This window comes from Devosia aquimaris (genome assembly GCF_020169335.1).
In the GTDB taxonomy this organism is placed as follows: domain Bacteria; phylum Pseudomonadota; class Alphaproteobacteria; order Rhizobiales; family Devosiaceae; genus Devosia; species Devosia aquimaris.
The window spans coordinates 495102-552772 of record NZ_JAIEZN010000001.1 but is presented as its reverse complement, the minus strand read 5'-3'; the positions used below and the strand labels follow the sequence as shown (position 1 = coordinate 552772).

Below are 57671 nucleotides of genomic sequence, written 5' to 3'. Positions count from 1 at the left end.
TTACGGATTGGTGGGGGCGGAATACCAAGGGACGCAGGGCGGGACAAGGACATTCGAGCCAGACTTTAGGCGGCAGGGCGGCCTGTGTGTCGCCGGGTCAAGGGGCGCTGCCCCTCAACCGTTGATATGTGCGGGACTCGGTCCTCAAGGAACGAGGCCGCAGAAGGATCAGCCGCCGACCTTTTCGCAGTTGCGATAGGTGTAGCTGGGCGCTTTGAAGGTCACCAGCTCTTCGGCCGCCGAGGGATGCAGCGCCATGGCGCGGTCGAAATCGGCCTTGGTGGCGCCCATGCCCATGGGAATGGCGACAAGCTGGATCATTTCGGCAGCGCCCGGCCCCAGAATGTGGCACCCCAGGATCTTGCCGCCGTCCTTCTCGGTGATGAGCTTGAGGATCATGCGCTCGGTACGGGTGGACAGCGTGTTCATCATCGGCCGGAACTTGGCGAGATAGACATCAATGTCGCCATGGGTGGCGGCTTCCGCTTCGGTGAGGCCGATGACGCCCAGTTCAGGATCGGCAAAGACCGCCGTGGGAATCTGGGAATGGTCCACGGCCATCTTGTTGTTGTTGAAGACGGTCTCGGCGAAGTACCAGCCCTCGCGGATGGCCACCGGCGTGAGCGCGGCGCGACCGGTGACATCGCCGACCGCATAGATGGATGGCACGGACGATTGCGACCAGGCATCGACAGCCACCGCGCCATCGGAGTGCAGCTTGACGCCGACCTGGTCGAGACCAAGCCCTTCGGTGTTGGGCGAGCGGCCGATGGCGAACATGACAGCGCCATAGGGTGCAGTGACGCCATCGCTGAAGGTAACGGCGACATCGCTGCCATCGCGGGCCAGGGAGTCGATGGTGGTCTGGTAGATGAGCTTGACGCCGCGCTCGATCAGCCCCGCCTCAAGGCCGCGCCGCAGATCTTCGTCAAAGCCGCGCATGATGCAGTCGCCGCGGTAGATCAGCGTGGTGTGAACGCCAAGGCCGGCGAAGATGGTGGCAAATTCGACCGCGATATAGCCGCCGCCGGCGATCAGGATGGAATGGGGCAGCGCGGGCAGGTCAAAGGCCTCGTTGGAGGTGATGGCCAGTTCGGCGCCGGCAATATCGGGCTTGTTGGGGCGACCGCCGGTAGCGACAAGGATATAGCGCGTGGTCAGCTCGGTCCCCTGCCCCACCAGGCGCACGGAATTGGGTCCGGTGACCACAGCGCGGTCGCGGATGATCTCCACGCCCGGCTTCTCGAGATTGGCGACATAGGCGCTCTCGAGCCGGGTGATTTCCTTTTCCTTGTTGTCGACCAGGGTGCGCCAGTCGAAACTGGCCTCGACGGACCACCCGAAGCTGGCTGCCACATCGAACTGGTCATGGAACCGGCTGGCATAGACATAGAGCTTCTTGGGCACGCAGCCGCGGATCACGCAGGTGCCGCCGACCCGATATTCCTCGACGATGGCGACCTTGGCGCCAAAGCTGGCCGCCATGCGCGCAGCCCGGACGCCCCCCGAACCAGCGCCAATGACAACAAGATCGTATGTCGTGCTCATAAGTGGGCTCCAGCTGCCGGGGTATATCGGCATTCACCGATGGATATAGGTGGAGCGGGCGCAAAAGAAAACCCCGCACAAGTGCGGGGCTCTCCAGCGCATCAAATGCGGGTGGTGCTAGAGTTCGACGCCCTGGGCGCGCAGCTCGGCGCGGACCTTGGCAAAGAACTCCTGGCGGATGTTGTTGGTGAAGACCTGGAGAACCGACTGCAGGTCAGAGTTCACCTCGGTGTTGGCCTGGGCGAGCTTCTTGCCGGTCTCGGAGCTGTAGAAGGCAACAATTTCTTGCAGTTCGGCTGCCGTGAAGCGCGCGGCATAGACGCGGGCGAACTGGTCCATCAGGTCGCCCTTGCGCGAGCGGTATTCCTCAAGAATCTTGCCGACGGCAGCGTCGGTCTTTTCGGCCAGTTCGGGATTCTGCTGCACGATCTGGCGCATGGTGCCGATGCCGATCTCGACCATGGTCACCTCGAACACCGAGGCGCGGTCGGTGAGGTCGATATACTGGCGCGCCAGGGCCAATTGCTCGGGGGCCAGTTCCTGGGCCATGGCAGGCACGGCAAAGGCCAAAGTGCCGGCGCTGAGCGCCACTGCCACAAACGCCTTAACGCGCATCATCGTACCGGTCATCTTCGATCCACCCGTGTTGTCTGGAACTATCAATTCTTAGCCGCTGGCAGCGTTATTACGCCATCTGCGGTCGCCACATAAGCCGTCTTGCACATTTTGAGGAACAGGCCGTGCTGCACCACGCCAGCAATATCGAGCAGATCGCGCGACAGCGCTTCTGGCTGCGAAATGCGGCCAAAAAAAGCATCAAGGATCAGGTGGCCGCCATCGGTGACAAAGTCCTGACCATTGGCAGCCTGGCGCAGGCGGAGGTCGCCTTGGGCCTGGTGGGCCGCCAGAACGGCAGCAACTGCGCGGCGCGTGGCGCCCAGGCCGAAGCGGTTGACCTCGATGGGCAGCGGGAAACGACCGAGCGTCTCGACCAGCTTGGACCCATCGGCAATCACGATCATGGCGTCGGACGCAGCTGCCACGATCTTTTCCCGCAGCAGCGCGCCGCCGCCGCCCTTGATGAGATTGAGATCGCGGTCGATCTCGTCGGCGCCGTCGACGGTGATGTCGAGCCGGTCAAGCGTATCGAGATCGGACAGGGGAATATTGAGCTCGCGAGCCTGTTGCGCGGTGACCTCGGAGGTTGGTACGCAGATGCAGTCAAAGCCCTGCGCAACCTTCTCGCCGAGCAGATCGACGAAGTGGCGCGCCGTCGATCCTGTGCCCAGGCCCAGCCGCAGTCCGGGCCGGATCTGGCTGAGCGCCATGGCCGCCGCTTCACGCTTGAGGTGTTCGCTCATGATTGCCGTCTCCGCTGCGCTGATGGCCTGCACTTGCAGTGCAAAGGGCGCTGTGTCAATGCGTCACGCCGGACACGATCACGAGTTGGTGAACGCGGGTTGTAACCAGCTGGCAACACTCTGTCGGCATGGTGAACAAACTATGGCGCAATCGGGGCAACCGCCTCTTTTCGCTGCACTTTAAAGCGCGTAAGCAATGCCAATTGTTCCGCGCACGAATCAAACGCACGAACTCCTTGCAAAGGCGAAGTCGCAAAGATGCACATAATCAAGTCAGTCATAGTGGTCGGGCTGTCTATTCTGATGTCTGTGGCGGCAGGGGCGCCGACCATGGCCCGGCAGGTCTACGACCCCGAAAAGGCCAACTGGGTCGACGAATCCACCCTGCAGCTGCCGCAGAAGGGTCGTCACGGCTCGATCAAGAAAGAGATCGTGTCCTATGAGACCAACTATAAGCCCGGCACGATCGTGGTGGAAACCGGCGAACGCCGGCTTTACCTGGTTCTGGAAGACGGCAAGGCCCTGAAGTACGGCATTGGCGTCGGTCGCGATGGTTTCACCTGGACCGGCACGCACCGCATCACCCGCAAGGCGGAATGGCCCGGCTGGACCCCGCCGCCGCAGATGCGCAAGCGCGTTCCGGACCTGCCGGCCTATATGCCGGGCGGCCCGAACAACCCGCTGGGTGCCCGTGCGATGTATATCGGCTCCACGCTCTACCGCGTGCATGGCACGTCGGACCCGTCCTCGATCGGCCAGGCCGTGTCCTCGGGTTGCATTCGCCTGACCAATGAAGACGTTGCCGACCTCTATGAGCGCGTACAGGTTGGTGCAACCATCGTCGTGCATCACTAGGCCGACGCCGGCGCGCACAGGGGCCATCGTCCCGGCTCGCAGACACGTGAAAGGGTTGCCGCAGGGCGACCCTTTTTTCATTGCCAATTGGCTTTGAAAAAACCCGTCCGGCGACTAGATTTGGCGGCATGACCCTGACCATGCCCCCTGCCCGTCCGCTCGTTGACCGCTATGGGCGGCATATTTCCTATCTGCGCATATCGGTGACGGATCGCTGCGACTTCCGCTGCGTCTATTGCATGGCCGAGGACATGACCTTCCTGCCCAAGCGGGAGGTGCTGAGCTTTGAGGAAATCGAGCGCATCGCCGCTGCGTTCATTGATCGGGGCACCACACGCATCCGGCTGACCGGTGGTGAACCGCTGGTTCGGCGCGACATCATGGATCTGGTGCGCAGCCTGGGCAGCCGCATCGGCCACGGCCTGGACGAATTGACCATCACCACCAATGGCAGCCAATTGGCGCGACACGCCGAGGGGCTCGCCGCGGCTGGCGTCCGACGGATCAATGTGTCGCTGGATACGCTCGACAGCGCGCGCTTCACCGCCATCACCCGCCGGGGGCGGCTGGCCGATGTGATGGCCGGAATTGATGCGGCGCAGGCGGCCGGCCTCGCCGTCAAGATCAATATGGTGGCCATGGCCGACGTCAATGCCGACGAGATCGAGCCGATGATGGCCTGGGCGCATGGGCGCGGCATGGGGTTGACGCTGATCGAAGGCATGCCGCTGGGCGACGTGGGCATGGACCGGGTGCAGAGCCACCTGCCTCTGCGCGAACTGCACGACCAACTGGCGCGCCGCTACAGCCTGACCAGGCTCGAGAAGCGTACCGGCGGCCCGGCGCGCTATGTGCATGTCGCCGAGACCGATGGCGTGCTCGGCTTCATTACGCCGATGAGCCACAATTTCTGTGAAAGCTGCAATCGCGTGCGGCTGACCGCGACAGGGCAGCTGTTCATGTGCCTGGGGCAGGACGACCAGGTGAACCTGCGGGACGCGCTGCGCAGCGGTGGCGCGGCGGGTTTGGATGCTGCCATGGACCAGGCCATGCTGCTCAAGCCCAAGGGGCATGACTTCGTATTGGACCGCAACCGGCCGCAGCCGGCCGTTGCGCGGCACATGAGCGTGACGGGCGGCTGAGCCGACCCGTCGATACTCGATATCAAAGCGAACTGGAGACGACCATGGGCGAACGCACGACTCTGACCGCCAGCGACGGCTTTACCCTCAATGCCTATCGCGCCGTGCCCGAAGGCAAGGTGCGGGGCGGTGTGGTGGTGATCCAGGAAGTCTGGGGCCTCAACACCTGGATCCGCAGCGTTGTGGACCGCTATGCCCAGCACGGGTTCCTGGCCATTGCGCCGGCCATGTTCGACCGCATCGAGTTTGGCTATGAGAGCGACAACTACGGCCCCGAGCAGTTTGTGGTGATCGGCGAGCTGATGAAGCGCTTTAACCCGCAGACGGCACTGCTGGACGTCAAAGCCGCTGTCGATGCTGCCGCAGAGGCCGGCAAGGTGGGCATCACCGGCTATTGCTTTGGCGGCGCCATCTCCTGGCGGGCCGCCCATCATGGTCTAGGGCTCAGCGCGGCCTCGGGCTATTATGGTGGCGGCGTGCCGAACTATATCGACCTTGCCCCGACCATTCCGCTCGAAATGCACTTCGGCGATCAGGATACCGGCATTCCGTTGGAGCAGATCGAGGCGCTCAAGGCCAGGCATCCCGATGTGCCGATCTACACCTATGCGGCCGGCCACGGCTTCTGCAACAGCGAGCGGCAGGTCACCTTCGATGTTGACGCCTGCACCAAGGCCTCGGCCCGTACGCTCGAATTCTTCCGCAAGCATGTCGGCTGAGCTGGCGCAACACCGGGACTATCTGGAGGGCGAGTGGCGGGCGGCACAGGCCGCGCCGCTGTCGCTGCGCCGTGCGATGCTGGTGGCCATGCTGATCGACGCCTATGTGGACCGCCAGTTTGCGGCAGCGCCGGAGGCGGAGGACATCCTGGCCTATCGCGCCGCCCGGGCGGCGGCCCAGCCGGCGATCGGCACGGTTTTGGCGCTGTGCGGACAGGGTGACGGACCACGGCTGGTGATCGAAGCCATGACGGTGCCGGTCGAGGACTACGGCAAGCTGTCCGTGGAAGACTTCATGGTCAGCCTCTATAATGGGCACAGCGTGCAGCGCGTGATGATTGCCTGGCCGGACGGGCGGCGGGCGCTGGCGCATGATGTGCTGGGTACGGCGATGGCGGCGCTGGAGGACCAAACAGATGCGTGAGACGGTTGCGCTGGTGACCGGTGGCAGTCGCGGTATCGGGCGCGGCATTGCACTGGCCTTGCTGGCAGAAGGCGCAAGCGTGCATGTGACGGCGCGCACCCGGACAGATGCGCAGGCAGCGGTGCATCCGCAGCGCGAGGGATCGCTGGACGGGCTGGTCGCCGAGGCTGCCGGCCTGCCCGGGCACTTGACGACCCATGTGTGCGACCATGCCGACGACGCCCAGACCGAGGCGGTGGTTGCCAGCATTGTGGCGCGGCACGGCCGGATCGATATTCTCGTCAACAATGCCTGGCCTGGCTATGAGAACATGGTGGAGGGCAATGACTTCACCTGGGCCAAGCCGTTCTGGGAGCAACCGATGTGGCGATGGGACGCCATGGTAGGAACGGCGCTTCGCGGTGCCTTCGTTGCAGCCCGCGCGGCTGCGCCGACCATGGTCCGCCAGGGCGCCGGGCTGATCGTCAACATATCCTACTGGGCGGCGCAACGGCACGATGGCAACGCCATCTACGGTATCGCCAAGGCCGGTGCCGACAAGATGATCGCGGACTTCGCCCATGAACTGCGCCCGCACGGTGTAGCTGCAGTGTCACTTTATCCGGGGCTGGTGCGCACCGAAGCCGTCATGCGCGCCGCCGAGTATTTTGACCTAAGCAATTCGGAATCGCCCCAGTTCATCGGTCGCGTGATCGCCGGGCTGTGGCGTGATCCCCTGCTCATGAACAAGTCCGGCACAGTGCAGGTCGCGGCCGCACTTGCCGAGGCCTATGACATCGCGGACATCGACGGCAAAAGGCCCCGACCGGCCTAGCGGCCGGGTGCGCGTTCGATCAGTTCGACCATGATGCCGTCGGGATCGCGCACAAAGGCGACACGGCGGACCATCTCGGTGTTGTGGGCGTTGCGCGGGCGCTCGACGATGGGCACACCCGCCGCCTCGAGCTTGTTGATCATCGCGTCGACATCGCTATAGGCCAGCGTCAGGTGGCGCATGCCGGCTTCGCCCGGGGGAACGTCCCGCGACGGGGTGGCACCATCGGCAGGGCCGAAGACTTCCAGCATGCCGCCGCCGGCATCGAGAAAGATGACGTTCGGCTTGCGCAGCGCCAGGCGCAAGCCCATCAGGTCGCAATAGAAGGCAATGGTGCGATCAAGATCGCCCGAGGTCATGCCAACATGTTCAAAGCCGACCAGGCTCATTTGTCGTCATCGACGACGATGGCAAAGTCGAGCGGCAGTGCCGTGGTGTACTTGATCTGGCCCATGGCAAAGGCGGAGCTGACGTCGGTCAGATTGATCTTGCTGATGAGCTTTTTGTAGAAGCTGTCATAGGCGCCGATATCGGGCACCACAACGCGCATCAGATAATCGACATCCCCGCTCATGCGGTAGAACTCGACCACTTCGGGAAACTCATCGATCACGGCGGCGAATTTGCGCATCCAGGCGTCATTGTGCTCATTGGTCTTGACCGACACAAAGACGGTGACGCCGACATTGACCTTGGCCGGATCGAGCACGGCCACGCGGCGCTGAATGACGCCGTCTTCTTCCATCTTCTGAATTCGGCGCCAGCATGGGGTGGTGGACAGACCGACCTTGCGGCCGATTTCCGCCACCGGCATGGTCGCATCCTTTTGCAGAAGGGTCAGAATTTTCCGATCGATCTTGTCCAAAGCCACTTCGCCCCCGCGAGATCATAATTCTAAAATTGCAACAATTCCGGTCGGAATTGCGCTCGTTAGTGCCACAAAGCTGCTCGGCTAGCAATATTATTGCTGCATCCACCACAGCGCACGGCAGGCACGATCACCCCCGTCAGGGCGCGGATTGTCGGCGCCAACTGGCAGGCAGGTCAAAACCGCCCTGCCAGATGCCGATCCCGCGCGCCCGCGCGGCAAGGTGCTCCGTCCAGTAGTCGCCGGCCGAAACAGCCAGCCCCTGCTGCACCAGGCTGGTGCCGAGATCGCTGCCAGCGACAGAACAGCGCGCAATCATGCGACCATAGCGATCCTGCCCCTGGGCGCGGCAGGTCACCGGCCCGGCGGCGAGCAGATCGGCGAGCGCGGCGCGCGCCGCCTGTCCACAGGCCCAGTCTGTGCCATCGGGCATGGGGCAGATCTGGTCCAGTTCGGGCGCATCCAGGCCAGCCAGTCGGATGCGGGTGTCTCCGAGATGGACGCTGTCGCCGTCGCTGGCGCGCGCCTGGCCAGTGAGCTCCCGCTGGCCAGAGCAGTGCTGCAGGGCCAAGCCCAGTGCGACAACCAGCACCGCGGCAGGCACCAGCACAGCGCGTCGGCGGACAAACCCGGAGATTGCGCGCGCCTTGCGCCGTCGCATTTCACCACCCGTTAACTACGCCCGGCTAAGCTTGGCGCCATCAGCGTAGCGAATTGCGTAGTTGTTCGCATCAGTTAGTAATGAGTAACCATGACGTCCCAACCGGCTGTCACTGACGACGTCCGTTCGCAGATGGGACGTGACGGAAAGCGCTCAGCGCAGAAGACTGTGCTCGACGCGCGCCAGCGCCTCACCTCCAGTTCGGGAACGCGCGCCTCCTTCGACTTCGAACTCATGCACGACTATGCGGAGTCCCGCGTAGCCGGTGCTTTGCCGATGGCCGCGATCGTCGCCATATTGGCCACTGTTGCCACGCTCTGGGTGCCGCCGCTGTTTACCGCGCTCTGGGCCGGTTCGGTGACGATGGCGCTGTTGATCGTGGTGTTGATGGCGCAGCGCTTCCGCAAGAGCGATCCCGCCAGGTTCAACGCCGCGGAATGGACCGCAACCTTTGTTGCCGGCGAACTGGTGCTCGGCATTGCCTGGTCGCTGCTGGCGCTGTTCACCCTGGTTGCCTCGCAGGAAAACCTGGCGCCGGTGATGTTTGCCATGGTGCTGGTGGCCATTGCCGCCAATGCCATCGTGACCCGTACGCAGCCGCCCGCTACGCTGATGAGCACCCTGCCCGCCACGCTGACCGTGTCCGCAGGGCTGGTGATGCAGGGGGGCGTGCTCAACTATACGCTGGGTGGCGTCGCCATCTGCGGCGAAATCTTCTTTGTCTACCTGGCCCGCCAGTTGCATGCCTCCGAGCTCGAAACCCTGACGCACCAGGGCGAAAAGGATGCGCTGATCAGCGAGCTGGAAGAGGCCCGGCATATGTCGGACGAAGCCCGGCGCCACGCCGAGCAGGCCAATATCGCCAAGTCGCAATTCCTGGCCACCATGAGCCATGAGCTGCGTACCCCGCTCAATGCCATCATCGGCTTTTCCGAAGTGCTGCAGTCCGAGCTGCTGGGACCGCATCAGGTGCCGCAGTACAAGGAATATGCCGGCGACATCCACAGCAGCGGCCAGCACCTGCTGAACCTGATCAACGAACTGCTCGACCTCAGCCGCATTGAGGCAGGCAAGTATGACCTCAACGAAGAAGTGGTGTCGCTGGTCGATATCGCCGCCGATTGCCGCCGCATGATGGAGCTGCGCGCAAAATCGAAGGGCATCGACCTGGTGTTCAGCGTAGGCGACAACCTGCCCAAGCTGTGGGGCGACGAGCGCGCCATCCGCCAGGTGGTGCTGAACCTTTTGAGCAACGCCATCAAGTTCACCCCGCAGAACGGCAAGGTGATCCTTGTGGTGCAGCGCAGCAGCGACGGCGGGCAAATGGTCTCGGTCAAGGACAACGGCCCGGGCATTCCCGAGGACGAGATCGAAACCGTGCTGTCGTCCTTCGGCCAGGGTTCACTGGCGCAGAAGACCGCCGAACAGGGCGCGGGCCTGGGCCTGCCGATCGTGCAGAAGATCATGGAACTGCACCAGGGCCGGTTCGACCTGTTCAGCAAGCTGCGCTTCGGCACCGAGGTGATCGCCACCTTCCCGCGCGCCCGCGTCATGGATGCGCTGGCGCCGGTGGTGGAAAAGAAGAACCGCCTCGAGATCTATTCACAGGCTGGCTAGGCGCTTCTCGCGCCTCAGCTCTCCTTGCCGCTGACCCCGGCGGAATCGAACGTCGCCATATTGGTGTGCAGGTGCAGCGCAGTCTTGACCAGGACAGCGGCCAGAGCGGCGCCACTGCCTTCACCCAGCCGCATGCCCAGATCGAGCAGGCCCTTCTGGCTCATGGCCGAAAGTGCCCTTGCGTGTGCTGACTCGGCGGAGACGTGGGCGAAGAGGCAGTGGTCGATGGCCGCAGGATTGACCGCATAGGCAATAGCGGCCGCCGCCGTGGCGACAAAACCATCGACAATGACGGGCACCTTCTGGTGGCGGGCTGCGATCAACGCGCCCAGCATGGCGGCGATCTCGCGGCCACCGACACGGGCCAGAATGGCCAGGGGATGGTCCAGCTCGCCGGCATGGCGCGCCAGGGCGCGATCAACCGCATCGGCCTTGCGGGCGAGGCCGGCATCATCGACGCCTGTGCCCCGGCCAACCCAATCGGCGCCTGTGCCGCCGAACAGGGCGGCATAGATGGCGGCCGCCACGGTGGTGTTGCCGATGCCCATCTCGCCGATGCAGATCAGGTCCGGCTTGCCGGCGATGGCCTCCATGCCATAGGCGATGGTGGCCGCGCACATCTTGTCGTCCAGCGCCGGCTCCAGCGTGATGTCGCCGGTGGGCAGTTCAAGTGCCAGCTCGAACACACGCAGGTTGATTTCGTGCAGGGCGCAAATCTGCGAAATCGCGGCGCCGCCATTGGTGAAATTGGCGACCATCTGCGCCGTCACTTCGCGCGGGAAACTCGACACGCCCTGATCGGTGACGCCGTGATTGCCGGCAAAGATGGTGACCATGGGGTTGTCGAGCCGCGGCTGGGCCCGGCCCTGCCAGCGGGCCAGAAATTCCACCAGGCCTTCGAGCTGGCCGAGCGAGCCGGGCGGCTTGGTCAGCTGGGAATCGCGGGCGCGCACGGCGGCAACTGCCGACTCATCGCCATCGGGCGGCAGCGTCAAAAGCTCGACGACATCAGCGTAGGCGGGGTTGAGCGAAGGCATGGCGAGTCCGGTCTGCTGTGGTAGGAAGTGGGGACTTGTTGCGTAGAACGGGGGCAAATGCAATTGAGCCAGGAGCAATCCAGCGACGCCATCGACAGCGATGTGCGTGACGCCAGCCGCCCACCGCCGCCGCCACCGGCCATGGGTCTGGCCGCCGATTTCATCATGGCGCTGCGGCTGTTCTCGCGGCTGCCCACGGGCAGTTCACCGCACCAGCCGCCCGATCTCAACCGCATTGCCATGGCCCTGCCGCTGGCCAGTATCGCCATTGGCATTGGGCCGGCGCTGCTGCTGGTGCTGGGCACCCTGGCTGGCCTGCCACCCTATTTTGCAGCGGCGCTGGCTGTTGCCGCCATGGTCGTGGCGAGCGGCGCCATGGGCGAGGACGCGTTGGCAGATGCCGCCGATGGATTGTTTGGCGGGCACACGGTGGCGCGTCGTCTGGAAATCATGAAGGACAGCCGCCACGGGACCTATGGGGTGTCTGCGCTGGGCCTGTTCATCCTGCTGCGGCTCACCGGCCTGGGCGCCGTCGCCGCAGTGAGTCCCCTTGGCGCGGGGGCCATCTGGCTGGCCTCAAGCGTTGCCGGGCGCTCATCGGCCATTTGGCTGGCGGTCGCCCTGCCCGCGGCGCGCAGCGACGGGCTGTCGGCTGCAGCAGGCAGCGTGTCGCCAGTCAGCTTTGCCGTGGGCGCGGTCTTTGCCGGGTTGTTGCTGTTCGTGCTGGGGGGACCGGCCACGAGCGTAGTGGCGCTCGGCGCAGCGGTGCTGGCTGCAGTGTTGATGGCGGCGGGCTGGACGGCGCTGTGCAAACGCCTTGTCGGCGGCCAGACGGGGGACCTCATCGGCGCGCTAGGCGCCCTGACCGAAGCGGCTGTGCTGACGGCGCTGTTACCCTTCGCCCTGCGCTGAGGCCTTGAAATCGCCGCCTGCCTTGCCTTTATCTGGAGCATGACCCGACCCCGCAGAGAAAGCGCACCAGCATGATCTTCATCGGAATTGCGCTGCTGATCGCGGTGGGACTGGCCTTGCTGATCAGCGCTGACGCGGGGAGCCTTGTTGGCCTCAGCGAGATGCAGACTGCGCAGCTGATCCCGCTGCTGGTGTTGCTGATCGTGTTTGCCGGCGGCCTGTTCACGCGCCCCCGCCGCATCAAGGAGCTGCTGACTGGCGTGGTGCTGTGGGTCGGCATCTTCGGCGTGGCCGGGTTGACCTATGCCTATCGCGACGAGTTGGTGGGGATTGCCGGCCGCGTGATGGGCGAGTTCCAGCCTGGCGTGGCGCTGGTCGATGCCAACCAGGGCACGGCCACGTTCCGGCGCGGTATCGGTGGGCATTTCCAGGTCAACGCGACCATCAATGGCCACACGACGCCCATGATCTTTGACACCGGCGCCAGCGCCGTGGTGCTCAGCGTCCCCGATGCAGAGGCCGCCGGTATCGACACCGACGCGCTCAACTTCACCATCCCGGTTTCAACAGCCAATGGCACGGGCCGGGCGGCGCGCATCCGCATTGATCGGCTGGAGGTCGGCGGGATTATGCGCGAGGGCGTTACGGCCTTTGTTGCCGAACGCGGGGCCCTGGAGACGAGCCTGTTGGGCCAGACCTTCCTTGAGACGCTGCAGCGCTACAGCGTGACACAGAATTCGCTGGAACTGGTCGACTAAAAACAGGGACGGCCGGTGCAAGCACCGGCCGTCCCAAGTGTTGTGTTGATCAGGAGCCGTCAGCTCACGGGGAACTGGATGGCCTGGCTGCTGACGATATACCAGGTGACGAACAGCGCGTTGATGAAGGCGCCGGGCAGGTAGCTGCCAGTGCGCCGCCAGGCGAAGGTCGACAGGAACGCCACCACCGCCAGCAGCGGCAGGAACTGCATGCCGATCACGGTATTCAGCGGCTCGTTCATGCTGAACAGGTGGCCGGTGAACAGCAGCGTGAGGTACTGGAAGCCCAGGAACACCACAAAGCCCAGCGTCAGCGCGGCAATGTTGGACAGATACTGGGTGATCCGGTTGTCACCGCGAACCGACAGGCCCGTGTGCAGGCCACGCAGGGCGAGCACGAAGAACACCGTGAACGGCACGAGATAGACCAGCGCGATCTTGGCACGGACCAGGTCGAACGGCTTGAGCGCCAGCACCCAGAAGCGGAAATCGACCTTGAAGAGGAAATCCACTGCGCAGACTGCGAGATAGCCGATACCGACCGTGGCCAGGGCAATCAGCACCGAGCCAAGGATGTCGCCACGCCCTTCGACCTTGTTGCCCCTGAGCACGAAGCCGGTGGCCAGAACGATCAGGCCATTGAGCACCGCCCAAAGCGCGATCTGGGACGTGAATGTCTGCGGCAGCAAGGCCGACGCGGGAAACACCACCGTGGCCCAATAGAAGAACGGGTAGTAGGTGATCACCGGGACAAAGGCAGACAGGGCGAAGGCGATCCACCACTTTGCGCTGCGGCTGTCATGGGCGGTGCCCGCCGGTTCCCGACGCAGACGGGCAAATGCCTGGGTAGAGAGCAGCATTTCGAAGGTGCCGGCCAGCAGGACGACAAAGCCGACCAGCGCGATCAGCGTGCCGATTTCCTTCCAGATCCAGATCTGGTCGTCCACCGGCAGCGGCTTGGCGCCTTCCAGCGTCTGGTCAAACCAGGTGATGGCATCGCCAATGGCTTCATTGGAGAAGTGGTCGCCCGGATGGGTGGTGTTGGGCTGGGTCAGCATGCGACCGGTGCCGGCGGCAATGTCGCCGTAGACCTGGCCGGCCACAACCGGCTCGGTGACGCCGAACACTGTCTGCAGCTTGGGGCTGACAGGAACCTCCTGGGCCGTGGGAACACCCCACATCACCTCCGAGAATTCGTCAAACTTGGAGAACACGACCGCCAGGTTGCGTGGCCAGCTGGTGTCGCCTTCCTTGGCGAAGGGCGCGCCGGTGCTGGAGCCTTCCAGCACCACGGCCTTATAGGCGTCGGGCATGGCGGCGGCGGCAGCCAGCACGGTCCAGCCCCCCATGGAATGGCCTTCCAGGCCGATATTGTTCACATCGACAATATCGAGCGTGCGCAGATAGGCCAGACCGGCCGGGCCGCCGAAGCCATTGGCAAAGGCCGGAGCGTCCGAATAGCCATGCCCCTTCTGGTCGAGCGCCAGCACGACATAGCCGCGACGGGCGAATTCGATTGCGAAACCGTCCTGGGTTTCACGGCTGTTGAAATAGCCATGCACGGCCAGAATGGCCGGTGCCTTGTTTTCGGACGTGACACCCGGTGGCACATAGAGCAGGCCGCTCATGACCTCGCCATTGGTGCCGTTGAAGCGCAGGTCGCGGATGGTTATGCCGCCCGAGGTCTGGATGAAATGTGCGAGCAGTGCGCCCGCCAAAATGATGATCCACCCCAGGTGGAACAAGCGAAATTGTCTCAACATGATCGTGAGCTCCCCTAAAAGCCTCCAGCCAACGCCCGCACTTGATGGCAGGTCTGTTCAGCCAGTGCGCCATCTGTAGCAGACTTAAAAACGAAACAATACGCGCTTGAAACGAAATATTTCTGGCGTGATACGAACTGCGCTCACGCACCTGCCGGGCGCTTCTCAAGGCCGTGACGTCGGGCTAGGCTGGGCGCTCAGGTCAACCAGGACACTTGCCATGCCCAAGCGTGCCAACGACGAAACCCTGTTGCGCCAGGCCTTTGCCGTGGCAGAGCGATCGCGAGCTCAGGGCGATCATCCCTTTGGCGCCATTCTCGCGGATCGGGACGGCACCATCCTGATGGAACAGGGCAACGGTTTCTCCGCCGAAGGACATGACCGAACCGCGCATGCCGAAAAGCTGCTGGCGACGCGGGCGGGCAAGGCGTTCAGTCTCGACGTGCTCGCTGGGGCGACGCTCTATAGCTCTGCCGAACCCTGCGCCATGTGTGCCGGGGCCATCTATTGGGCCGGCATCGGCCGGGTGGTGTTCGGCCAGACCGAGCGCGGCCTCAAGGCGATGACGGGCAACAATCCCGAGAACCCGACGCTGGACCTGCCCTGTGCCGTGGTGTTTGCCGCCGGGCAGCGCCCTACCGAAGTGGTGGGACCACTGCTCGAGGACGAGGCCACGCAGCTGCAGGCCGACTACTGGGCCAGTCGTGGCTAGCCGGCTGCTGCCAGCCGGGGCCGGCTGACCGCATCGAGCGCCTGTTGCATGACACGGGAATCAGCGCCCGGACGACAGGCCTCCACGCTCAGGATCTGGCGGAACTGACGGGCACCGGGCAGGCCATTGGCCAGGCCCAGCATATGGCGGGCGATATTGTTGATGCGCGTGCCGGCGGCGGCCTCGCGATCGGCATAGGCAGCCATGGCGGTCATCACCTGCGCCAGCGACACGGGCTCGGTGGTCGCGCCGAAGATGCGGCGATCGACGTCCGCCAGCAGCATGGGATTGTGATAGGCGGCGCGGCCCAGCATGACACCATCGGTGTGCGCCAGCTCGGCCTCGGCAGCGTCCAGCGTTTCGATGCCGCCATTGATCATGACCTGCAGCGGGGCTAGGCGCGCGCGCAGGCGATGCACCCGATCATAGTCGAGCGGCGGAATGGTGCGGTTTTCCTTGGGGCTGAGGCCCTTGAGCCAGGCCTTGCGGGCATGGACATAGAGCGCGTCGACGCCGGCGGCGACCATGGTATCGGCAAAGCGATCGAGGCTTTCCTCGGTGTCCTGGTCGTCGATACCGATGCGGCACTTGACGGTGACGGGCCGGTCGGTGGCGTCACGCATGGCCCGGACGCAGTCGGCCACCAGGTCGGGCTCGGCCATCAGGCAGGCGCCGAAGCGGCCGGACTGGACGCGGTCGGAGGGGCAGCCGACGTTGAGGTTGATTTCAGCATAGCCAGCCGCATGGGCGAGGCGCGTGGCGGCCGCCAGTTCGGTGGGATCGGAACCGCCCAGCTGCAACGCCACGGGCTGCTCGACGGAATCGAAACGCAAATGCCGCTCGGCGTCGCCATGCACAATGGCAGCGCTGGTGACCATTTCGGTAAACAGCAGGCTTTCGCGCGTCAGCAGACGATGGAGGAACCGACAGTGGCGGTCGGTCCAATCCATCATCGGCGCCACGGAAAAGCGGCGGGCGCGGGCGAGTGTGGTGGCGGGCGGGTTCATGGCGGCGGGCAATAGCGCAAATCGGGCAGATTGGCCAGAAGGCTGGCGCAAGGCGCATTTGCACCAAACGCTAACATGTTAGTGATGGCGCTGTAGAACGATATCCGCTATGGCGGCAGACGAGCAATCTTGAGCCGTGGTGAGCATGTCCCAGCCCCGTTCCATCGCCGTCATCGACATCGGCAAGACCAATGCCAAGGTGGTGCTGATCGACGCCGCGTCGCGCCAGCAGATTGCCGCGCACAGCACGCCCAATAGCGTGCGTCGGGACGGGCCGTACCCCCATGCTGACGTCGAACGGCTGTGGGGCTTTATCACGGACAGCCTGGGGACGCTGCAGAAGGCGCATGGAGTGGACGGCATTTCCATAACCACCCATGGCGCAACCGCGGCGCTGATGGCCGGCGAGCAATTGGCCATGCCAGTGCTGGATTACGAGTTTGCTGGGCCGGACGAAACAGCGGCGGACTACGGTGCAGCGCGCCCGGACTTTGCCGAGAGCCTGTCGCCGCGCCTGCCCAATGGGCTCAACCTGGGCGCGCAGATTTTCTGGCAGAGCCGGACGCAGGCCGAGCCCTTCGCCAAGGTCACCGCGATCCTGACCTATCCGCAATATTGGGCCTGGCGGCTCACCGGTGTGCTGGCAAGCGAAGTGACGTCGCTGGGCTGCCACACCGACCTGTGGGCGCCGGCCAAAGGCAACTTCTCCAGCCTGGTTGCCCGTGAAGGCTGGACCAGTCTGTTTCCACCGGTGCGGCCGGCGGCCTCTGTGCTGGGGCCGATCACCCGCGCGGTGGCGGCAGCGACGGGGCTGGCAGCCACTACCCCTGTCACCTGCGGCATCCACGATTCCAATGCCTCGCTGCTGCCGCATCTGGGCACGCATGAGGAGCCCTTCACGATCCTGTCGACCGGCACCTGGGCCATCGCCATGACCGTGGGCGGCGACACCCGCCAACTCGACGCGACGCGCGATAGCCTCGCCAATGTGGATGCCTATGGCCGCGCCGTGCCAACGGCGCGCTTCATGGCCGGGCGCGAGTTCGACCTGCTGGCACCCGGCGCGGTGGTGCCGACCGAAGCCGACATCGATGCCGTGATATCAGGTGATGTCCAGGCGCTGCCCAGCTTTACCCCGGGCGTGGGCCCCTACCCTGACGCGACTGGCCGCTGGACAGTCGATCCCGCCACGCTCAGCCCTGGGCAGCGGACCGCCGCCGTATCGCTTTATCTGGCGCTGGTGACCCGGACGTGCCTCGACCTCTGTGGCCTGGGCCGGCAGATCATCATCGAGGGGCCGCTGGCGCGCAATGCCCTGTTCGCCGCGGCGCTGGCCGAACTCACCGGGGTGCCGGTGCAGGCATCGGGCGATGCGACCGGCACCAGCCTGGGCGCCAGCATGCTGTTTGGCGGGGCGGCAGGCGCGGCGGGTGGCACAGTCATAGCGGCGCTGCAGCACCCCGGGTTCGGTGCCTATGCTGCGCGCTGGAGGGGCCGGCTGTCGCAAGACTAGCTGCACCTGAGCACGCTGCATCGAACGTCGCTAACCATCTGAATAAAAGCGCGAATTCTGCCGCTGCTTTGATGCAATTTGCTCGAATCGCATCGAGGAACCCGATAACGCTTCACCTGCCTGCCAAATGGCAGTGAAGCGAGGAAACTATGAAGTCGAATTTCTTGGGCGTCGTTACAATTTCGGCACTTGCCCTGTTCTCGGTGGCCGGCTCCGCATCGGCACTGGACCGCACGGTCAGTGTCAACAATTTGACGGGTTCGGTCATGACCGAATTCTACGCCTCCAACACGGGCACCAATGACTGGCAGGAAGACATCCTGGGTGACCAGGTGGTCGGCGCCGGCGAAACCGCAACGATCAACATTGATGACGGTTCGGGCTACTGCAAGTTCGACTTCAAGGCTGTGTTCGACGACGGCACCGAAGTCATTTCGCCTGACAACAATGTCTGCGAACTGACCGACTTCAACATTACCGAATAACGCCGACCTTTCGGCCGGATGATGGGGCGGATGCCGGGACTGGCATCCGCCCCTTTTCCTTGCTTCCGTCGACGCTCAGCGGTCGGGCAGCTCATCGACAGAGGTCCGGCGGCGATGCAGGTTGCGCTCGCGCAGCCAGATGTAGAGCCCACTGCCGATGATGATGGTGGCGCCCAGGAAGAACCAGCGATCGGGCGGCTGGTTGAAGATCAGCCAGCTGGCTATCGCCAGATAAAGCAGCTGAAGATAGTTGAACGGAGCCAGCGTTGCCGGCGTGGCAAAGCGGTGGGCTACCGAAATCAACAGATGGCCTAGGACCCCTGCGGTGCCCAGCGTGAAAAACGCAATCCAGGAGATGGGCTGGCTGGGCCAGGTCCAGTCGGTGAAGGCAAAGGGCGTCACCGCCACCAGGGCAATGCCGCCGGCATAGAATTGCTGGGTCATGGCGCTATCGACGCCCGCGAGCTTACGGGTGGCAATGCCGAACAGCGCCCCGGCAAAAGCGGCGAACAGGCTGAGCAGTGCTGCGGGATGGAAAGCCTCGGTGCCCGGACGAATGATCACCAGTGTGCCGATGAAACCTGCGCCAATGGCCAGCCAACGGCGCCAGCCGACGTGCTCACCTAACAACGGCCCCGAGAGCGCACAGACCATGATGGGCGAGGTGAAGAGCAGAGCGCCGGTGACCGTCAGCGGCAGATAGCGCATGGCCAGGAAATTGCCGCCGGTCGAGCCAAGCAGGCAAAGGCCGCGCGCCACTTCCAGCTTCCAGTTGCCTGTGCGGAACAGGTCCCACCCGCGCATGGGCAGGACCAGCATCAGCAGCAGGCCGACATGGATGCCATAGCGGGCGAACATGATCTCGGTGGTGGGCATGCCGCTGACCGAGAGCCATTTGGCCGAGACGTCGAGAAAGATCAGGATGGACTGGGCCAACAGCAGGATCAGGATGGCCCGGTTGGCGTTGTGCTCGATTGCGGCGACGCGGGCGGCCATCAGCGTTCTTCCGTCATGGGCGACACGGGCCGCGACAGGGCCCGTTCGCGCAGCCAGATGTAGAAGCCGCTGGCGACCACAATAGGCGCGCCCAGGTAGAGCCAGATGTCGGGCGGCTGGTTGAAGACCAGCCAGCTTGAGGCAATGAAGAACAGGATCTGCACATAGGCAAAGGGCGCCAAAGCCGAAGCAGGGGCAAAGCGATGGGCGACTGTCAGCAATTGGTGTCCGGAAAAGCCGACGATGCCGATCATGGCCATGACGGTCCAGTCGACCGGATTTGTCGGCCAGGTCCAGCTGGCCAGCGCAAATGGCGCCAGCACAAGCGTGGGGAACGCCGCGCCATAGAACTGCTGGGTTCCCGCGGAATCCACCCCGGCGAGGCGCCGGGTCAGCATGGCATAGCTGGCATAGGACACCGCCCCGCCCAGTGAGAGCAGCGTGGCGGGATGGAACACTTCGGTGCCCGGGCGGACAATGATGAGCACGCCGACGAAACCGACGGCAATGGCCGTCCAGCGCCGCCAGCCGACCTGCTCGCGCAGGAAGAACACCGAGAGCGCGGTGACGATCAGCGGCACGGTGAAGCCAATCGCGCCGGTCACCGTCAGCGGCAGGTAGCGCACGGCCGTAAAGTTGCACAACGTGGCGCCGATCAACGCGGTGGCGCGCAGCATTTCGAGCTTGAGACTATTGGTGCGCAGCAGGCCAAGGCCCTGACGCGGCATGTTGATCGCGGCGGCCAGACCCAGGTGGACGGCATAGCGCACGAACATGATCTGCAGCGCCGGTATGCCGACAAGGCCCAGCCACTTGGCCGATGAATCCAGGCACACGAACAGGAAGTATGCGCCGAGCACGAGCCCGATGCCCAGGAGACGGCGCTCCTCGATGGGCGCGATGATGGTCGACATGGTGTATCCGGAGGAAGTCAGGCAGGCGCTGCGCAGTTTCTCAGCGTTGTAAGATCGCGACCCGACTGTCAATGACGGGCAGCCAAAATCTTGTATGGAAGCCGCTCAATTGCACCGAAGTCCTTCCGGCCGAACGGAACTCTGCCCCGCTCTGCCCCATCCACCGCCCCCCGCAGGGACGGTGGATGGGTAACATGGCAGGCCGCTAGAAGGTCTCGCTGAGATTGCGCACACGCAGCGACTGCACCAGTTCGGCGGCCGAAGGCGTGGCCCCGTGGCGCGGAGTGAAGGTGAGGTCGGTGGTGCGCCCCGGCAGCAAGGTCACGGCATTGTCGGAGAAATAGCCGGGCACATCCACCGTGGCGGTGACAAAGAGCGCGGGCTGGTCGCTCGTCAGGCTCAGCACCAATTGGCCGTCGACTTCGGACCAGCCGGCGCGCACCTTGGGTTGCACCAGTTCATAGGCCTTGTAGGGCTTGGGGAAGAAGTCGTTCTCGCCCAGCAGCTTGCCCTGGGCATCGCGCCAGGAGAAGAACAGGAACTCGTCGGCGGCCAGATCGGCAAAGGGCACCGACGTGACTTCGATCGCCGCGTCAGAAGAGATGGCCGTATTGCCGCTGAACAGCACGCGCTGGCCACCGGCGACCTTGACGGCCAGCACTTCGAGGGAAATCGACAGCGGAGCACCGGTATCGTTGATGGCGCGCAGCAGGATGCGGCTCGGCGGCGCATTCTCAACCGGCTTGCCACGTGAGTTGGTCACCACGCTGTCGTGCACCGGCACGGCCACGACGTTGACCGGCAGGAAGAAGCGTTTGGCCATATATTGCAGCAGCTTCCACTGCCCGCCGTAGTCGAGGCTCGACCAGCTTGCCACCGGCCAGATGTCGTTGATCTGCCAATAGAGCGTGCCCATGCAGCGCGGCTTGGTGGAGCGCCAGTATTCGATGGCGGTCTTGATGGCCAGGCCCTGCTGGATCTGGCTGAGGAACACCATCTGGTCGAAGTCCCGCGGGAAGCGGAAATAGCGCGTCATGGTCTCGAGGATGCGGGCATTGCCGCCATCGTTGCGCTGGTGATTTTCCATTACCGGCGAGGAGGGATTGCGGTCCTTTGGTTCGGCGAAGGTCTCGATGACATTCATCGAGGTGAAGGACTGGAAGCCGAACTCGGAGGCAAAGCGCGGATTGACCGTACGATAGGCCTCGAAGGACTTGGCGGAGTGCCAGACGTCCCAATAGTGGGTGTCGCCGCGGGTGTCGGCGTGCCAGCCGTCGGAGAAGTCGAGATAGCCCATGGATGGCGACGAGGGCCAGAAGCGCCGGGCGGGGTCTTCATCCTCGACGATATTGCCAAGCATGGAGTTGAGCCGGTCGTAATTGGCGACATAGCGCTCGGGCGCGGCCTTGGTCTCGGGATACCAGTGGAGCGAGCCGATGACTTCATTGTCGCCGCACCACAGGGCAATGCAGGCATGGTGGCTGAGGCGGCGCACCTGCTGGGTAATCTCGGTGCGCACATTGTCGAGGAACGGCCGGTCAGACGGATAGCTCATGCAGGCGAACATGAAGTCGTGCCAGATCAGGATGCCAAGTTCGTCGCACAGTTCGTAGAAATAGTCCGGCTCATACTGGCCGCCGCCCCAGATGCGCAGCATGTTCATGTTGGCGGCTTTGGCGCTGTCGAGCAGGTCGCGGATGACTGCTGGGGTAATGCGGCTGGGAATAGCGTCGGCCGGAATCCAGTTGGCCCCCATCATGGTGACGTCACGGCCATTCACGCGGCACTTGAAGGTGTGGTCGATCTCGTCTTTCTCCACCACCCAGTCGAGCTTGCGCAGACCGATTTTGCGGGTGGTCTTTTCACCCTCCAGATTGGTCACCAGTTCATAGAGCGGCTGCGCACCCTGCCCGGCCGGCCACCACAGCTTGGGATTGTGAATGGTCACGTTGTGAGTGAAGACGTTCTCGCCCTTGTGGACCACGACCTTGTCTGTGATCGTCTGGCCATCGATCGAATGCTCGAGCTCAACCTCACCATGAGCGAAGGCGAAAAGTCGAGTCTTTATCGAGAGTTCCACCGAATTGCTGCCATGGGCCTGATCGACCTGGACGCTCTCCTGGCGGGCCAGGCGCGACTTGCGCAGGCTCATGGTGCCATAGACGCCGATGGGCATGATGCAGATGCCCCAATCCCATCCGGCATGGCAGGCCGCCTTGCGGATGAAGTTCATCGGAACGCCCTTGAGGCCGTTGGTCTGGTAATTCTTGGTGAAGGGGATCGGGAAGGGATGGGCGTCCGAGCGGGCCTGGGCGACATCTGGCGCAATGGCAAAATCGATACGCAGCGTATTCTCGCCCTCACGCACCTTGCCGGTAACGTCGATGTCGTTGCGCAGGAAGCTGTTCTGCGTCTCGGCAACAACCTCGCCATTGAGCGAGATGGTGGCGATGCAATCCACCTCGGCCAGTGTCAGCGTCAGGTAGCCATCGATATCGGCGGCGCTGGCGTCAAAGCGGCGCTCCACCGACCAGGCCGTCTCGTTGACCCACATGACGGTCTTTTCGTTCTCGCCGTAATAGGGGTCGGGAATGTGCCCACCGGCCAGAAGGGCGGTGTGGACATCGCCCGGCAGGGTGATCGGCGCGGCAATGGCGACCGTCGGCGAGGTCAGCGCAAAGGTGCCGGCCAGATCGAGGGCCGAATAGGTGGCGGGAACGGACATGGGCGGGGTCTCCAGGTGCCCGGCGGCGTGGCCGGGCCTGCGTGTCATGGGTGCGAATAACGATGCCAGCGCGCACCGCAATCGATTGCAACGTTCTAGCCGGACTCGCCAGCGCTTCCAATGGGGGTGCGACGGGGAATTGATTGCGTCTGAACGCAGGCAGCTTGTGGGCATGCAGAAAATCGTTTGACGCTGCCAGGATGACGCCCAGTCCGAGTCAATCCCGCAGCCCACGTTTACTGTTGTGTTAGGGTTTTGGGCGCTATTTTGGAAGTGATTGAGGACTTCGCACTGGTGTCTGGACTGAAATCAGCGCTGCGGGCCATTTCGGCGCCCTACGAGCCAGACCTGGTAATGGCCCAGGCGAGAGCCCTCTCGCGTCAAATTCCGCTGATGTACATCATGCTGGTGATCAATTCGCTGATCCTGGCAGGGTCCTATGTCGGCAGCGCTCCGGTCGCCATGACAGTCTATGTTCCCGGCGCCCTGACGGCCATATGCGTTGGACGGCTGATCTTCTGGTGGCGCCGGCGCAATCGCGTCATCAGCGTTGACCGCGCCCGCCGCACACTCAATTCCATGTTGTGGATCACCGGCCCACTGGCGCTGGGGTTCACCGGCTGGGCGATTTCGCTCTACCCCTATGGCAACGCCTATCAGCAGTCCCACATCGCCTTCTACATGGGCATTACCACCATCGGCTGCATGTTCTGCCTGATGCATGTGCGCGCAGCGTCCCTGATCGTGGCCACCTGCGTGCTGGTGCCCTTCACGGTGTTCTTCTCGTTTACCGGACATCCGATCTTCACCGCGTTGGCCGTGAACATGGTGGTGGTCGTCGTCGCGCTCCTGGTGATCCTGCTGGGCAACTACCGCGACTTCAATGCGCTGGTGGCGTCGCGCTCGGCCATTGTGCAGCGCCAGCAGGAGACCCAGCGCCTCTCCGATGAAAACGACCGGCTGGCCAACGTCGATACGCTGACCGGTCTCCCCAACCGCCGCTCTTTTGACCGTCATCTGGCTGCGCGTCTGGCCGATGCACCGCCGGGCGGCATCGCCGTGGCGCTGATCGATCTGGACAGCTTCAAATCGGTCAACGACATCTTCGGCCAGATCACCGGCGACCGCGTGCTGGTCGAGGTGGCCCACCGCATCGATACGCTCCGTCGGCCCGGCTCGTTCCTCGCGAGGCTGGGCGGGGACAATTTTGCGCTGATCATGGATGGGCCCACCAGCGAAACGCTGTTGCAGGTGACGGGCGACCTGATCTGCCACGCCCTGCGCTCCTCGTTCGAGCTGCCCGGAGCCACCATTCACCTCACCTCCTCGGTGGGCTTTGCCGCCTCCCATGTCGATGACACCGCCGAGACCCTGTTTGACCGCGCGGACTACGCCACCTCGGTGGCCAAACGCGACCAGCGCGGCAAGTCCGTGGTGTTCAACGACACCCATGCGCAGGAGATCAGCAAGGTCCGCATGCTCGAGCACGCCTTGCACACGGCCGATCTCGACAAGGAAATGTACATCCTGTTCCAGCCGCAGTTCGACATGCTGCTCAAGCGTACCACCGGCTTTGAGGTGCTGGCGCGCTGGAAGAGCCCGATCCTGGGCGAAGTCTCGCCCATGGAGTTCATTCCATTGGCCGAACGCACCGGCATGATCTGCAAGATCACCCAGACGGTGCTGCGCAAGGCGCTTCTGGTGTCAAAGACGCTGCCGCGGTCGATGCGCCTGTCAGTGAACCTGTCGGCTCATGACATTGGCTCGGCGACGGCGATCGAGAGCATCGTGGCGCTGGTGGAATCGGTGGGGCGCCCCTGCCGCATCGACTTCGAGATTACAGAGACCGCCGTCATGCGCGACTTGGTGCAAGCCAATGACGCCCTGCTGTCGCTACTGGCGCTGGGCGCCCGCATTGCCCTGGACGACTTCGGCACCGGCCATTCCAGCCTGACCCATGTGCAGCGGCTGCCCCTCGACCGCATCAAGGTGGACCGCAGCTTTGTGGCTGACGTCACGCACGATCCCACCAGCCGCGCAATCGTCAAGACAACGATCGACTTGTGCCGGAACCTGGGCATTTCGTGTGTGTTCGAGGGCATCGAAACCGAAGACCAGCTGCACGTGCTGACGGGCCTGGGCGGATCGGTGATGCAGGGCTATCTGTTCGGCCGGCCGATGCGCGAGGAAATGGTGCACAACCACATCCTGACCGAGCGGCGCGAATGGGGTGCCGAGCCCGCACAATATTTCGGCAATACCGGCTGACATCAGCCGAGAGGCTGGCGCCGCACGCTGACGCGCGCGACGCCGGTTGATCAGACCGTGGCGTCCAGATCGAGGAAACCGCCAGACTGGCGTTCCCACAGCTGGGCATAGTGTCCGCCGGTGGCCAGAAGTTGGGCATGGGTGCCCTGCTCGACGATTTGCCCCTTTTCCAGCACCACCAGGCGATCCATTGCGGCGATGGTGGAGAGACGGTGGGCAATGGCGATCACCGTCTTGCCCTGCATGAGCGTGGTCAACTGCTCCTGTATGGCCGCCTCGACCTCGGAATCGAGGGCGGAGGTCGCTTCATCGAGCACCAGGATCGGCGCGTTCTTGAGCAGCACCCGGGCGATGGCGATGCGCTGGCGTTGACCTCCCGAGAGCTTGACGCCCCGCTCGCCCACATGGGCGTCGTAGCCGGTGAAGCCCTTGGGATCGACCAGGCCCATGACAACGTCATGCACCTTGGCCTGCTCGGCAGCCTGGATCATCTCCTCATCGGTCGCAGTCTGGCGACCGTATTTGAGGTTCTCGCGGATGGAGCGATGCAGCAGCGACGTGTCCTGGCTGACCAGGCCGATGGCCGCCCGCACACTCTCCTGGGTGACGTCGCGGACATCCTGCCCGTCGATGCGGATGGAGCCACCCTGCACGTCGAACATGCGCAGGGCCAGGTTCACCAGCGTTGACTTGCCAGAGCCCGAGCGCCCCACCAGGCCGATCTTTTCGCCTGGCGCCACCGTGAGGTGGAAGTCCTCGATGACGCTGCCGGCCTTGCCCCGCCAATAGTTGAAGCTGACATTGTCATAGGTCAGCTCGCCCTTGCTGACATGCAGGGGCTTGGCTCCGGGCGCATCGAGCATGGTCAGGGGCTGGGCGATGGTGTCCATGGAATCGCGGACCGTGCCCACCTGGCGGAAGATGTTGGAGCCGATTTCAAGGATCCAGCCGCTCATGTTCATGATCTGGAGGGCAAAGGGGATGGCGGTGGCCACGGCGCCAGCCGCCAATATGCCGTCGTTCCAGCCCTTGAGCGCCAGCCAGGTCACCGACACCACCAGCCCGGCGTTGAGCAGGAACAGGATGGACCACATATAGGTGAACACCCGCATCAGCTTGCGGAAGCTAACGGCGTGATCCTCAATGGAATCAGCGACATAGAGGTCTTCGTGCTCGCCGGTCGAGAAGGTCTTGAGCGTCTGGATATTGGTGTAGCTGTCCACGATGCGGCCGGTCATGACCGATTTGGATTCCGAGAGTTCCTCGGAATAGCGGGCAATCAACGGCATGGTGATGGTGAACAGGATCGCATAGAGCAGCAGCCAGGCAGCGATGGGCACCAGCAACACCAGGTCGAGCCGGGCCAGCACGACAATGGCCACCACGACGAACACCAGCGCATACCAGGCGGCATCGATGGTCAGGTTCACCCCGATCTCGATGGCTTCACCGGCCTGGATGATCTTGTTGGCGATGCGGCCGGCAAAATCGTTCTGGAAGAAGGTCCAGCTCTGGCGGATCACGTGCCAGTGGCTCTGCCAGCGCACCAGATCGACCAGATTGGGCACGATGCCGTGGTTGCGGATCAGCGTGTCGCACAGAAAAGTCAGCGGACGGATGACGACGACGACCAGCACCATCCAGAGGAAGGTATGGCCGTTGACGGTGAACATCTCGCCGGGCGGGGTCGTGGCCAACATGCCGACGACCAGGCCGACAAATACGGGCATCAGCGCATCAGCCACCGAACCGATGGCCACCAGCGCGATGCGGATGACGAAGGCGAGGCGGAACTGGCCGACAAAATAGGAAACGAAGGGACGAAGGCCCATGGGGGGCTGACGATCTTTGGCCAGCGCGGTGGGCGAATAGAGATGGTCGAAATAGTCGATGACGCGGTTGAACATTTTGAGCTCATTATCTTGAGCCGCGCCTGACGGAGTTTTTCTGGCTCAGGTCAGGTTCGGTGACGGTCCATGGGTCTGCGTTTGGTGCCGACGGCGGGGTTTCGGCGTGCGGTTATGGCCGTTTCGATGATGTCACCCATTTGGGATCTCCTCTGGTTGGGTTGGTCGCTGGAGTTCTTGGTGCCCACCCTCCCCTTGAAGGGAGGGTGGGCAACTATTGCTACTGTGCCGCCTCGGTGGCTTCGCTGTCCGCGTCGATGAATCCACCCGACTGGCGGTTCCACAGGCTGGCATAGATGCCGCCGGTCTGCAGCAGCTCGGCATGGGTACCCGTCTCGACGATGCGGCCCTTGTCGAGCACCACCAGCCGATCCATCATGGCGATAGTCGACAGGCGATGGGCGATGGCGATCACGGTCTTGCCCTTCATCAGCAGCTGCAGCTGGCCCTGGATGGCCGCCTCAACTTCGGAATCGAGCGCCGAGGTCGCCTCATCCAGCACCAGGATCGGCGCATTCTTGAGCAGCACCCGGGCAATGGCGATACGCTGACGCTGTCCGCCAGAAAGCTTGACGCCGCGCTCACCCACATGGGCATCAAAGCCCTTGCGGCCCTTGGGATCGCTGAGCCCCTCGATGAAGCTGGTCGCCTCGGCCAGATCGGCCGCCTCGCGCATCATTGCCTCGGTCGCGTCGGGGCGACCGTACAGGATGTTGTCGCGCACCGAACGGTGCAGCAGCGAGGTGTCCTGCGTGACCACGCCGATATTGGCGCGCAGGCTGTCCTGCGTGACATGGGCGATGTCGTGGCCGTCGATCAGCACATGGCCATCAGCGCGGTCATAAAAGCGCAGCAGCAGGTTCACGAGTGTCGACTTGCCCGCACCCGAGCGCCCGACCAGGCCGATCTTTTCGCCCGGACGGATATGCAGGTTGAGGTCCTCGATGACGCCGCCGGTCTTGCCGTAGTGGAACGAGACATGCTCGAACTTGATGTCGCCCTTGACCTCGGGCAGCGCCTTGGCATCGGGCAGGTCCGAAACAACGCGGGAGACCGAGAGCGAGGAGATGCCGTCGCGCACGGTGCCGATGTTCTCGAACAGCGAGGACATTTCCCACATGACCCACTGGCTCATGCCCTGGAAGCGCATGACAAGGCCGAGCGAGACTGCCAGTGCGCCCGGGCTCATCAGCCCGTTGAACCAGAGCCAGAGGCCGGTCGAGGCCACCGCAAACAGCAGCAGCGCGTTGGACCACAGCACCGAGATATTGAGCACGGTGAACAGGCGCATCTGCCGGTAGGCCGTGTCGAGGAACTCGTCCATGGCCTCCTTGGCATAGGTCTCTTCCCGGTTGGAATGGCTGAAGAGCTTGACGGTGGCGATATTGGTATAACTGTCCACGATCCGGCCGGTCATCAGCGAGCGGGCGTCCGCCTGCTCGGCCGAGATTTTGCCCATGCGCGGGATGAAATATGTCATCATCCACACATAGGCCACCAGCCACACGAGGAACGGCACGGCCAGGCGCCAGTCTGCCGAGGCCGCCAATACCAGCGCACCGGTAAAATAGACGACCACATAGACCAGCATGTCGAGCAACTTCATGACCACTTCGCGCACGGCGAGCGAGGTCTGCATCAGCTTGGCGCCGATACGGCCGGCGAACTCGTCCTGGAAATAGCTCATGGACTGGCGGATGAGATAGCGATGGCTCATCCAGCGGATGCGCTGGGGAAAATTGCCCAGCAGCGTCTGGTGCATGGTCAGGGTCGAGAGCGCAGCAAAGGCGGGCACGACAAAGACCACTGTTGCGCCCATCAGCGCCAGTTTCCAGCCATCGGTCTGCAGGAACGTGGCGCGATCAGCCTCGGCCAGCCAGTTCACCACATCGCCGATGAAGCCGAAAATGACGATCTCGCCGATGGCCACCGCCGCAGCCGCAAAGGCCATCAGCGCCAGCCACTTCTTGGCGCCGCGGCTATAGTGCAGGCAGAACTGCAGCAGGCCCTTGGGGGGCTCTACCGGCTCGCCGGGAGGATAGGGGTTCAGCCGCTGCTCAAACCAACGCAACATCTCAAATCACCATTGTCTATGCCAGAGGGGCGTAACGTCCTGCCATCAAGGCGAAGGCGCGGCGTCTGCCGCGCGCAGGGCATGGATTGGCCGAGGGCATTGGCGCCGGTCGGGGAATGTCAGAAGCGCCCTCGATACGCCCGCAATTGACGCAGAGGAGGCACGCAGAGCTCTCGCAGGTTGCCTCTCCCCAATGCCGTCCCATTTGGCGTAGAAGAGTGCAGCAAAGCGGTCGCTGGCCGCGTAGGTTACACGAAAGCGCCGAGTCTGCTGTTGCGGCGTTGCCACATTTGTTTTGAGACCGCAGTTTTAACGGATCCATTCATGCGCACTGACACCGAGCACACCATCTATCTCAAGGACTATACGCCAAGCCCGTACAAGATCGTCTCGGTGGATCTGGATTTCCGTATCGAGGCGGCCGACACCCGGGTGCGCGCGCTGCTGACGGTAGAGCCTGCAGCCGACACCGCGGCGGGCACCCCGCTGGTGCTCGATGGGGACGAACTGGCGCTGGATTCGATTGCCATCGACGGCGCGCCGCTGGTGCTGTCGGCCTATGCCAGCGACGCCAACAGCCTGACCATCATCGAGCCGCCGCTGCGTCGCTTCGTGCTCGAGACGGAAGTGACCATCAAGCCTGAGGGCAACACCAAGCTGATGGGGCTCTATCGCTCGGGCGGCACCTGGTGCACCCAGTGCGAGCCGGAAGGCTTCCGCCGCATCACCTATTATCTCGATCGCCCGGACAATCTGGCCGTGTTCAAGGTGCGCATGACGGCACCACTCGATCTGGCGCCGGTGCTGCTGGCCAATGGCAATCTGATCGAGAGCGGCGATGCAGGACATGGCCGCCACTACGCCATCTGGGAAGACCCCTTCCCCAAGCCGGCTTATCTCTTCGCCTTGGTGGCCGGCGACCTGGGCCATATCAGCGACAGCTTCACCACGGCTTCGGGCCGCAAGGTGGACCTGGCGATCTATTGCACCCATGGCAAGGAAGACCAGTGCCTGTGGGCCATGGACAGCCTCAAGCGCTCCATGGCCTGGGACGAGCGCCGCTTCGGCCGCGAATATGATCTGGACATGTTCAACATCGTGGCGGTGAGCGATTTCAACTTCGGCGCCATGGAGAACAAGGGGCTGAACATCTTCAACGACAAGCTGGTGTTCGCCCAGCCCGAGAGCGCCACCGATGCCGACTACGAAGGCATCGAGCGCGTCATCGCGCATGAATATTTCCACAACTGGACCGGCAACCGCATCACCTGCCGGGACTGGTTCCAGCTGTGCCTGAAAGAGGGGCTGACGGTCTATCGCGACCAGGAGTTCACCAGCGACGAGCGCAGCCGCGCGGTCAAGCGCATCTCCGATGTGGTGACGCTGCGCAGTGCGCAATTCCCCGAGGACGGCGGCCCGCTGGCCCACCCTGCCCGGCCGGACCAGTATCGCGAGATCAACAACTTCTATACGGCCACGGTGTACGAGAAAGGCGCCGAGATCGTGCGCATGCTGGCCACGCTTCTGGGCGAAGCCGGTTTCCGCAAGGGCATGGACCTCTATTTCGAGCGTCATGACGGCGAAGCCACCACGATCGAGGCCTTCCTGGCCGTGTTTGCCGAGGCCAATGACATGGACCTCGAGCAGTTCAAGACCTGGTATCTGCAGGCCGGCACGCCGCGCGTCACCATGACGGACAGCTATGATGCTGCCAGCCAGACCTATACGCTCAAGCTGAGCCAGGAGACGCTGCCCACGCCCGGCCAGCCAACCAAGCAGGCTCTGGAGCTGCCCATCAAATTCGGCCTCATTGGCCCCAATGGCAGCCCCATGGGTTGGACCGGCGTCAGCGGCGCTGACGTGCGCGACGACATGATCGTGCTGCGTGACGGCCAGGCCGAGGTGGTGTTCACCGGCGTGCCGAACCGCCCGGTGCCCTCGCTGCTGCGTGGCTTCTCGGCGCCTGTCACACTGGAAACCACGCTCACCCAGGACGATCAGCTCTTCCTGGCTCGCCACGACAGCGACCCGTTCAACCGCTGGCAGGCGCTGCAGGATGTCGGCATGACGCTGGCGGTCGATGCCATCAAGGGCCAGCCCTGGAGTGCCGAGGCAGCGCGGGCGCTCAGCGACGCCTTTGGCGAGACGCTGGCGAGCGACACGCTCGACGACGCCTTCAAGGCCCTGGCGCTCGCACTGCCGGCCGAAGGGCAGATCGCCCGCGCCATTGGCAAGGACGTCGACCCCAGCCGCATCCATGCGGTGCGCGACGCCCTGCTGCAGGCCGTCTTCGCCCCGCTGGCGCTACAGATGCTGACGGCCTATCGCAGGCTCACAAGCGACGCCCCCTATGTGCCCGACGCCGCCAGCAATGGCCGCCGCGCCCTGCGCAATCGACTGCTCGGCCTGCTGGTTGCCAGCCAGGCCGCTGGCGCACCGGCGCTGGCCGCCCAGCAATATGCCGATGCCCGCAACATGACCGATCGGCTGGCGGCCCTCAGTGCCAGCGCCCTGGCCTGGACCGCCGATGCACCCGCCATGCTGGCCGATTTCCATACGCGCTTTGCCGCCGGCAATCCGCTGGTGCTGGACAAGTGGCTGGCTGTCACCGCCTCGGTGCCGGCCGATGGCGTCATCGAGCGCATCCGTGCCGTGCTGGCTGCCCCTGACTTCCCGCGCACCAACCCCAATCGGCTGCGCTCGCTGGTGGGAACATTCGCCATGGGCAATCCCACCCAGTTTGCCCGGGCAGATGGTGCCGGCTTCCGCTTCGTCGCCGAGTTCGTGGCGGAGGTCGACAAGGTCAATCCGCAGGTCGCCAGCCGCGTGCTCACCGGCTTCCGCATCTGGCCTATGCTGGAGTCCGAGCGCCGGGCGGCAGCCAAGGCTGCGCTCGAAGGTCTGCAGTCCACAGGCGGCCTCAGCCGCAACACCGCGGATATCCTCACGCGCATGCTGGCAAGCTAAATCGGCGCCAAGATTGGAAGAATTTTTCTTCACCGCTAAGTGATTCTGCTGACTCGCGTTTTCGCGGGTCAGCCCGCATGCCGCGGGACAGGGCTCTGGACACCGCTGACGGGCTGATTCATTGTTCGTTAACGGCAAATCGGGTCGCCGTTTCTAGCCTAACTTATAGCGGAGAAGTACATGCGGTCGGCGGAGATATCCGGCGTCGGGGCCAAGGGATTCCGGGCCGACCAGGATCAAACACCCGCTTCCCAACCGGGGCCGGGCACGAGCCGACCCAGCCTTCGCCCGCACCCCTTCGCAGCCTCCCCCATTACGCTGGCCGTCGCCATGACGTCCGTGCTGGCCGCCAGCCTGTTCGTGGCCTACGACGCGGTCAGCACCATGATGTCGACAGACCGCGCGCTGACCACCATCAGCACCGAACTGGCCAGGCTGGAACAGTCGAGCCCGGTGGCGATGGGTCCACAGGGCGGCAGTTCGCTGGCGCCGTGGCTCGGCAGCGGCCTGGTGGCGACGCCCGTTGGCATGGACATGGTGCAGCCGGTTGCGGCGATCGAGCCCAGCGTCAGTGAAGCGGTCTCGGTGGCCAACGAACCTGACAATCTCTGGATCGGCATCGCCCAGCGGGGTGGGATTGCCTTTGCCCTGGCCGCGCTGCTGGTCTTTGTGGCGGCGCGCAGTAGGCTGGGCGGGATGACCGACGTGTGGCAGCGCCAGAGCTACCGCACCGTCACCGCCGCCATTCCCATGGGCGTCGCCTGCTGGACACGAACCGGCGAGCTTGTGGTGTGCAACGACAGTTTCCGCCAGCGGCTCAACCTCACGCAGCCCCATGCCAGCTACCGTGACACGCTGCAGGTGCTGATCAATGGCGGCTATGTGAACCTGATCAATGAAGACGACAACAAGCGCCTGCTGGAACTGCATGGCGAGGATGGCCAGTGCCTGCTGATCGACGAACGGCCCCTGGCCGACGGCGGCTTCATGACCCTGGTGAGCGACATCACTGAGCGCAAGCAGATCGACAACATGCTGCAGGCGGTGCAGAGCGAGCAGCGCCTGCTCGCCCGCCGCTATCACGAAGAAAAACTCAAAGCCGAAGCGGCCAGTCACGCCAAAACCAATTTCCTGGCCCATCTCAGCCACGACATTCGTACGCCGCTCAACCATATCATCGGTTTCGCCGAGATGATGCGGCACCAGACCTATGGACCGCTCGGCGACCCCCGTTATGCCGATTATGTGCAGTCCATCAAGCAGTCCGGTGAACACCTGCTGGCCTCCTTCGCAACGATCCTGGACCTTGCCGAGTTCGAGAGCGGTGCCAAGGTGTTGCGCAGCGAGCCGGTGGTGGTGGACGATCTGCTGGACAGCGTGCTCGACCGGTTCCATGGTCAGGCCCAGCGGGCGGGCATTGCCTTCGTGCGCTGTGCCCCCTGCCAGGCGGTGGTGCTCGGCGACCGCATGGGACTGGCGCGTATGGTGGGCAATATCATGGAGAATTCCCTGCGCTTCACGCCCAAGGGCGGCTCGATCACCCTGGCGGCCTTTGCGGCGCGCGACGGCGTGGTCATCGAGATCACCGACACCGGCGTGGGCATGAGCGAGGAGCGCCTGGCGACACTCTCGCAACCCTTTGCCCTGGGCGACGCCACCTTTACCCGCGAAGGCGTGGGTCAGGGGCTGGGAATTTCGATCGCCCGCGCAATTGCCGAACAGAGCGGCGGCAAACTGGCCATCGATTCCAGCCCGGCGTTGGGGACGACGGTGGCCATCTCGCTGCCGCTGGATTCAATGATCAACCTACAGGCAGCAGAATGAACCGCGACTGGCACGACGCCCACCCCATGCCCGAACACGCAACGCTGGAACAGCGTCTGGCCTGGCATCTCGATCACGCAGCGCAATGCGCCTGCCGGCCGATCCCCGACAGCATTCTGACCGTCATGACCGAGCGCGGCATCGCGGTTCCGCCGCGCCCGGCGCGCTGACGCCCTCTAGAGCGTTCTGGCCTTCTCGTACCAGGCCGTGGCTGCGGCACTGACTTCGTTGCGCATGTCGCCGAGGTCGGTTTCGAGGCGGCTGAAGTCCGGATAATGGGTCAGCCCGGCCAGCAGTTCCTTGAAGGCACCCGGCCAGGCCTCGTCGCGCAGCGGATGTACCAGCGCCGAACTCATCACCTGCAGAACCGTGGCATAGACCTCATGGATTTGCGCCAGCCGCACGCCATTGGGCACGAGCCCTGTTTCACCCAGGCGCTGCAGCACGGCCATGGTTGGCGCCTGAGGCAGGCCGATAGTATTGCCTGCCACCAGTTGCGCCGACTGCGCAATGAACTCGAGGTCGATCAGTCCGCCACTGGCCAGCTTGAGGTCAAAGCTGTGCCGGGCCGGGCGTTCCCGCGCCATCAGGGCGCGCATGGACACCACATCATCAATGGTCTTGTTGACGTCGCGCGGGCGGGACATCACCTCGGTGATTGCTGCATCGATGGCGAAGCCGAAGCTGTCGTCGGCCACCACGACGCGGGCCCGGCTGAGGGCGAGATGCTCCCAGGTCCAGGCGTTGTCGCGGTGATAGGCCTTGAAGCCGGCAAGGCTTGTCGCCAGCGGCCCGGCATTGCCCGAGGGGCGCAGCCGCATGTCGGCCTCGTAAAGCACGCCCTCGGCCGTCGGTGCGGTGACAGCAGCGACAAGACGCTGGGTCAGGCGGGTGTAATAGTGACTGGTGTTGAGCGGCTTTTCGCCCGAGGACTCGGTGTCGGGGGCGTCATAGAGCAGGATGAAGTCGAGATCGGACGCCACCGTCATTTCGCGGCTGGCCATCTTGCCAAAGGCAAGTAGCCCCACCTTGCCGCCGGCGATGACACCATGGCGGCGCTCGAACTCTATCCGGACGCTGGCAAACAGCCGGTTGAGCAGGGTCTCGGCGAGGGCGGAGAATTGCTCGCCTGCCCCGCGCGCGCTCACCGTGCCCGACAGCAGGCCGGCGGCAATCAGGAACTTCTGCTCCTGGCCGATAATGCGGGCGCGGTCGATCACCTCTTCATAGGAGCGCGCGTCGGCCAGGAAGGCATCAACCTTGGCCACCAGCACGTCACGGCGGGTCACGTCATTGGCAAAGGCCGGATCGATCAGCCCATCCATGACATGGGCGCGGTGGATCACGGCCTCGGACATGCGCGGCGCCGAGGCCATCATCTGCACCAGCAGGGTGCGCAGATTGGGGTGGTTGCGCAGCAGGGCAAACAGCTGCACGCCAGTGGGCAGGCGCGACAGGAAGCTGTCAAACTTGGCCAGCGCCTCATCGGCATTGCCGGCGTTGCTGAGCGTATTGAGCAGGGCCGGCAGCAGTTCGGTGAGATGGGCGCGGGCGGCAGACGCCCGGGTGGCCGGATAGCTGCCATAGTGCCACTTCCGCACCGTCTCGATGACCTTGGACGCATTGGAGAAGCCCATGGCGGTCAGGGTTTCGAGCGTGCCCGGGTCGTCGTCGCTGCCGGTGAAAACCAGGTTGCCTTCGCCGCTCCCCAGCGTTTCGCCTTCGGTGAACAGTTCCGCGTAGTAGCCGGCCACGCGCTCAAGCGCGCTGCGATAATCGGCCTCGAACTGGCGCAGATCGCTCTCCCCCATCAGCGTGCCGATCACGGCCACTTCGGCCGGGGTGGCCGGCATGACATGGGTCTGTTCATCGCGCAGCATCTGCAGGCGATTTTCCACCGCACGCAGATACCAATAGGTCTGCGTGAGTTCGGTGGCGGTGCGCGGAGAAATCCAGTTGGCGTCGGCCAGCGCCGCCAGCGCGTGGGCTGTCGGCTTGACGCGCAGTGTCTTGTCGCGACCACCTGCAATGAGCTGCTGGGTCTGGGTAAAGAACTCGATCTCGCGGATGCCACCGCGGCCAAGCTTGACGTTGTGGCCTTCGACGCGGATCTCGCCAACATTCTTGGCAATGTTGATCTGGCGCTTCATCGCCTGGATGTCGGCGATGGTCGCGAAGTCGAGATGCTTGCGCCAGACATAGGGGGCCAGCTCGCGCAGAAAGGCTTCGCCCACGCGCTTGTCCCCGGCGCAGGCGCGGGCCTTGATCCAGGCGGCCCGTTCCCAGTTCTGCCCGCGACTTTCGTAATAGGACAGCGCCGCATCAAAGGAGATGGCGACTGGCGTCGAACCCGGGTCGGGCCGCAGGCGCAGGTCGGTGCGGAAGACATAGCCAAAGGCCTGCCGTTCCTCCATCAGCCCGACCAGCTTCTGTACGATGCGGGAATAGATCTTGGTGGCTTCGCCGGGGTCCTGCAGCACGCCCTTGTCGGGGTCGTAGAAGGCTACGATGTCGATGTCGGACGAATAGTTCAGCTCCTGTCCGCCATGCTTGCCCAGGGCAAAAATGGCCAGGCCGGAATTGGCTGCTGTCGCCTCGCCGGGTGGCAGCGTCAGCTGCCCCTTGGCCGCCGCTTCGCGCAGCAACAGGTTGAGCGCGGCATCGAGTGCGGCATCGGCGAGATCGGACAGGGCTGCCGTCGCCTGTGCGGTGGTCCAGGCGCCGCCGGTCTCCGACAGGGCGGCCAGCAGGGCCGTACGCCCCTTGGCAATGCGCAGCACCGGGGCCAGTTCGGCCTCGTTCGCGGCCACGCGACCGGCCGCGTCGACGGCCTCGACAATGTCGATGAAGGCGCCATCAGCCGTGTCGCCGAGCACCTCGATCAGCCAGCCCAGATTGGTCTGCGCCAATTCCAGCAGATAGGGCGCCGACTCCAGCAATGGCCCCAGCGCCGGCAGGGCCGGAGCCAGAGCGCTGCTCTGATCGGGCGACAGTTCGGCAAGCCAGGCAGAGACACGCGGCGTTGCGATTTTCGGCAGGGCGCTGAGTTTTATGACCATGGCAATGGGATAGCTTGGCGACACAGGCCCTGCAAGGCCACTCGCATGGTTCAGGCGGCTGGCAGGTCGATCACGGCCCGCACACCGGGAGCATTGTCCTCGATGCGGAAAGTGCCGCCGTGCAGCCGGGTCACTGCATCGACCAGGGAAAGACCCAGGCCCGAACCGGCTTCGGAACGGCTCTTCTCGAGCCGGACGAAACGCTCCAGCACGCGCTTGCGGTCCTCGGCGGGAATGCCCGGGCCATTGTCAGAAACCTCGATCAGCACCCGCCCACCGTCCTGGCGCAAGCCGACCGTGATCTTGCCCTCCCCTTCCCCATCGGGCTTGGCATATTTGACGGCGTTCTCGAGCAGGTTGACCATGGCCTGGCCAATCAGCTCGCGGTTGGCGCGCAGATGCACGCCGGGCGCAATATCGGTGGTGACCGCAATGCCCTCATCCTCGGCAACGGGGCCATATAGCTCGGCCAAATCTGCAACGACGGCGCTGACGTCGATCTCGGTCAGGGCGCCCGACGGCGCGCCGGCTTCGACGCGGGCGATCATCAGCAGGGCATTGAATGTCTGGATCAGCCGGTCGCTCTCGGCAATGGTGGTGGCCAGTGCCTGCTTGCGGCTTTCGTCCGATGCACCATCGCGCAGTGCCGACTCGGCCTGGTTGCGCAGCCGGGTCAGCGGCGTCTTGAGATCATGGGCCACATTGTCGGTGACCTCCTTGAGCCCCTGCAGCAATTGTTCGATGCGGTCGAGCATGGCGTTGAGGTTGGTGGCCAGGCCGTCGAACTCGTCATTGCGCTTGGTCACCGGCACGCGTTCGCTCAGATTACCCGACATGATCTTGGTGGAGGTGTCGCGGATGGTGTCGATGCGACGCAGCACGCGGCGCGCGGTGATGCCACCGGCAATCACCGAAAACAGCACGATGCCCAGCACGCCGAACAGGAAGCTCTGCACGATAATGGCCGAGAAGCCGCGCCGCTCGACGACATCGCGCCCCACGATCAGCCGCATGCCATTGCTCAGCGCCACAGAGCGCACCACGGCATAGCCGGCCTTGCTGGGCCGATCCGGCTTGCCCTCGATGGCGTCGACCGTGTCGGCCAGGCTGTCGGCCCGCTCATAGTTGAAGCTATAGGTGCCCGGCTCGCGCAGCACCTCGGGGGGTACGTCCGTGACATTGCCCAGGAGGAACTGGCCGGCGGCATCGCCGAGATAATAGACCCCCGGCCCCGGGGCGCGCGAGACCCGCTGCACCGCGATGGCCACGGCGCGGATGCCCTGGTTGGCGTCAAGCCGCTGCAGCACCTGCACCTCGCGGTCGATGTCGTTGGCCTGCTGGCGCTGGATGGACACGCTCGATTGCCAGCCGATGAAGGCCAGCAGCAGGATGGCAAACAGCGAGAAGATCAGGATGAACGTCGCCGTCAGCCTGACCGTGGATGTGCGCAGCAGCTGGGTAAAGCGGCTCAAGGGGCTACTCGCGGATCATGTAGCCGGCGCCGCGCACGGTATGCAGCAGCGGGGTGGCGTGGCCCTTGTCGATCTTGGAGCGCAGGCGGGACATGTGCACGTCGATGACATTGGTCTGCGGATCGAAATGATAGTCCCAGACGTTCTCGAGCAGCATGGTGCGGGTCACCACCTTGCCGGCATTCTTCATCAGATATTCGAGCAGGCGGAATTCGCGCGGCTGCAGCAGGATGGTCTCGCCATCGCGCTCGACCTTGCGCGAGAGACGGTCAAGGGTGAGCCCGGCCACGGCGTAGCTGGTGGCGGCCTCAGTGGGGCTCGAGCGACGCGCCAGCACTTCAACACGGGCCAAGAGTTCGGTAAAGGCATAGGGCTTGGTGAGATAGTCATCGCCGCCGGCGCGCAGGCCGGTGACCCGGTCATCGACCTCGCCCAAAGCGGACAGGATCAGCACGGGCGTCTTGTCGTCCTCGGCGCGCAGCGATTCCACGATCGACAGACCATCGCGGCGGGGCAGCATGCGATCCACGATCAGCACGTCATAGTCCATGCCCGAGGCCATGGCGTAGCCGGTTTCGCCGTCAGCGGCGTGATGGGTGATATGCCCGGCCTCATCCAGGGCCTGCATCAGATAGCTCGCGGCCTCCCGATCATCCTCGATCAGCAATATCTTCACCACGATGCTCCCGGCTGTTGAACGGATTGACCCCGGGACCACAGGCCCCGGGGTCATGATTATTACTTGCTCAGCGGCAGGCCGACAAAGCGGGCTTCGCCATCGCGGCTGGCCTTGATGAGCGCGGTATTCAGGCCCTTGGCCTTGACCGCGTCAATGGCCGCCTCGAACTCGTCGAGGGTGGCGACCGGGGTGTTGTTGACCTCAAGGATCGCATCACCCACCGCAAAGCCCTTCTGCGCAGCCGGCGATTCCGGATCCACGTCCTGGATCAGCAGGCCGCCATTGCCGTCACCATTGGGCACAAGCGTCAGGCCGACGCTGGACTTGCTGGGGAGCGGTGCGGGCGGAACCGGCTTGTCCTGGTTCTGGTCGGCAGCATCGGCAGCGGCTTCATTGAGCACCTGCAGCTTGACCGAGAGCTTGGTCTCGGCGCCGTCGCGCCAGATGGTCAGCTCGACGGTGGAGTCGGGCTTCTTGCCGGCGATGGTGCGGCTGAGGTCGAGCGCGTCATCGATCTGGTCGCCGTCAACGGCGGTGATGATGTCACCGGACTTGATGCCGGCCTTCTCGGCCGGGCCATCGGCAACCGGTTCGCGCACGATGGCGCCCTTGGCTGCGGTCAGGCCAACGCCGTCGGCGATGTCACGGGTGACGTCCTGGATGGACACGCCCAGATAGCCACGGGTCACCGAGCCGCTGTCGATCAGCTGCTGCACGATGGTCTTGACCGTGGAGGCCGGGATGGCGAAGGCGATGCCGACATTGCCGCCGTTGGGCGAATAGATGGCGGTATTGACGCCAACGACCTGGCCCTTGGTGTTGAAGGCCGGGCCACCCGAGTTGCCGGTGTTCACGGCCGCGTCGATCTGCAGGAAGTCGCCATAGTTGGAGCCACCGATGTTGCGGCCCGAACCCGAGATGACGCCGACGGTCACGGTGCCGCCCAGGCCAAAGGGATTACCCACGGCCACGACCCAATCGCCGATGCGGCTGGGCTCATCTTCGAAGCTGACGAACGGCAGGTCGGTGCCATCGATCTTGAGGACCGCCAGGTCGGTGCGCTTGTCGGTGCCGACAATGGTTGCGACCTTTTCGGTGCCGTCGTCGAACACGACCGTCACCTTGGTGGCGTCTTCGACCACGTGATTGTTGGTCACGACATAGCCGTCACCGGAGATCACGAAGCCCGAGCCGGCAGCCATGTAGTGGCGGGGCGCAGGGGCCTGACCACCGCCACCGCCCTGGCCGAACTGGTTGAAGAAGTCCTTGAAGGGATGACCATCGGGCAGGTCGGGGAAGTTGAAGTCGAACTGACCGTTCGGACCGCGCTGCACCCGCTGCGCGCTTTCCTCGGCTTCGACCAGGATCGAGACCACGGCCGGCTTGACCGCCGCCACCAGGTCCGCAAATCCGGCATGGGGCGCGGCAGCATCGGGCACGATGATCTGCGCGGCGTTCTGCACCTGCGCATTGGCCGCCTGACCGGTAATAACATAGGCGGTGGACACGCCACCGATACCGACCATCAGCGCCAGGGCTGATGCACCGAGCCAGCGGCTGGTACGCTTGATAATGGACGAGCGCATCTAGATTATTCTCCTTCGGCAAGCCCTCAACAGCTTGTGCCGACAGGTATGGACCATGCGATCTTTCGAAGAGGTTGCGCCCACATTAAGCTTTGGCAATGTTGGCGGCAGGATTGCGGCGGCGCCTTGACCGCAGCAAGGATGCGCCTATCGCAGCTCGTCGAGCGCGGCCTGTTCCTCGGCGCTCAGCGGCGCCGGAGTGGCCGTCCGCCGGCGGCGGCTGACCAGGAAGAGCGTCAGCAGGCCACCGCCCAGCAGCGCCGGTGCAGCGATCCACAACACCAATGTGTGATCGTTGAGGCGCGGATTGAGCAGCACGAACTCGCCATAGCGATCCACCAGGAACTGACGCACCTGTTCGTCGCTGTCCCCCGCCACCAGGCGCTCGCGCACCAGCAGGCGCAGGTCGCGGGCGAGGTCTGCATCGCTGTCGTCAATGGACTGGTTCTGGCAGACCAGGCAGCGCAGCCCGGCGGAAATCGCCCGGGCCCGCGCTTCGAGCGCGGGATCAGGCAGCACTTCATCGGGACTCACGGCAAGGGCGCCGCTGCTCAGCAGCAGGCCCAGCGCCAGCACGGCCGCACGCAGCGCCCTGAACGCCGTCATGGCGCCACTCCGGCGGCCAGCTTGGCTGCCCGACGCGGCGCACCGACACGCACGCGGCGATCGGTGAGCGAAACGACGCCAGCCAGCGCCATCAGCAGCGCACCCAGCCAGATCAGGGTGACATAGGGCTTGTACCAGATGCGCACCACATGGGTGTCGTCGAGCGGTTCGCCGAGCTGGAGGTAAAGCTGGGAGAAGCCATAGGTCTCGATGGCCGCTTCGGTGGTGGGCATGCCATTGGCCACATAGACGCGGCGGTCCGCCATGGTCTGGCGCGTGCTGCCGCCAGGTGCCGTGATAGTGAAGCTCGCCTCGTCAGCCATATAGTTGGGGCCCGCCTGCTTGCCGAAGCTGTCAAAGGCGACGGTGTAGCCGGAGAGTTCAGCGCTTTCGCCAGGGTTGAGCGTTGTCACCAGCTCGGTCTGCCAGGAGGTCGTGGCCACGATGCCCAGGACGGTGACGCCGAGGCCGAAGTGGGCAATGGCGGTCGACCAGGCCGTGCGCGGCAGGCCGACCAGGCGGCGCAGGCTTTCCCCCAGTGGAATGCGGCCGAGCTTGCTGCGGTCAACCAGTTCGGCGATCGCGCCAAAGGCAACCCAGAAGCCGAGCAACAGGCCCAGCGGCGCCAGAGAGATCGACACACCGCCCAGCGCCGAGATCAGGATGGTGACGAACAGCGTCAGCGCGGCTGCGCCCATCAGGCGCTGGGCGGCCGCGACGATGTCGGCACGTTTCCAGGCCAGCATGGGGCCAAAGGGCAGCACCAGCAGCAGCGGCGCCATCAGCGCCCCGAAGGTGAGGTTGAAGAAAGGCGCGCCGACCGAAATGGAGGTGCCCACCAGGGCGTCGAGCAGCAGCGGATAGAGCGTGCCGACCAGCACGGCGCCCACGGCAGTGGCGAGGAACAGGTTGTTGAGGATCAGCGCCCCTTCGCGGCTCACCGGCGCGAACAACCCGCCCTGGCGGAGCGATGAGGCCCGCATGGCGAAGAGGAAAAAGGCGCCGCCGATCACCAGCGCCAATAGCGTCAGGATGACGAGGCCGCGCGTGGGATCGCTGGCAAAGGTGTGCACCGAGGTCAGGATGCCGGAGCGCACCATGAAGGTGCCCAGCAGCGACAGGGAGAAGGTGATGATGGACAGGAACACCGTCCAGATCTTGAGCGCATTGCGCTTTTCCATCACCAGCGCCGAATGCAGCAGCGCCGTGCCCGAGAGCCAGGGCATGAAGCTGGCGTTTTCCACCGGATCCCAGAACCACCAGCCGCCCCAGCCAAGCTCGTAATAGGCCCAGTAGGAGCCCATGGCGATGCCCAGGGTCAAAAAGACCCAGCTCAGCATCGTCCAGGGCCGCACCCAGCGCGCCCAGGCCTGGTCGATACGGCCCGAAATCAGCGCCGCGATGGCGAAGGAGAAACAGATCGAAAAGCCAACATAGCCGGCGTAGAGCAGTGGCGGATGGATGGCCAGGCCAATGTCCTGCAACACCGGGTTGAGGTCATTGCCCTCCAGCGGCGCGGGAGAAATGCGCAGGAACGGGTTTGATGTGAAAATGGTGAACCCGGCAAAGGCCGCGGTCAGCAGGCTCTGCGTTGCCAGCACCAGCGTCAGCAGGTCATTGGGCAGCCGGCGACCAAAGGCGGCGACCATGGCGCCGAAAGTCACCAGGATGGAGATCCACAGCACCATCGAGCCTTCGTGGTTCCCCCAGACGCCGGAGATCTTGTAGATCAGCGGCTTGAGCGAATGCGAATTGTTGACCGCCAGAAGCAGCGAGAAATCGGATGTGACGAAGGCCTGGATCAGCGCCAGGAACGCCACCAGCACCAGCACGAACTGCAGGATCGCCGCCTGGCTCAGCACCATGGCGATGCGCTGGCCGCTGCGCCAGAACAGATAGCCGCCCACGGCCGCAGCCGAGGCTATGGCGAAGGCCAGGATCAGGGCGAAATGTCCGAGTTCAATGCTCACTTGCTGGTCGGCTCCCGCCATTCGCCATTGGCCTTGAGGGCATCGACGACTTCCTTGGGAATGTAGTTCTCGTCATGCTTGGCCAGCACATTGGTGGCCGTGAAGCCGCCGTCGGGGTCCATCGCGCCTTCGGCAACCACGCCCTGCCCTTCCCTGAACAGGTCCGGCAGCAGGCCGACGTAGTGCACGGTGACTGTCGTGGCGTTGTCGGTCACCACAAAGGTGTTGTTCTGTCCGTCACGCACCCAGCTGTCCGCCTCGACGAGCCCGCCCAGCCGGATAGGCTGGCCCGCGGGCACGTTGCGGGCGGCAATGTCGGATGGCGCATAGAAGAAAACGATCTGATCGCGCAGCGCCACCAGCACCAGCGTCGTCGCCAGCGCCAACACCACCGCCAGACCGGCAATCACCGCGAGGCGCTTCTGCTTGCGGCTCCAACCCTTCCTGCGGGCCGTTTCGCTGATGGTCATGGCGTTGCTCCCTTGATGGTGAGGCCGGCGCCCAGCGCCAGCGTGTCGAGATCGCCGCGATCAAAGGCCTGGGGATAAGCGGCAACGGCGCTGTCGAAGGCCGCCTGCGCCTTGTCCTTGTCGCCGAGCACCAGATAGGCGCGGACCAGCTGCGTCCATTCCGCGATGCTACCACCCTGGGCATCGAGGCGCGCGGCAAGACCCGACACCATCTGTCCGATCATCTCGGCTTCCGCACCCGATGTTGGCACACCATTGCCGGCCGGCGGCACGCCGTTGTTCTGCGCCACGGCAAGGCCCTGCTGGGCCGCGGGCAACCAGGTCTCATCGCCCTTGGACAGGGCCAGCACATCGGTCCAGGCAGCGATTGCGGCGGGATAATCGCCCTGGCGCGTCAGTTCGGCGGCCAGGTAGAGCCGCGAGCGGACGTGAGTGGGGTCGCTGGCAGACGCGGCGCGCAGCAGATCCATGGCCTCGGGCGAGCCAGTCTCGCGCGAGTCAAACAGCAGCGCTTCGGCGAGGCTGGTCTGCAGGTCGGGCGTCGCACCGCCCAGCTCGATCGCCTTGCGATAGGCATTGGCGGCATCGGCATAGCGGCCCATTTCGAGATAGGCCGGAGCAATCACTGTCCAGCCCCGCAGGTCGTCGGGCTTGGCAGCCAGGGCCTTTTCAATGCTTGCGATGGCGCTGTCGAGATCGATCGACTGGACGGCCACGTCGGCGCGTTCGGCCAGCGGCGCGCTGGGCATGTCGGGTCGGCCCAGATAGCCATAGAGGCCAAAGCTCAGCGCCGAGATGGCGAACAGGCCGACCAGCAGGGGCATCCGTCCCAACTCGGCGGCCGGTTTGGCCTTGTCGGCGTCGGCCTTGTGGCGCAGGATCTCGCGGGCCAGCTCGCCGCGCGCGGCTTCGGCTTCGCTTTCCCCCAGCTTTCCGGCAGCGACATCGGCATCTATGCCGGCCAGCACCAGCCGAAAATGACTGTTGGCAGCGACCGATTCCGGCGCTGCCGCGTTGACCACCCGCGGCCCGGCTGCGTAAAAAAGTGCAACGCAGGCAATGGCAGTAACGGCTATGGCAATCAACCAGAAGATCATGGGCCAACAATGCTTGACGCCGGCATGCGGCTTTGCGGATCACTGTATAAGCGCCTTGCCGGGAAAAACCACAAAAACACGGCGCATTGAGGGGGACGCATTGCCACAGGCCCCGGCTGCCGCATGAGCCAGACCCGTGTCGATTTCGCCATAGTGGGGGCAACCCCGCAGGCCCGCCTGCTTGCCGGCCTGCTGGCGGGAACGCATGGGCGCACGGTCCTGCTGCAGGGCGAAAGCCACGCCGGTTATGGGTTGCCCCGCCATCTCGACCTGTCCGTCGGCGCCATCACACGGCCGCAGACCTGGGCGCTGCTGGGCGATACCGTGCCCGAAGTGCACCGGCTGGCCACTCGGATCGGCAAGCGCGGCGCAGCAAGCCGGCTTGATCCGCTGGTGCTGGCCCGCAGCGCTGCCGGCCAGGCGGCGCTTGGCCATGTGCGTCACATGACATCGGCCTTCGGCCTTGCCGCCGAGCCCTATCGCGGCAAGGCGCTGTCAGAGGGCACCGCCGGGGTGCTGCTGCGCGATGCCATCCTGCTGCAACTGACGTCCGCCGAGGCCGCCGTTGACGACTGGCTGCAACGCCAGGGCGTGCTGCGGCTGGCGCAGGACGAAAGCCTCACCATCCATGCCGATGGCAGTGGTCTGGCCCGGCATGCCGACACTGAGGTCGCGGTTGGCCAGACCATTCTGGCGGACGATATGGCTCTCCTCGCACATCTGCCGCCGGCGCAATGGCCGGAGCTTTTCGTGCGCCAGGCGGCAAGCACCGTGCTCACCGGACCGGTCGCGCCGCTGGCGGCGCCGGTGCTGCACGATCTGGACACGGGTCTGTGGGTGCAGCAACAGGCCGGCGGCGCGCTGGTGGCCTTCGGCCCAGGGGCCACGGGCACGACGGCGCGGCACCTGGCGGCCCTGATCGGGGAAGACCACCGCTTCGAACAGGCCGGGCAATCCGATTATGGCCGCATCGCCACGCGCGATGGGGCGCCGGCTGTCGGACGTCTCGGCGGTACCGGCGCCGATGTGCTGGCCGGCTTTGGCAGCATCGGCGCCTTTCTGGCCCCTGCGGTCGCCCGCTGGCTCTGCGGCGCTGCAACGCCCGACGAAGCCGCCTGGATGGGGGCACATCTGGTCAATCGCCGGCGCGACGACGCCAGCCCAAGCGTGCGCGACCTGGGGGCTGCTGCATGATGGCTCAACCCGCGCGGCTCGACGCCGCCAAGGCCGGCGCCTTTTCCGGCGCCGCCATCAATCGCAGCCGTCCGCTGCAGTTCCGCCTCGATGGGCGGATCATTGCCGGCTTTGCGGGCGACACGGTGTTGAGCGCCGTGTTGGCGGCCGGCATCTACACAACCGGGCAACGCGACGACGGTCCGCTGGCCCTGACCGAGCGCTTTGCGCCAGCCATCGCGTCGGCATCGCGCGGGCGAGGTCCGCAGCGGCCGCTGGCCATGGCACGCACACCCGCACAGGACGGCGCCGACTATGTCACGATCGGGCCTGATGACAGCCGCCTGCGCAGCGGTCGGCTGGCGCGCCTGCTGCGCCCTGCCCGCTCGCTTGGCCTGCGGCTCGACGCCCAACATGGCCTGCCGATGCCCTGGCGCACCCTGCCCGGCGCTGCCGGTCCCCATGCCGAGCTGATCGTGGTGGGCGGTGGCGTCGCCGGCATGGTCGCCGCGCTGGCCGGGGCCAAGGCAGGGCTGAGCGTCATTGTTCTGGAGTCGGCTCCCGTCCTGGGCGGACATAGCCGCCTTTTCGGCACGCTCGACGGCGAGGATACGCCGGACGCCACAATTACCCGCATGCGCGACGAGATCGCTGCCAGCGACGCCATTACCGTCATGTGCCATGCGGAGGTGTTTGCGGCCCGCACCGGCATCGTGCGGGCCCACATTACCACGGTGGACGACGGCATTGTCAGCGCCAGCGTGGTGGACTTGACCGCGCGCGCCATCGTCCTGGCGACCGGGACGGTGGAACGACTGCCAATCTTTGCCGGCAATCGCCTGCCCGGCACCGTCGGCACGCTGGAGGCCTTTGCGCTGGCGCATCACTATGCGGTCTGGCCGGGCCACTCGGCTGTCTTTGCCACGGGCAGCAATGCCGCCTACCGCCTGGCCATGCTAGCCAATGATGCCGGCGTTGATACACGGCGCATCATCGACAGCCGCCCGCGGCCGCAATCGCGCTTCATCGAATTTTCCCGCGCCTATGGCATCACCCAGACCACCGGCTCGATCATTGCGGCTGCACAGCCCGCACGCGGCGGAACGGGGCTAGACCTGCTGCCGCAGTTGACCACCGGCGGCGCCTTGCAGGACGGTGCGCTGGGCGCCGAGCGCCTGGTGCTGTGCGGCGGCTGGCAACCGGAGCTGACGCTTTGGCACATGGCCGGCGGCGCCAGCCAATGGGAGGCCGAGCCCGCCCGGCTGGCGCCGCTGGGTCAGGTTGACGGGATTGTTCTCGCCGGCAGCGCGGCGGGTTGGCTCAGCCGCCAGGCGTGCCTGGACAGCGGCACCGACGCTGTTGCACAGCTCCTCGACCACAAGCGGGTCGCCATAGCCGAACACCTGCTCGACCCGATCTACGAAACACCGGACGCGCCCACGCCGGTTGCGGCGGCCGATGCCGGCCCGGCTCCGGCCTTTCTTGATGGCGGCCAGCGCTTGAGCCGGCGCGCGCCGCCTGAACCAAAGGGCATGCTGTCCAGACTGGTGCGACGAGGCCGTCCGGTCGCAACGGCCATGTTGGAGCCGCTGGCCGTAGCGGATGTTGCCGCCCGCGTGCAGCTCGGCCATGTGCCGCCGATTAGCGCCGGCGTAGTGGCGCGCGAGCGTGTTGCCATGGTCACCATCGGTCGGGAGGACGCACCATCGGCGACCACCGACACCACTGCGCCGCTGGTCCCCGATTTCCTTGCCGGCCGCTTCGGTCCAAGGCCGACGCTCTGGACCCTGGCCAGCCCGGATGGACGTCAGTTCGACGTCGGCGCGCTGCTGCAGCCCGATCAGGACCAGCGGGACCCCTTTGCCGCTATCGGCGTTGTCGTGCGTGCCGATCGGGAGATGGCGATTGCGCTGGTGGACGAGGGTTATGGCGAGGTCGGCCGGGTGCTGGGGCTACGCGAGAACGGGCGCAGCACGCCCGTGCATCTGGTCAGCGCCTATGGCGCGGCGTCAGACGCGGCGCTCGGCTGAGGCGCGGGCGCGCCGCAGCGTCTCGGCATATTCGGGGTTGAAGCGCACTTCGGCCATCTTGATCGCAGCATCGATGCGGGCACCCACCACCTGGTCGGCGGGGTTGGCGCGCAGCAGGTCGAGATTGCGCTGCAGATGCATTTCCAGAGCTTCGGCGGACTGGCCCCAGGCCTGGTCGAAGGTGGCGTTCAGGGCCATGGAATCGCGGCATTCGCGCACGGTCGCCAGCAGATAGACGCCGTTGATGGCCGCCAGGATGCGGTCATTGTCCAGCCGGTCAATGCTGCCTTCGCGGCCCCGGCGCAGGGCAAAATTGATGTCGGGAACCACTTCGCGCAGACGCGGCTCGATGCGTTCGGAGACCTGCTTGGTCAGCGCCGCGAGCACCTGAGCCCAGCGGCTGCCGCGCTCGAACTCCATATATCCGGTCAGCGCGCGCACCAAGCGATGGAAGCGCTCCAGCGCCCGGCAGATCAGGTCCACATCGGCAAAGGCGCCGCCCGGCTGCAACAGGTGCAACTGGTTCTGCGCATGGGCCAGCATGGCGTCGACCAGCGGTCCGAAGCCGTTGCGGGCCACGGATGTCTCGTTGGCATTGCCAGAGAGCTTGATGATCGTCGTCACCAGGCGGGTGGGATTGATCACCTGCCCCATGGCGGCATGGAACAGCAGCGCCGCCAGCGGCGGATCCTGAAGTGGCATGGATTGCAGCGCCACGCCGAGGGCATTGTCGTCGCCAATGGTGTTCACGGCCTTGCCGAAGGCCTGGGCCTTGGCCAGCAGATGGCGGGCGCGCAGCGCCGCCAGCATCACCGGCAGGGCGTCGCGGGCCTCGTCGCTGCCCAGCATCGCCCGCAGGCGCATGCGCGAATCCGGGCTGGCGTCCGCGACGGACAGCCCTTCCTTGATGCGCGTCATGATCTGGGGGAGCAGCGGCTCGAGCGCAGTCGGCGTCAGTCGACCTTCGAGCACGTCGTCTGCCGCGATGATGTCACTGCAAAGGTCGCGATAGATCCAGGTCCAGCCAGCCATGGCCGAGGTGCGCGACACCGAACCGGGGAAACTGAATGTCACCGGCTCATCGACCACCACGGCCTCGATCAGGCCGGCAAAGGGCTTGATCGCTACCCGGCCTGTCCGGGCCGTAGGACGTGGCGCTGTGTCGTGATCGTCAGGACGGTTGGCAGCTTGGGACATCAATGCTGGGGGTCTGGGAAGCAATACTCCTCAGACCCTAACGCACGATGGTAAATAATGTTTATGCTTGCGGGCCGACCCGGATGGGTCAGGCGGCGGACTTCTCGACGGCCCAGTTGCCGTTCTGCTCGCGGCAGGCCGTGCCCTTCTTGACGAACTCCTGGCCGTTGACCTTCACGGTGTGGGTGAAGTCGCGGCAATCGAGATTGTTCACGCGCACATAGGGGCCGACGGCGACGGAGCCGGTGGTGCCCTTGGTTCCGGTCCAGGCGCGCGGGGCGCCGGGGCGGCCAAACTGCAGCGCATAGAACTGGGCGCTGTTGGCCTCGGCCGAATCGGCGGGGGTCATCAGGGCCAGGGCGGCGCTGTCGACAAAGCCGTTGGCCACATTGGTGGTGGCAAGGGCCTGCTGTGTGGTCTGGGCGGGGCTGGCGACCAGCGGCGTGTTCATCACCGGAGCGGTGACGACAACCGGGGCCTGCTGCACCACCCGTGTCGAGCCGGTGCTCGAGCACCCGGCCAGGGTCAGGGCGAGCAGCGGGGCGGCGATAATGGCGAAGCGGTTCATCTGTTTTTGTCTCTGCGTGTCTGGAACGGTCATGTTGGCGCAATGCGGCAAAAGTGCGTCACGTCATTGGTCTGGTCGTGGGCGACATACGGGCTGATGGCAGGCTCAGTTCGGCCAGCAAACCGCCCAGCCCGGACCGTTTGAGCGCCAGCTTGCCGCCATAAACATCCACCAGTTCCTTGACGATATCGAGCCCCAAGCCGCTGCCGGGCGTTTTCTCGTCCAGCCTGACACCGCGGCGCAACACTTTATTGGCGTCGTCCTCGCTCAGGCCGGGGCCGTTGTCATGGATGCGCAGCACCAGCATGGTGACATTGTCGATGCTCTGGGCGGCCAGTTCGACATTGACCACACCGCGCGACCACTTGCAGGCGTTGTCGAGCAGATTGCCCGCCATTTCCTCAAGGTCGGCCTCGTCGCCACGGAACCAGGGCAAGGTCTTGGGTGGCTCGGCCCAGCCGATCTCGGTCTGGGCGTGGATCTTGCGCATCACGCGCACCAGCCGGGTCAGCACCATGCCGGCGTCGGCCTTCTTGCCGACCACCGAGGTGCGCGCGGCCATGCGCGCCCGATCAAGATAGGTGGCCACGATGGTGCTCATCTTGCCGGTCTGGTCGATCACCACATCGGCCAAAGGTCCCTTGTTGGCGCCCGCCTCGTTGCGCAACACGGCGATGGGTGTCTTGAGGCCATGGGCGAGATTGCCCACCTGATTGCGCGCCCGCTCGATGATCTGGGTGTTGGAGCGCAGCAGCTCGTTGACCTCTTCGGCCAGCGGCGCAATTTCGCGCGGATAGGTGCCGGTGACGTCGGCGCTGTCGCCCGAGCGCACGCTTTCGATGGCCTGGCTGAGCCGGGCGATGGGGCGCATGGCAAAGCGGGCCACCATGGCGCTCATCACTGCCAGCATCACGCCCACTGCGCCCAGCACGATGAAGGCCTGGCCGCGGAAGTCCCCGACAAGTTCAAGGATTTCGCTGAGATTGCCCGTCACCACGATCTGGTAGGACTTGGGGGCAATGGTCACCGTGCGCTCCACCATGCGCATCTGCGTGCCGAAGGCGTCTGCCATGACGGCGGTGCGGCGGCCCATGCCGTCGGCCGCGCTGGTGATATCGGGTAGGTTGATCCCGACCACTGAGGACGAGAGATTGTAGAGCACGCCATCGCTGTCGCGGATGGCCCAATACCAGCCCGATCGCGGGCGCCCGAAGCGCGGATCGGTCAGGGCAATATCGGGGCTGGTGGGGTCGGTGGTTTCGAGCAGCGCGCCGACCAGGCTTTCAAGATGAAAGTCCAGTGTTTCGGATAGCGAGGTATCGAGCGCGCGCGAATAGAGATCGGTCAAAAGGAAGCCGGTGGCGACCAGCGCCACGATCAGCCAGCCGGCCGACAGCCAGAACAAGGATGCGGCGATAGAGCCCTTACGCATGCCCCATCCGACGATTGTGCGGTTGAACCTTGGGCTGTTGCGCGGTCAGCACATCAGTCTTCCGCGATCTGGTAGCCCAGCCCGCGCACGGTCTGGATACAGTCATCCGGCAGCTTCTTGCGAAGCCGACCGACGAACACCTCAATGGTGTTGCTGTCGCGGTCGAAATCCTGGTCATAGAGGTGCTCGGTCAGCTCGGTACGCGAGATCACCTTGCCCTTGTGATGCATCAGATAGCTCAAGAGGCGCAGTTCATGGCTGGTCAGCTTCACCGACTGGCCATCGACCGTGACCTTGCCCGATCGCGCATCGAGGCGCACCGATCCGGCGACGATCTCGTTGGAGGCAAGGCCCGCTGCGCGGCGCACCAGGGCGCGGATACGCGCCAGCACTTCTTCCATGTGAAACGGCTTGGCGACATAGTCGTCGGCGCCGGCGTCAATGCCCTGCACCTTGTCGCTCCAGCGGTCGCGGGCGGTCAGCAGCAGCACCGGCATGGTCTTGCCGGCGCGGCGCCATTCTTCGAGCACGCTCAGCCCATCCATCTGCGGCAGGCCGATATCGAGCACCACTGCGTCATAGGGCTCGGTGTCGCCCAGGAAATGGCCTTCCTCGCCGTCAAAGGCGACGTCGACGGCGTAGCCGGCCTCGGTCAGCGCATCCTTGAGCTGGCGATTGAGGTTGGTATCGTCCTCGACGACAAGTATGCGCATCGGCGGCTCCCCGAACCACTTCCGGATGTGCGGACGCGCTATTGCGCGGCCAGCACCAGGTTTTCTGCTTCGCCCGAGGCGGTCAGCACGCCGATCTTATAGACGAGTCGACCACCTTCGTCACAAACGGCGACATTGAGCACCTGCGCGCTGCCATCGATGCCGGCGGCGGCCAGCACGTCCGCCAGCGACATGATCTGGCCCGACGACACGGCCTCCTGGATCTGGCGGTTGTCGAGGCATTCCGCCTGCGCGACAGTGCCGCCGGCCAGCGCCAATACAAGGGCCAGAGCGATGGGTGCTGAGAAGTGTGGAATCGTGGTTTTCATGGGCCCACACTATGACGCTGAAACTGAATGGGACATGAATGGGGCAGGCCCGAGCGGGCGCCGCCAACGGACGCCGCGCGGACTATCGTCCAGAGCGCGGCGCATTGCAACTCCGGCTGGCGCTCACGCCCGCCCGCTGTCTGCCCTGATGCCCTGACGCAGGAAGATCAGGGCCAGCGCCTCCATGATCATCTGTCCCGCCGAGCCGCCCTCGAGCACGGGCAGATCGATGCCAAAGGCCTGGGCGAGCCCGGCCAGCAGCATCAGGATGGCGGTGATATAGGTCTTGTAGCCGTTCAGAATGTCCAAGCTGGACCTCCCATTGCGTGGTGATGGTGACAGCGGGGAACTGCCGGACGCGGCCAGCGCCGCCGACCGAATGGCGGCGACCCGCCGCGTCCAGCCCTTGCCGAAGGTGGCAAAGCCCCTGAGCTGTTTGAGAAAGCGCAGCCTTGCATCGCAGAGGCCGGCAATCAGGCCTGCCAGGGCCGGCCCGGTGTTGCGCTTGGCGATAGCCGCAAGCGTGATCGGGCCGATCTGTCCATCCGCTGCCACGCCGAGCAGACGCTGCAACTGACGGATTGCGCGGTCGGGCCCCGAGTTGACGGCGAAGTCGAACAGCGCGAGATCGAGGCCCGCTGGCATCTCATCGCCGCGACAACGCTGCCAATAGAGCGCGCGATAGATGTGCGCCGCCTCTGGCCGCTGCAAAGCCCGCACCTCGCTCTTGGGCAAGTCCGTCCAGGGCGACACCTGCCGCCAATCGGCCAGCGTCCGGCGGGTGATGCCCAGATTGGTCGCCCCACCGGGATCGGCGGGATGATCGGCATAGCCGCCTTCATGGTCCAGCACGATCGCAAGGCAGGCCTCAAAGCGCGCATCAGCCATGGAAGGCTCCCGTTGCAACATGGCCCGCCCCCAGCACGGCGCTGATCTGGGCCACGGCGAAGTCAAAGGCGGTCGCCGGACCGCCGAAATCGCTGGTCTGGTCGGCCAGCGGGTAGAGTGCCGACGACGCCGTCAATTCCAGCGTCCGCAGGGTCAGCCCGGCACTTTCAATACTCAGGGTATAGCGCTCCGGACTGTGCTCCAGCGGCACATCGAGCAGCCCCCAGCCGGCGCCATCGGCGCGGCTGCAGCGTTGCCAGCTTAGTCCGATGTCGCCCCCTGCCAGCCGTCGCGCCCGCAGGTGCACCGGTGGCAGCGGTAGCGCCGGGTTGGCGTCCAAAGCGATCTCCAGCGCCGCGCCGGCCATATCGTCGCTGCCGGCATAGACGCGCAGGCTCCGCGTCTCGCCCAGCCAGTCCGCCGCCAGCGGCAGGCTGGCCGCACGACTATCGAGCAGCATGACGCGACGGCCGGCGGCAATTGTCCCCATCGCCGGTCCACTGCCGTCCAGCCCGCGCAGCAATTGCGTCAGCCGATAGCGCCCCGGCGCCACCAGCGTGGCTTGGGCAAAGCCGATCACCTCCCAGCCCCCGGCATCGGTCTCGACCGCCAGCCGATTGCTCCCGGCCAGTGTCGCCTCTGGCGTCACCGATGCGAGATGGCCGGCATAGAGGAGGACGTCAAAGCCAGGTCCACGATCCCATAGGGCATGTGGTCCAGCCCCCAGGGCCGTCGCCGTCTCCCCCAGCACAGCGCCGCGCTCCAGCGTCAGCAGATTGGCGCCGGTCGCACTGTCGGCCAGTTGCAGCGCGCCAGGCCAGGGATTGGCATGGCCACCGACCACCAGCCGCGACCGCACCGGGTCATCGGGCAGCGGCGGCAAATGCGCCGCCAGTACGATGGGCACGCTGGGCAGCTTGATCCCCGCGCCACCGGCGACAGGCCGGTCCGGCGCACTGGCCACGGCACCATCGCGCGGCAGGCTGCGCGCGCTGATGCGGCGCGTGGCGCCGTCGCGGATGTCGGTGATTTCGAACGGGCCGCCGGTCAGCCCGGCGATACCGATCAAGTCACCCGGCTCCAGTTTCAGGGCGTTTGGTGGCAAGGCAACGTCAAGTGTCTCGATCCGCCCGCCCTGGGCGTCGAGCAGGCGTTCCGCCGCCAGCCGCGCTGCCGTGCCGTCCAGCACCAGCGGCAGGGTCTCCGTCGCCAGCGGCCCCTCCTCCAGCGCCAGCGCCGTCACCGCACCGCCGAGATAGTCACGCTCGCGGTCGATAAAGCTCAGCGCAAGCCGCCCCGGCACTTCGGCGGGGTCGCTGCGCTTGCGCGCCAGCACCGGCCCCTCGTCCTCTGCCAAATGCTCGGGCGCTACGGTCAGCGCAGTGGTCGGGCGCGGTCGCGCCAGCCACAGCCCGTCGCTGCTGTTGGCCATGCTCTGCCCGGTCGCCGCCAGCAACGGTTCCAGCGCCGCCCGTGCCGTGCCCACCGCGTTCAGCGCATAGCCCGACACAAAGGGCAAAGCCGGCTCGGCCTTGAGAGTCACGCCATGTTCGGCGGCGATGGCCAGTGCCAGCTCATCGCTCGCCAGCCCGCCCAGCCGCCCGGTCAACCAATGGCCGGCGCGGTGGTTGATCCCGTCTGACCAGACGTCCAGCCGGGCCGGAAAGGCGGGATAGGGCCGCGCGTCCCAGCTCCACAGATAGAGCCGATCGACATCCACCATGCCTGGCGGATTGTGCGCACCATCGCGCCAATAGGCCTGGTGCGCCCGCAGCACTTGTCGCTGCATCAGCGGGTCCGGCAGGCCCGAGGAAAAATACGGCCGCCCGCTTTCGGCGCTCTTGGGGTCACCAAAGATATTGGGCTGGTTGGCGCCCTTGTCGACGGCGCCGCAGCCCAGCTCCGTGAACCAGATCGGCTTGCTGCCCGGTACCCAGGCTGTCGGAGATGCATTGCGCACGCCACCGGGCCGGTCATGATGCGGCTGGCTCCACCAGTTGCGAATGTCCTTGTAGCGCCACACCCAGGGCTCGCCATAGGCGCCATCGGTGATCGCCGTGCGGTTTTGCGCCTGCCGGTCGGCGTCGCTGGCGTAGTACCAGTCAAAGCCCTCGCCACCCGCGATATTGGCGCGCAGATAGTCCGGCCCATAGGGACTGGCCGCGTTCTCGGCATCCAGATGCCCGGTGCCGTCGCGCCAGTCCGCCAGCGGCATGTAATTATCGATGCCCACGGCATCGATCGCCGGGCTGGCCCAGAGGGGATCAAGATGGAAGAACTTCTCGCCGCCCGCCTGCACGCCGGAATATTCGCTCCAGTCCGCCGCATAGGTCAGCCGGGTCGCCGCGCCCACGATGCTCCGCACCTCGCTCGCCAGTCCCACCAATGCGTCGACAAAGGGAAAGCTGGTGCCCGGCCCTCGCACGCCCGTCAGCGCCACCATTTCGCTGCCAATGATGAAGGCGTCGACGCCCCCGACGCTGGACGCCAGCCCGGCATAGTGCAGCACCATGCTGCGATAACGCGCGGCAAAGCTGGCCACCTGGCTGCTGGCTGCCCCGCTCAGATGCGGCGAACCCGGCAGGCCGGGCGCCAGGTCGCAAGTGATGCGGCCGCGCCAGGGATAGGCCGGCTGGCCCGTTCCGCCATAGGGATTGGGCAGGCTGTTTCCCGCCGCTATATCCATCATGATCAGGGGATAGAGCGTTACGCTGAGGCCGCGCGCCTTGAGATCGGCGATGGCCGCGCGCACCGCATGGTCCGATGGCGTGCCGCCATAGGCCGCGCCGCCGGCATGGCTGGTCACCACCGGCACATCGCCCCGCCCTAGCCCCATCACCGACCAATCGGTGTCGTGCATCGGCCGCACCGCGCCTTCGACGCGTGGCGTGATCTGGCACTGGCCGCAGCGCAGATCGTCGCCAAACCAGGCCACCACCAGCGCCACATGGCGCAGATTGGGGCAGAGCGCCGTCAGCTCGTCGATGGACCAGCTCCAGTCGCTGCCGCCGCCCGGCACATGGATGTTCTCGCCCGTGCTGGCGCCCGGCCCCAGCAGCCGCAGGCGCGGCGTGGGATCATAGCCGAATTCGGTGGCGCCGGGGATCAGCGTCACCGCGCGGATCTGCGGCTCGAGTTCCCCCACCACGCGACAGAGCTCAACGCTGAGCTGCGGAATGCGGTTGCCGAAACGGCTCAATGGCAGGTTCTCGACCACCAGGTAACACAGCCCGCGATAGGCCGGCGCCACGCCCTGCGTCGCCTCGATCAGCCCGTCGGGCAATTGTGTCTGCGTGCCGCGATAAAAGCGCAGCGTCAGCCCGCTGGTGTCGAGCAACTGCCCATCGGCCCAGATGCGCCCGAGGCGATGCACCTCGCCCTCGCAAAAGGCCACGGCAAAGCTGGCGCCGACCTCGTCGGCCTCGCTCTGCCCCATGCCCTTGGCACCGGCGCTGTCGCCGCCGAGCCGTTCGAGCTCGCGCGCCCAGATGATATTGCCCGCCAGCCGGCTCCAGCCATAGAGCCGGGGCACCGCGCCGCCCTCGCTTGAGCCCTGCAGGCGGATATCGGCCGGGGCATTCTGCGGTGTCTCGCCAAAAATCGCATTGTCGATGGCGCTGCCGGCCAGGGCGCCGAGCGCCCGCCCGATGGTGGCGCCGATGGGTCCGCCCACGAGGCCTCCCACGGCCTGGCCGGCCAGCGACAGAGCAAGAGTTGCCATGGAATATCCTTGTCAGTCGGGCCGTCCGGCCCGGTCGGGAAAGCTGAACCGTCCCCAGATGCGCTTTGCCCAGCCCTCGGTCAGATTGGCCTCGACCACGCCCAGATGCTCCTGGGCATGGATGAAGCGCGTCGGGCTGACCAGAACCGCGCAATGGCGCGGCCCGGCATCGCAGCCGATGCGAAACAGCACCACCTGCCCCGCCGCCAGCGGCGCCTCGGTGGGCTGCAGAAAACGCGCAGCGGCGTCCGCCAGAGCGCCGGCATTGTCGGGGTCACGCCGATCCGCGCGATAGGGCGGCACCGGCCCGGGTTCATCGCCATAAAGCGCGCGCCACACGCCGCGCAGCAGGCCCAGGCAATCGCAGCCGGCCCCGGCCGTCGCCGCCTGATGCCGATAAGGCGTGCCGAGAAAGGTCCGCGCCGCCGCGACCACCCCCTCGGCCATCATGGCACCACCGCCTTGCCGTCCAGCGCGTCGCCATTGCGTGGATGGCGCAGCACATAGTCACTGCCCGGAATATGCGGAAAGCCGCGGAAGTTGACGGCATTGCCGAACTTGGCCTTGCAGGTCTCGAACCGTCGGTCGCAGCCGGCTGTAACCTCAAGCGTATCGCCCAGCGCCACCCAGTCGCCGACGCGCAGGGCAAAGCCCAGCATGTCATTGCCGCCGCTGCGTCCATGGCTCAGCACGCCGTCCCGCAGGCCGGCTCTTTGCCCACTCGCCCAGGCCGCGCTACCGAAGGCAAACCATCCGGCTTCGTAGCCACCCAGCCCGCTCACTTGAACCCGATAGGGGCCGTCTACCGCC

48 protein-coding genes (1 of these 48 only partly in view) are annotated in these 57671 nt (G+C 65.1%); 17 read left to right on the top strand and 31 right to left on the bottom strand.

The window, feature by feature from the left end:
- Positions 1-168: 168 nt before the first annotated feature.
- The 3 genes from gor to rpiA form a co-directional block, all read right to left on the bottom strand.
- Positions 169-1548: a glutathione-disulfide reductase gene (gene gor, locus K1177_RS02680; protein WP_224701781.1), complete on the bottom strand. Its 1380-nt coding sequence runs from the start codon at positions 1546-1548 to the stop codon at positions 169-171.
- A 117-nt stretch (positions 1549-1665) separates the two neighbouring features.
- Entirely contained in the window at positions 1666-2178 is a 513-nt protein-coding gene (locus tag K1177_RS02675; protein ID WP_224701780.1) for a DUF2059 domain-containing protein, read from the bottom strand.
- A 29-nt stretch (positions 2179-2207) separates the two neighbouring features.
- The gene (rpiA, locus tag K1177_RS02670; RefSeq protein ID WP_224703674.1) at positions 2208-2912 is read right to left on the bottom strand and encodes a ribose-5-phosphate isomerase RpiA; all 705 of its coding nucleotides are present in this window, start codon (positions 2910-2912) and stop codon (positions 2208-2210) included.
- Between the two features lie 327 nt (positions 2913-3239).
- Here rpiA and K1177_RS02665 point away from each other — a divergent pair, with 327 nt between their 5' ends.
- The 5 genes from K1177_RS02665 to K1177_RS02645 all read left to right on the top strand — a co-directional run bounded on the left by K1177_RS02665 (position 3240) and on the right by K1177_RS02645 (position 6863).
- The gene (locus tag K1177_RS02665; protein ID WP_224701779.1) at positions 3240-3764 is read left to right on the top strand and encodes a L,D-transpeptidase; all 525 of its coding nucleotides are present in this window, start codon (positions 3240-3242) and stop codon (positions 3762-3764) included.
- Positions 3765-3892: 128 nt separating this feature from the next.
- Positions 3893-4906: a GTP 3',8-cyclase MoaA gene (gene moaA, locus K1177_RS02660; RefSeq protein ID WP_224701778.1), complete on the top strand. Its 1014-nt coding sequence runs from the start codon at positions 3893-3895 to the stop codon at positions 4904-4906.
- 44 nt (positions 4907-4950) lie between these two features.
- Entirely contained in the window at positions 4951-5625 is a 675-nt protein-coding gene (locus tag K1177_RS02655; RefSeq protein ID WP_224701777.1) for a dienelactone hydrolase family protein, read from the top strand.
- Positions 5615-6049, top strand: a complete 435-nt coding sequence (locus K1177_RS02650; RefSeq protein WP_224701776.1) for a hypothetical protein — start codon at positions 5615-5617, stop codon at positions 6047-6049. Before K1177_RS02655 ends, K1177_RS02650 begins: the two co-directional genes overlap by 11 nt.
- Complete coding sequence (locus K1177_RS02645) at positions 6042-6863, top strand: SDR family NAD(P)-dependent oxidoreductase (protein WP_224701775.1); 822 nt, start codon at positions 6042-6044, stop codon at positions 6861-6863. The genes K1177_RS02650 and K1177_RS02645 overlap by 8 nt, the downstream gene beginning before the upstream one ends.
- Here K1177_RS02645 and K1177_RS02640 read toward each other — a convergent pair.
- From K1177_RS02640 to K1177_RS02630, 3 genes are all read right to left on the bottom strand, one after another.
- Positions 6860-7252, bottom strand: a complete 393-nt coding sequence (locus tag K1177_RS02640; protein WP_224701774.1) for a VOC family protein — start codon at positions 7250-7252, stop codon at positions 6860-6862. The two genes, K1177_RS02645 and K1177_RS02640, sit on opposite strands and share 4 nt — an antisense overlap.
- Complete coding sequence (locus tag K1177_RS02635) at positions 7249-7728, bottom strand: Lrp/AsnC family transcriptional regulator (RefSeq protein ID WP_224701773.1); 480 nt, start codon at positions 7726-7728, stop codon at positions 7249-7251. The genes K1177_RS02640 and K1177_RS02635 overlap by 4 nt, the downstream gene beginning before the upstream one ends.
- A 142-nt stretch (positions 7729-7870) precedes the next feature.
- Positions 7871-8392, bottom strand: a complete 522-nt coding sequence (locus K1177_RS02630; protein WP_224701772.1) for a thermonuclease family protein — start codon at positions 8390-8392, stop codon at positions 7871-7873.
- Between the two features lie 90 nt (positions 8393-8482).
- Here K1177_RS02630 and K1177_RS02625 point away from each other — a divergent pair, with 90 nt between their 5' ends.
- Entirely contained in the window at positions 8483-10009 is a 1527-nt protein-coding gene (locus K1177_RS02625) for an ATP-binding protein (RefSeq protein ID WP_224701771.1), read from the top strand.
- Between the two features lie 14 nt (positions 10010-10023).
- Here the strand turns inward: K1177_RS02625 and cobT are convergent, their stop codons facing one another.
- Positions 10024-11046 carry a nicotinate-nucleotide--dimethylbenzimidazole phosphoribosyltransferase gene (gene cobT, locus K1177_RS02620; RefSeq protein WP_224701770.1) on the bottom strand — a complete coding sequence of 341 codons (1023 nt, stop codon included), beginning with the start codon at positions 11044-11046 and terminating at the stop codon, positions 10024-10026.
- Positions 11047-11103: 57 nt separating this feature from the next.
- Here cobT and K1177_RS02615 point away from each other — a divergent pair, with 57 nt between their 5' ends.
- Positions 11104-11958 carry an adenosylcobinamide-GDP ribazoletransferase gene (locus K1177_RS02615; RefSeq protein WP_224701769.1) on the top strand — a complete coding sequence of 285 codons (855 nt, stop codon included), beginning with the start codon at positions 11104-11106 and terminating at the stop codon, positions 11956-11958.
- 71 nt (positions 11959-12029) lie between these two features.
- Complete coding sequence (locus tag K1177_RS02610) at positions 12030-12716, top strand: retropepsin-like aspartic protease family protein (protein ID WP_224701768.1); 687 nt, start codon at positions 12030-12032, stop codon at positions 12714-12716.
- A gap of 59 nt (positions 12717-12775) precedes the next feature.
- Here K1177_RS02610 and K1177_RS02605 read toward each other — a convergent pair whose 3' ends face one another.
- Positions 12776-14479 (bottom strand): alpha/beta hydrolase family protein, encoded by a 1704-nt coding sequence (locus K1177_RS02605; RefSeq protein WP_224701767.1) that lies wholly within the window; start codon positions 14477-14479, stop codon positions 12776-12778.
- 220 nt (positions 14480-14699) lie between these two features.
- On the opposite strand from K1177_RS02605, the gene K1177_RS02600 reads away from it, so the two are divergent.
- Positions 14700-15191: a nucleoside deaminase gene (locus tag K1177_RS02600; RefSeq protein ID WP_224701766.1), complete on the top strand. Its 492-nt coding sequence runs from the start codon at positions 14700-14702 to the stop codon at positions 15189-15191.
- Here K1177_RS02600 and dusA read toward each other — a convergent pair.
- Positions 15188-16198 (bottom strand): tRNA dihydrouridine(20/20a) synthase DusA, encoded by a 1011-nt coding sequence (gene dusA, locus K1177_RS02595; protein WP_224701765.1) that lies wholly within the window; start codon positions 16196-16198, stop codon positions 15188-15190. The two genes, K1177_RS02600 and dusA, sit on opposite strands and share 4 nt — an antisense overlap.
- A 145-nt stretch (positions 16199-16343) precedes the next feature.
- Here dusA and K1177_RS02590 point away from each other — a divergent pair, with 145 nt between their 5' ends.
- Positions 16344-17711 (top strand): FGGY-family carbohydrate kinase, encoded by a 1368-nt coding sequence (locus K1177_RS02590; protein WP_224701764.1) that lies wholly within the window; start codon positions 16344-16346, stop codon positions 17709-17711.
- Between the two features lie 149 nt (positions 17712-17860).
- Entirely contained in the window at positions 17861-18196 is a 336-nt protein-coding gene (locus K1177_RS02585; protein WP_224701763.1) for a hypothetical protein, read from the top strand.
- Between the two features lie 75 nt (positions 18197-18271).
- On the opposite strand, the gene K1177_RS02580 is transcribed toward K1177_RS02585, so the two are convergent.
- From K1177_RS02580 to K1177_RS02570, 3 genes are all read right to left on the bottom strand, one after another.
- Complete coding sequence (locus K1177_RS02580) at positions 18272-19192, bottom strand: DMT family transporter (RefSeq protein WP_224701762.1); 921 nt, start codon at positions 19190-19192, stop codon at positions 18272-18274.
- Positions 19192-20106 (bottom strand): DMT family transporter, encoded by a 915-nt coding sequence (locus tag K1177_RS02575; RefSeq protein ID WP_224701761.1) that lies wholly within the window; start codon positions 20104-20106, stop codon positions 19192-19194. Before K1177_RS02575 ends, K1177_RS02580 begins: the two co-directional genes overlap by 1 nt.
- A gap of 205 nt (positions 20107-20311) precedes the next feature.
- Positions 20312-22831: a beta-mannosidase gene (locus tag K1177_RS02570; protein WP_224701760.1), complete on the bottom strand. Its 2520-nt coding sequence runs from the start codon at positions 22829-22831 to the stop codon at positions 20312-20314.
- Positions 22832-23125: 294 nt separating this feature from the next.
- Here K1177_RS02570 and K1177_RS02565 point away from each other — a divergent pair, with 294 nt between their 5' ends.
- Positions 23126-25099, top strand: coding sequence for a putative bifunctional diguanylate cyclase/phosphodiesterase (locus K1177_RS02565; protein WP_224701759.1), 1974 nt, complete (start codon positions 23126-23128; stop codon positions 25097-25099).
- 50 nt (positions 25100-25149) lie between these two features.
- Here the strand turns inward: K1177_RS02565 and K1177_RS02560 are convergent, their stop codons facing one another.
- Entirely contained in the window at positions 25150-27006 is a 1857-nt protein-coding gene (locus K1177_RS02560; protein WP_224701758.1) for an ABC transporter ATP-binding protein, read from the bottom strand.
- A 220-nt stretch (positions 27007-27226) separates the two neighbouring features.
- Positions 27227-29080 carry an ABC transporter ATP-binding protein gene (locus tag K1177_RS02555; protein WP_224701757.1) on the bottom strand — a complete coding sequence of 618 codons (1854 nt, stop codon included), beginning with the start codon at positions 29078-29080 and terminating at the stop codon, positions 27227-27229.
- A 324-nt stretch (positions 29081-29404) separates the two neighbouring features.
- Here K1177_RS02555 and pepN point away from each other — a divergent pair, with 324 nt between their 5' ends.
- From pepN to K1177_RS02540, 3 genes are all read left to right on the top strand, one after another.
- Positions 29405-32047 (top strand): aminopeptidase N, encoded by a 2643-nt coding sequence (pepN, locus tag K1177_RS02550; RefSeq protein WP_224701756.1) that lies wholly within the window; start codon positions 29405-29407, stop codon positions 32045-32047.
- A gap of 330 nt (positions 32048-32377) precedes the next feature.
- Entirely contained in the window at positions 32378-33871 is a 1494-nt protein-coding gene (locus K1177_RS02545; RefSeq protein ID WP_224701755.1) for a sensor histidine kinase, read from the top strand.
- A complete protein-coding gene (locus K1177_RS02540) occupies positions 33868-34041 on the top strand; it encodes a hypothetical protein (protein WP_224701754.1) in 174 nt (57 codons plus the stop codon). Before K1177_RS02545 ends, K1177_RS02540 begins: the two co-directional genes overlap by 4 nt.
- Before the next feature lie 6 nt (positions 34042-34047).
- Here the strand turns inward: K1177_RS02540 and K1177_RS02535 are convergent, their stop codons facing one another.
- From K1177_RS02535 to ccmI, 8 genes are all read right to left on the bottom strand, one after another.
- Positions 34048-36930 (bottom strand): bifunctional [glutamine synthetase] adenylyltransferase/[glutamine synthetase]-adenylyl-L-tyrosine phosphorylase, encoded by a 2883-nt coding sequence (locus K1177_RS02535; RefSeq protein WP_224701753.1) that lies wholly within the window; start codon positions 36928-36930, stop codon positions 34048-34050.
- A gap of 50 nt (positions 36931-36980) precedes the next feature.
- On the bottom strand, positions 36981-38402 hold the full coding sequence (locus tag K1177_RS02530; RefSeq protein WP_224701752.1) for a HAMP domain-containing sensor histidine kinase: 1422 nt from the start codon (positions 38400-38402) through the stop codon (positions 36981-36983).
- A gap of 4 nt (positions 38403-38406) precedes the next feature.
- Entirely contained in the window at positions 38407-39078 is a 672-nt protein-coding gene (locus tag K1177_RS02525) for a winged helix-turn-helix domain-containing protein (RefSeq protein ID WP_224701751.1), read from the bottom strand.
- A gap of 62 nt (positions 39079-39140) precedes the next feature.
- The gene (locus K1177_RS02520; protein WP_224701750.1) at positions 39141-40667 is read right to left on the bottom strand and encodes a Do family serine endopeptidase; all 1527 of its coding nucleotides are present in this window, start codon (positions 40665-40667) and stop codon (positions 39141-39143) included.
- A 147-nt stretch (positions 40668-40814) separates the two neighbouring features.
- Entirely contained in the window at positions 40815-41273 is a 459-nt protein-coding gene (locus K1177_RS02515) for a cytochrome c-type biogenesis protein (RefSeq protein WP_224701749.1), read from the bottom strand.
- Positions 41270-43243, bottom strand: a complete 1974-nt coding sequence (locus K1177_RS02510; RefSeq protein WP_224701748.1) for a heme lyase CcmF/NrfE family subunit — start codon at positions 43241-43243, stop codon at positions 41270-41272. Before K1177_RS02510 ends, K1177_RS02515 begins: the two co-directional genes overlap by 4 nt.
- Complete coding sequence (ccmE, locus tag K1177_RS02505) at positions 43240-43713, bottom strand: cytochrome c maturation protein CcmE (RefSeq protein WP_224701747.1); 474 nt, start codon at positions 43711-43713, stop codon at positions 43240-43242. The genes K1177_RS02510 and ccmE overlap by 4 nt, the downstream gene beginning before the upstream one ends.
- Positions 43710-44810 (bottom strand): c-type cytochrome biogenesis protein CcmI, encoded by a 1101-nt coding sequence (gene ccmI, locus K1177_RS02500; protein WP_224701746.1) that lies wholly within the window; start codon positions 44808-44810, stop codon positions 43710-43712. Before ccmI ends, ccmE begins: the two co-directional genes overlap by 4 nt.
- Before the next feature lie 123 nt (positions 44811-44933).
- On the opposite strand from ccmI, the gene K1177_RS02495 reads away from it, so the two are divergent.
- Together K1177_RS02495 and K1177_RS02490 are read left to right on the top strand one after the other, a co-directional pair.
- Positions 44934-46004, top strand: coding sequence for a hypothetical protein (locus tag K1177_RS02495; RefSeq protein ID WP_224701745.1), 1071 nt, complete (start codon positions 44934-44936; stop codon positions 46002-46004).
- Entirely contained in the window at positions 46001-48013 is a 2013-nt protein-coding gene (locus K1177_RS02490; RefSeq protein ID WP_224701744.1) for an FAD-dependent oxidoreductase, read from the top strand. Before K1177_RS02495 ends, K1177_RS02490 begins: the two co-directional genes overlap by 4 nt.
- Here K1177_RS02490 and K1177_RS02485 read toward each other — a convergent pair.
- From K1177_RS02485 to K1177_RS02445, 9 genes are all read right to left on the bottom strand, one after another.
- Complete coding sequence (locus K1177_RS02485) at positions 47993-49210, bottom strand: hypothetical protein (protein ID WP_224701743.1); 1218 nt, start codon at positions 49208-49210, stop codon at positions 47993-47995. The genes K1177_RS02490 and K1177_RS02485 overlap by 21 nt on opposite strands.
- Positions 49211-49298: 88 nt before the next feature.
- Complete coding sequence (locus K1177_RS02480; protein WP_224701742.1) at positions 49299-49778, bottom strand: hypothetical protein; 480 nt, start codon at positions 49776-49778, stop codon at positions 49299-49301.
- 58 nt (positions 49779-49836) lie between these two features.
- Positions 49837-51210 carry an ATP-binding protein gene (locus K1177_RS02475; protein ID WP_224701741.1) on the bottom strand — a complete coding sequence of 458 codons (1374 nt, stop codon included), beginning with the start codon at positions 51208-51210 and terminating at the stop codon, positions 49837-49839.
- A 53-nt stretch (positions 51211-51263) separates the two neighbouring features.
- The gene (locus K1177_RS02470) at positions 51264-51923 is read right to left on the bottom strand and encodes a response regulator transcription factor (RefSeq protein ID WP_224701740.1); all 660 of its coding nucleotides are present in this window, start codon (positions 51921-51923) and stop codon (positions 51264-51266) included.
- A 38-nt stretch (positions 51924-51961) separates the two neighbouring features.
- A complete protein-coding gene (locus K1177_RS02465) occupies positions 51962-52252 on the bottom strand; it encodes a PepSY domain-containing protein (RefSeq protein WP_224701739.1) in 291 nt (96 codons plus the stop codon).
- A 123-nt stretch (positions 52253-52375) separates the two neighbouring features.
- On the bottom strand, positions 52376-53140 hold the full coding sequence (locus K1177_RS02460; RefSeq protein ID WP_224701738.1) for a glycoside hydrolase family 108 protein: 765 nt from the start codon (positions 53138-53140) through the stop codon (positions 52376-52378).
- Positions 53133-56861: a baseplate multidomain protein megatron gene (locus tag K1177_RS02455; protein ID WP_224701737.1), complete on the bottom strand. Its 3729-nt coding sequence runs from the start codon at positions 56859-56861 to the stop codon at positions 53133-53135. The genes K1177_RS02460 and K1177_RS02455 overlap by 8 nt, the downstream gene beginning before the upstream one ends.
- Before the next feature lie 12 nt (positions 56862-56873).
- Positions 56874-57311, bottom strand: coding sequence for an NlpC/P60 family protein (locus K1177_RS02450; protein ID WP_224701736.1), 438 nt, complete (start codon positions 57309-57311; stop codon positions 56874-56876).
- A protein-coding gene (locus K1177_RS02445) for a DUF2163 domain-containing protein (RefSeq protein WP_224701735.1) crosses the window boundary here: on the bottom strand, positions 57308-57671 show its end. 527 nt of this gene lie beyond the right edge of the window; 364 of the gene's 891 nt are visible here — the last part of the coding sequence; the start codon falls outside the window, past its right edge — the gene reads right to left on this strand; its stop codon occupies positions 57308-57310. The genes K1177_RS02450 and K1177_RS02445 overlap by 4 nt, the downstream gene beginning before the upstream one ends.

What these genes read in the sequence shown, in the direction of transcription:
- gor (WP_224701781.1), bottom strand. Translation starts at nt 1,548, where the DNA reads ATGAGCACGACATACGATCTTGTTGTCATTGGCGCTGGTTCGGGGGGC.
- K1177_RS02675 (WP_224701780.1), bottom strand. Translation starts at nt 2,178, where the DNA reads ATGACCGGTACGATGATGCGCGTTAAGGCGTTTGTGGCAGTGGCGCTC.
- K1177_RS02665 (WP_224701779.1), top strand. Translation starts at nt 3,240, where the DNA reads ATGGCCCGGCAGGTCTACGACCCCGAAAAGGCCAACTGGGTCGACGAA.
- moaA (WP_224701778.1), top strand. Translation starts at nt 3,893, where the DNA reads ATGACCCTGACCATGCCCCCTGCCCGTCCGCTCGTTGACCGCTATGGG.
- K1177_RS02655 (WP_224701777.1), top strand. Translation starts at nt 4,951, where the DNA reads ATGGGCGAACGCACGACTCTGACCGCCAGCGACGGCTTTACCCTCAAT.
- K1177_RS02650 (WP_224701776.1), top strand. Translation starts at nt 5,615, where the DNA reads ATGTCGGCTGAGCTGGCGCAACACCGGGACTATCTGGAGGGCGAGTGG.
- K1177_RS02645 (WP_224701775.1), top strand. Translation starts at nt 6,042, where the DNA reads ATGCGTGAGACGGTTGCGCTGGTGACCGGTGGCAGTCGCGGTATCGGG.
- K1177_RS02640 (WP_224701774.1), bottom strand. Translation starts at nt 7,252, where the DNA reads ATGAGCCTGGTCGGCTTTGAACATGTTGGCATGACCTCGGGCGATCTT.
- K1177_RS02630 (WP_224701772.1), bottom strand. Translation starts at nt 8,392, where the DNA reads ATGCGACGGCGCAAGGCGCGCGCAATCTCCGGGTTTGTCCGCCGACGC.
- K1177_RS02625 (WP_224701771.1), top strand. Translation starts at nt 8,483, where the DNA reads ATGACGTCCCAACCGGCTGTCACTGACGACGTCCGTTCGCAGATGGGA.
- cobT (WP_224701770.1), bottom strand. Translation starts at nt 11,046, where the DNA reads ATGCCTTCGCTCAACCCCGCCTACGCTGATGTCGTCGAGCTTTTGACG.
- K1177_RS02615 (WP_224701769.1), top strand. Translation starts at nt 11,104, where the DNA reads ATGCAATTGAGCCAGGAGCAATCCAGCGACGCCATCGACAGCGATGTG.
- K1177_RS02610 (WP_224701768.1), top strand. Translation starts at nt 12,030, where the DNA reads ATGATCTTCATCGGAATTGCGCTGCTGATCGCGGTGGGACTGGCCTTG.
- K1177_RS02605 (WP_224701767.1), bottom strand. Translation starts at nt 14,479, where the DNA reads ATGTTGAGACAATTTCGCTTGTTCCACCTGGGGTGGATCATCATTTTG.
- K1177_RS02600 (WP_224701766.1), top strand. Translation starts at nt 14,700, where the DNA reads ATGCCCAAGCGTGCCAACGACGAAACCCTGTTGCGCCAGGCCTTTGCC.
- dusA (WP_224701765.1), bottom strand. Translation starts at nt 16,198, where the DNA reads ATGAACCCGCCCGCCACCACACTCGCCCGCGCCCGCCGCTTTTCCGTG.
- K1177_RS02590 (WP_224701764.1), top strand. Translation starts at nt 16,344, where the DNA reads ATGTCCCAGCCCCGTTCCATCGCCGTCATCGACATCGGCAAGACCAAT.
- K1177_RS02585 (WP_224701763.1), top strand. Translation starts at nt 17,861, where the DNA reads ATGAAGTCGAATTTCTTGGGCGTCGTTACAATTTCGGCACTTGCCCTG.
- K1177_RS02580 (WP_224701762.1), bottom strand. Translation starts at nt 19,192, where the DNA reads ATGGCCGCCCGCGTCGCCGCAATCGAGCACAACGCCAACCGGGCCATC.
- K1177_RS02575 (WP_224701761.1), bottom strand. Translation starts at nt 20,106, where the DNA reads ATGTCGACCATCATCGCGCCCATCGAGGAGCGCCGTCTCCTGGGCATC.
- K1177_RS02570 (WP_224701760.1), bottom strand. Translation starts at nt 22,831, where the DNA reads ATGTCCGTTCCCGCCACCTATTCGGCCCTCGATCTGGCCGGCACCTTT.
- K1177_RS02560 (WP_224701758.1), bottom strand. Translation starts at nt 27,006, where the DNA reads ATGTTCAACCGCGTCATCGACTATTTCGACCATCTCTATTCGCCCACC.
- K1177_RS02555 (WP_224701757.1), bottom strand. Translation starts at nt 29,080, where the DNA reads ATGTTGCGTTGGTTTGAGCAGCGGCTGAACCCCTATCCTCCCGGCGAG.
- pepN (WP_224701756.1), top strand. Translation starts at nt 29,405, where the DNA reads ATGCGCACTGACACCGAGCACACCATCTATCTCAAGGACTATACGCCA.
- K1177_RS02545 (WP_224701755.1), top strand. Translation starts at nt 32,378, where the DNA reads ATGACGTCCGTGCTGGCCGCCAGCCTGTTCGTGGCCTACGACGCGGTC.
- K1177_RS02540 (WP_224701754.1), top strand. Translation starts at nt 33,868, where the DNA reads ATGAACCGCGACTGGCACGACGCCCACCCCATGCCCGAACACGCAACG.
- K1177_RS02535 (WP_224701753.1), bottom strand. Translation starts at nt 36,930, where the DNA reads ATGGTCATAAAACTCAGCGCCCTGCCGAAAATCGCAACGCCGCGTGTC.
- K1177_RS02520 (WP_224701750.1), bottom strand. Translation starts at nt 40,667, where the DNA reads ATGCGCTCGTCCATTATCAAGCGTACCAGCCGCTGGCTCGGTGCATCA.
- K1177_RS02515 (WP_224701749.1), bottom strand. Translation starts at nt 41,273, where the DNA reads ATGACGGCGTTCAGGGCGCTGCGTGCGGCCGTGCTGGCGCTGGGCCTG.
- ccmE (WP_224701747.1), bottom strand. Translation starts at nt 43,713, where the DNA reads ATGACCATCAGCGAAACGGCCCGCAGGAAGGGTTGGAGCCGCAAGCAG.
- ccmI (WP_224701746.1), bottom strand. Translation starts at nt 44,810, where the DNA reads ATGATCTTCTGGTTGATTGCCATAGCCGTTACTGCCATTGCCTGCGTT.
- K1177_RS02495 (WP_224701745.1), top strand. Translation starts at nt 44,934, where the DNA reads ATGAGCCAGACCCGTGTCGATTTCGCCATAGTGGGGGCAACCCCGCAG.
- K1177_RS02490 (WP_224701744.1), top strand. Translation starts at nt 46,001, where the DNA reads ATGATGGCTCAACCCGCGCGGCTCGACGCCGCCAAGGCCGGCGCCTTT.
- K1177_RS02485 (WP_224701743.1), bottom strand. Translation starts at nt 49,210, where the DNA reads ATGTCCCAAGCTGCCAACCGTCCTGACGATCACGACACAGCGCCACGT.
- K1177_RS02480 (WP_224701742.1), bottom strand. Translation starts at nt 49,778, where the DNA reads ATGAACCGCTTCGCCATTATCGCCGCCCCGCTGCTCGCCCTGACCCTG.
- K1177_RS02475 (WP_224701741.1), bottom strand. Translation starts at nt 51,210, where the DNA reads ATGCGTAAGGGCTCTATCGCCGCATCCTTGTTCTGGCTGTCGGCCGGC.
- K1177_RS02470 (WP_224701740.1), bottom strand. Translation starts at nt 51,923, where the DNA reads ATGCGCATACTTGTCGTCGAGGACGATACCAACCTCAATCGCCAGCTC.
- K1177_RS02465 (WP_224701739.1), bottom strand. Translation starts at nt 52,252, where the DNA reads ATGAAAACCACGATTCCACACTTCTCAGCACCCATCGCTCTGGCCCTT.
- K1177_RS02460 (WP_224701738.1), bottom strand. Translation starts at nt 53,140, where the DNA reads ATGGCTGATGCGCGCTTTGAGGCCTGCCTTGCGATCGTGCTGGACCAT.
- K1177_RS02455 (WP_224701737.1), bottom strand. Translation starts at nt 56,861, where the DNA reads ATGGCAACTCTTGCTCTGTCGCTGGCCGGCCAGGCCGTGGGAGGCCTC.
- K1177_RS02450 (WP_224701736.1), bottom strand. Translation starts at nt 57,311, where the DNA reads ATGATGGCCGAGGGGGTGGTCGCGGCGGCGCGGACCTTTCTCGGCACG.